We start from the raw sequence: 57671 nt of genomic DNA, 5'->3' as shown, positions 1-57671 counted from the left end.
TAGAGGCCAAAGCCCCCGGCCATCATGCTGCTGCCCATCATCAGGACCTTGGGGCCTGCCGCGCGGGCCCGGCGGGGCAGCAGGGCCACGGCGGGCGCAGCGGCCAGGGTCGAGAGGAATTGACGGCGGGTCGGCATGATCGGGGCAAAAAGTTAGGGCAGGCCGTGGCCCCGCGCAAGTTGTTGGGGCGCTCACTCGGGCCAGGCGTAGATCCCCGCGAGCTCCCGGTCCTCGGCGCGGGCCTCGGCGGGGGTCGAGATCGACACGAGATCACCGGGCAAGAACGCGATGTAGACCTCGCCACGCTCGCCGCCGAGGTCCGGGTGCTTGTTGGGATCGTTGTCGACGTCGGGGTCGATCAGCGTGCGCTGCGACGACCAGTCCGTGGTCACGCGCATGCACACGGGCGGCGAGCCAGCCGAGCACACGATCGCCCGCTTGGTGTCGTCGATCGAGACCTCGTTGACGCCGAGGTCCGAGTCGGTCGTCTCGACCGAGATCTCGGCCACGACCTCGCGGCCGACGGCGGACAGCAGGTCCTTGGGCCGCAGGGTCAACGACTGGGTCGTGACCGACACGCCGCCGACCCCCGCCATGCTCAAGTCGGCGAGCGGCGCGGTCCAAAACCACCCGGCCTCGGTCTCGAGCGCGAGGATCAGGTGGCCGGTGTAGCCGACGTCGAAGTAGCCGACCTCGACCAGCTGCGCCGTGCTGAACGAGCCGTCGAGGCGCCCCTTGCCGAGCTTGCGGAGGGTCGGCTTGTCCTTGATCTTGGGCTTGCGATCGCAGCGCCCGATCCCAGCTCCCTCGAGCCCGTTGGCGGCCAGCAGCTTCGCGGTGGTCTCGCCGCACAGCTCGTCGAGCGACTTGACCGGGCCGTTGACCGCGACGACGAGCTCGTCCGGCAGCGGCTCGCCCGGCCCACAACCAACGATCGGCTCGTCGCCCCCGCACGCGGTCATGCAGGCCGCGAGCGCCGGCTCGTCGAGGGTCGCGTCGGCCCCGCGCCTCGTCGCGTCGCACTGGGTCAGGCACCGGACCTCGCAGGGCTGGGCGGAGAAGTCCTCGACCTCGGCGAGATCCTGCCCGGCCGCGACTCCGCGGAGGTGGCCCCACATCCCCGCCCGCGTCCACTCGCTCGCGGCGTAGTGGTAGTAGCCGAACAGCTGCCCGTCGCGGACCACGAAGGTCATCGTGTGGGTGGGCTTGCCCTTGAGCGAGACCGTCGCCTCGGCGGCGTGGGGGATCAGCTGCGACTCGCTCAGGGCCGCGTCCGACTGCTGGATCTTCTTGTTGGAGAAGACCACGTCGTCGTAGCCCGACTTGGTCAGGGCGATCTTGCCCTCGCAGTTGTCGACGGTCACGGTCATCTGGAAGTGACCGTTGATCCCCCGCGGCGCGAGGTCCTCGGCGCCGATCACCGTCGTGTCGAAGGTCCAGCTCCCGGCGAGCGCGGCCAGAGTCGCGCAGTAGCCGGTCGGCTCCGGCGCCGCCTCGTCTTCGAGCTTCGTGCACTTGCCGTCGAGGCAGTTGAGGCCCGCGACGCAGTCGTCCTTCGCCTTGCACGAGGCCCCCGCCTCGCCTGGCTCCGACTTGCACGCAGTCCCAAACGCGGTCGCGAGGGCCAGGAGGACCATGGTTGCTGCTCGGCGCATGTGCCGGACGCTACCGCGGCTTGGCACCAGACAACGCGAGAGCATTCTCACTCCAATTACTTTTGATAGCTCATGGAAGCTACCGAATCTGTCTTAGATAATAAGTCTCAGTAGCGACCTTGACGGCCGGGCCAGGACCGCGGCCCTCGTGAACCGAGCCCAACCAAGAGAGGATGCGAGCCATGAAAACTCTTCGACTGCTTTCCCTGTGTCTCATCGGCGGAGCGCTGACGCTTCAAGCGTGCGCCAAGGACGACCAACCCGGCACGAGTGGGGCGGCGACCGCCTCGAACGGCAGCGGCAACGGTGACGGTGACGGCGACGAGACTGGTGACACCAGCGGAGGCGAGGACTTCGGCGAGGACGACGCGGATTCAGGGACGACGACGATGGGCTTCGTCCCCGACGACGGCGACGTCGTCGGCGTGTCCGAGTGTGACCCCTGGACGCAAGACTGCCCCGACGGTGAGAAGTGCGTCGCCTACGGCAGCACCGGCGGCAACTGGGACGCCAACAAGTGCGTCCAGGTCCTCGGCGACGGCCAGCCGGGCGATCCCTGCACCTACAACGGCACGGTCGAGTCGACCGACGACTGCGGCGAGGACACCTGGTGCTGGAACGTCAACGAGGACAACCTCGGCACCTGCACCTCCCTGTGCACCGGTTCGCCCGACGACCCGATCTGTGAGCCGGGCTACGGCTGCTCGATCGCCAACGAGGGCTCGATCACCTTGTGCCTCCTGGCCTGCGACCCGCTCCTGCAGGACTGCCCCGGCACCGACTCGTGCTTCTACGACTTCAGCGGCAACTTCGTGTGTGCCTTCGCCACCCAAGACCTGGCCGAGGGCGAGACCTGCGGGTTCATCAACGACTGCGTGGGTGGGACCGTGTGTCTGGCCGCCGAGGTCCACCCCGAGTGCGCTGGGGCGTCGTGCTGCGCCGCGTTTTGTGACGTGAGCGACCCGACCTGCCTGATCGCCGGGACCGAGTGCCAGGCCTTCTTCGAGGAGGGCACCGCACCTCCCGGATACGAGGACGTCGGCGTCTGCATCATCCCGGGCGCCTGAGCGACCAGGGTCAGATGAACCAGGGGGCCGGCAGCGACGCCGGCCTCTTGTTTTGGTTCTCGGGGTTTTGGTTTTGGGGGTTCAAAGGTGCACGACCTTGGTGTGCTCCTCGCCTGCGATCAGCCGCAGCTCTCGCCACGAGCTGCGATCGTTGAGGGTCGTCCAGCGCCGCTCGGTCTCGCGGTAGTGCCAGTCCTTGTCGGACTGGTGGTAGAGCTGGAGGCCGCGGGTCTCGATGATCTTGCGGATCTCGTTGCTGTGGTAGTTGCGCGGGTCGAAGTCGGTGTCGGCCCGCTGGCCCATCTCGGCGTAGGTCTGGCCGAGCTGGATCAGCAGCTCGTCGACCTCGGGCGCGAGCGCCTTGGCCGGGAGCCCGATCCGCTGGGCCTCGCGCAGGGTGATCGGGTAGCCGTGGGCCGGGTAGTTGGAGTTGAGCGCCCGCGCGATCGCGGCGGCGCGCTCGTGATCTTCGAAGTGATAGGACAGGATCTCGGTGCACAGCTTGATCGACAGCGAGCTCGCGCGGTCGACCGCGCCGATCACCAGGGGGTGGACGTAGTCGTAGAGCTCGCCCCAGGGGTTGCCGGCCGCGCCCGGGCCCGCGTGCTCGGCCCACAGCCGGACCACGCGCACGAGCTCGTCGTGGCTGACGCTGACCCGACCGTTGACGTGATCGAGGGGCGAGAGCGCGTGGCGGATCGAGGTGTCGACGGCCGAGAGATAGCCGAGCGGGCCGATCTGGATCTCGTCGGCTCCGAGCGCGAGCATCGTCGCGGCCGACGCCGCCTCGAGCGGGACCAGGGCCGTGACCGCGTCGGCGAAGTGGCGCAGGATGTTCGTCATCCGCAGCGCCGCCGTGCCCTGGCCGCCGTCGGACTTGATGAACAAGAACACGCGGCGGGGCCGATCTTGGAGCTCCCGAGCCCGGCGCAGGACGTGGTCGAGGGCGCCGACGTCCTCCTGGCTCATGCTCGCGTTCGCGGACACCCAGTAGCTGACAAAGGGCCCGCCGAGGGCTTGCTCGAGCCGCTCGATCAGCGGCGCGGTCCGGGCGAAGAGGACCGGGGGCCGGCGGATCTGTGCGGCCGGGCGCGCGGGGATCGACGGCTCGGGCTCGGGGGCGTCGCGCTTGGCGTCGGCGTCGGGATCGCTGCTCATGCGCGCTCAGGATAGACTCGGCCCGTGCCTCAGCGCGAGCACTCCACGTGGCCGAGCCGCCTCCTGGCGCGGGTGACGAGGGCCGTGCTCCGGCGCCGGACCGCCACGCTGATCGGCCTGCTCGCGCTGATCGTCGCGGCGGCGCTCGGCCTGACCCGCCTGCGCATCGACTTCTCCTCGACGGCCTTCTACGGCGACGCGTCCGAGGCGGCCCAGCGCTTCGCCGAGCACCAGGCGACCTGGGGCGCCGACGACGACACCCTGCTCGTGCTCGTTCATCCAGAGGCGCCCGGCGACGAAGCTGGGGTCTTCGGCGCCGAGCGGCTCGCGGCGATCGCTGCGCTGACCGACGCGCTGGCCGACGCGCCCAAGGTCGACGCGGTCAGCTCGATCACGAGCCTGGCCCTGCCCCAGCCCGCGCGCTTCGGCCAGGCCGAGCTGACGCCGACCTCTGTGCCCGAGCTCGCGGCCAGGCTCGCGCTCGCCGAGCAGACGCCGGAGCAGCGCCGCGACCTGCTCGAGCGCCTGCCCTTCGTGCCGACCCTGCTCTCGGCCGACGGGCGCGAGACCGTGATCGTCGTCGAGCTCGCGTTCTCGAGCGACGATGTCCAGCGGACCAAGGCCGCCGTCGACGAGCTCGAGGCGGTGATCGCCGCGCACGACGACGCCCTGAGCGAGGTCGGCCTGACCCGCGAGCTCGCCGGGGTCCCGGCCACCCGCGCGAGCTTCTTTGCCCTGGTCGTCCACGATCAGTTGATCTTCGCGCCGCTGACCGTGACGATCATCGGGCTCGCGCTGCTGCTGGTGTTTCGGCGGATCCACGGCGTGGTGATCCCCGCGGTCGCGGCCGCGGTCCCGCTCCTGGTCCTGGTCGGGATCATGGCCTGGACCGGCGAGGCCGTCGGGCTCCTCAATCAGGCCTACTTCACCCTGCTGCCCGTGATCGCGGTCGCCGACGCGATCCACGTGGTCGCGCGCTACCACGAAGAGCGGCGGGCCGACCCGAGCCCCGCGCACCGTGACGAGGCGATCGTCCGGGCCTGCTCGCGGGTCGGCCTGGCCTGCCTCTTGACCTCGGTCACGACCGCGGCGGGCTTCGCCTCGCTGGCGGTCGCCGACATGCCGATCTTGCGCGGCTTTGGGCTCTATGCGGCGCTCGGGATCGGCCTGGCCTTCGTCACGGTCATCGTGCTGGTGCCGCTGCTGCTCTCCTTCGTGCGCGACGATCAGCTCGCGCCGGAGCTGCCGGGCTTGCGCCCGGTCGACGCGGTGGTCGAGTTTGCGATCCGGCAGCCGGGCCTGGTCCTGGTCGCGAGCTCGGCGGTGTTGCTGCTCGCGATCGTTCCGGCCACGCGGGTGGAGATCGACAACACCCTGTCGGGCTTGCTCGAGGCGGACCACCCGACCCGCGTCGCGAGCACCCGGGTCGACGAGGCGCTCGGCGGGGTCCTCGGCCTGGAGTTCGAGCTGCGTGGGGCCGAGGGCGTGGATCTGCGCGAGCCTGCGCTGCTCGCCGCGATCCACGGGTTCGAGGTCTGGCTCGCACAGCAGCCCGAGGTCCGCGCCGTCGAGGGCCTCGGGACGGTGGTCGCCGGGACCGGGGTGCTGATGCGCGAGGGCAGCACGATCCCGCCGACGCGGGCCGGGGTCGACGCGCGCCTGGAGCTGATCGCGCCCTACGCCCCGCTCGACCGGCTCGTGCGGGACGATGGCCGGCGGCTGCGGATCCACGCCGGGCTCCCCGACGCCGGGGGCGTGGCCTTTGTTGCGTTCGCGGACCGTGCCGAGGCCGAGCTGATCGGTCGGCTCGCCGGGGCTGAGGTCGAGGCCCACGCGACCGGGACCGCGCTGCTCGCCTATCGGGGGGTCAACGGGATCACTCGGGATCTGCGGGACAGCTTCGGGCTGGTGTTTGCGGTGGTCCTGGTCGTGATCGGCCTGTCGTTTCGGAGCTTGTGGCCCGCCCTGGTCGCGGTGCTGCCCAACGGGGGGCCGCTGCTGCTTGGCTACGCGACCCTGGGGGTGCTGGCCCAGGTCCTGGATCCGCTGGCCGCGGTGATCTTGACGCTGGCGCTGGGGATCGCCGTGGATGACTCGCTGCACATCATGGTTCGGACGCGCGAGGAGTTGGCCGCGGGGGCGAGGGTCGAGGACGCGGTCCGGAGGGCGATCCGGCACTCGGGGCGGGCGGTCGCGGTGACGAGCTTGGTGATCGTGGGCGGTCTGGGGCTGAACCTGGGGTCTTCGTTTCCGCCGCTGCAGCTGCTTGGGGTGCTGGGGTCGGTGGTGATCGGGCTGGCGTTGGTGATGGATCTGTTGGTGTTGCCGGCGTTGATTGTGGTGGCTGGGGGGCGGGGGTTGGGGGCTCACTGAGGAACCCTATCTCGCAATGAGCGTTCTCGTCGCACCGCTTCCAAGTCGTAGAGCATAAACTCGTCATCTTCGGTTCCCGCTGGAGTGACGTCGTCGGGCGCAGGACTTCGATAGGGCGGTCTCGACATTGAAGCCCGCGTCCATCTCGATCCCTGATAAAAACAGACCGCTTCGAGTGCAGACAATCATGTCATGGTGGAGTTCAAGAGCTGGTCGTGTTCGGTGCAGTAGGAGACCAGAGTTCGGAGCATGCTCGAACTCCCCTGTCCCGCGGGCTTGAGCGTCACCCCATGGTCGCCGCGCTCGCTCTCGATAAAATTTGTCGCCGCATGCTTGGCCGCCGCCGTGGCAATCACGAAAACGTCTGCCGAGCGGGCTGCGGCGCGCAAGGCTACGCTCCCACCGACGTGGTCATCGAAGGTTGAGACCCGAATCTCCTTGACTGCGGCGCGCAATAGGCTCGAGATGCGATGGAGCACCGTCTGCTTCAGCGAGTACAGCGCGACGTGCTTGCCCCGCAGCGCTGACAGCGGCTCCGGATTGATCGGGTCCGATGCCGGGCGAAACTGCTCGGGTATCGACAATTCAAGCTCACTAAGCAAGGCCGCGAGGAGCAGCCGCTGCTCGACGCTAACTCGCCGCGAGTGGCGGCACATGAGCTCCATGACCATCATTGCGAGCTGTGTGCGTGTTTGCGGAACGAGAGGCTTATTGGATACGAGCACGTCGAGGAGTTCGAGACAGCCATCGAACTCAGCCGGGGCTCCGTGCGCATCGACACTCACCATCGCCTCACGGACGAGCTCGGCGTATTGCTTGGCCGTGACGCCAACGCTGAGCATGAGTTCGACGAGATTTGCGAGTGTGGCAAAGAACAGACGCCCGGGGGCGGGATCCGACAGATGGATCACGACCAACAGTTCGAGTGCGTCCACAAGGGCTCGCGCGGGCCGCCGACAGGCGGACAGCCCAACGAGTAGGTAAGGGAGCCCCTCACGAATGCGTGTCTCTCCGGGTGGCGTGAGGCTGCCGAGTGAGGTGGACAGGGCAAGCGCGCTCGCCTCGGACTCGAACGCCTCGCTGCTCCACTCGAACGACCCGCGCTTTGCGACCACCGCGGCATCCATCCACTCTTGGTTGTCCTTGACGGCCTCTACCCACTGAAGCCAGCTAGATGGGATCGCCGGAGTCGTTGCTCCGGGCGCGTCTGCGGAGGTCAGACTGCCTTCGCTCGGCTCGGGCGCCGCGTGCCAGTATTGTGGCGCGTAGTGTTCGAGCAGTTCCTCGACATCCTCGACCACCCGCTCGACATCTCGCGGGCTGGGCAGGTCGTCGGGGTCGCTATGGCCTCCAAGTTCAAGCACGCCTCGCATCAGGCGCACGACTCGGCCGCTTGAGTGCTGACGGAAGTGCGCGCTAATGAGCAACTCGTCCGGCTGGCGTCGCGGCGGCAGCGGACCTACATGGCGCCGGTAGGCGTCAAGGACCAGTTGCTCGACAATCTGATTACAGTCCGCGAGCGTGATTTCGGGCTGGTCTCGCACGCACCTTTTTGCGCCGTCAAAGCGCTCACGCAAGCGCTGGTAGCTTGAGTCGTCCGGCAGCAACTCGCGCAATTGCCGAAGATAACCGGCGATTGTGCGCCGACTGGCGAGCGAAACCCGGTCCTCGGGCGTGAGGTCGTCGAAACGGTCGAGCGCGACGCGAGCACACGCAAGCGTACTGATGTCGCAAGCGCAGCGCAGCAACTCGAGTACGACCTCAGGCGAGTCAGGCAGCGATAGAAGCAGCGTCCAGGCCGCGTCGAGCGTGCCACTGCTTTGCAGGCCCCGCGCGCGCCCCAGCGGATCGGAGGGCGCGCCGGCGGAAGGACCGGGCCCGGGTTCAGCGAGAGCGAGCAGTTGCTCGATCCAGGCACGCCACTGCGAGTCTTCCTCGATGACCGCGAGCGAGCCACGTAAGCAATCGGCGCCGTGCCCCTCGACGATTCCAAGCAGCGTGAACATGACGTCGGCCTCGGGGCAGTCGTAGATCGCTCGCGTGGTCAGCAGCGGTCCGATCTCAGAAACGACGCTCGAACGAAACTGCGCCAGGGCGCCCTCGGGATCTTCGCCCGCCTGGTAACCCGCGAGGCGGCTGACATAGACTGCGCGCAGCAACGCCTGGCTAACGAGTCGGGGTCGCCGCGCCGCGCTGATCATGCAATAACGTGCCTCCGCATCGAGGATATCTTGCCAATTAAGGCTCGCTTCGTTAAGGCAGATGCGTAGGTATAGGATATTCTGCGCGTCGAGGTGTCCGCCCGACTCGAGTTCTTCGATACAGACACGAGCGATGTCGAGCGCACCTAGACGCAGAGCCTCATCGAAGTCAGAGAGGATCCGACCAGTCGGGCGAGCCACGTTCTCGCTGCGGCTGGGGGTCAGGCCCCGCAGTTCAACGAACTGTATGAGGCGCGCGTGCACGAACTTGCGATACTCGTCTTTGACCTCGAAACGTATCACGCGAGGACCAAATGCCTGAATCAGTGCGCGCTGCGAAGGAGCGCTCGCGTCGAGGCGGGTCGGCTGCCCCACGTAGTTCGAGTAACTCGGGCCGACGAACGCCGTCAGCGCCTCCTGCAGGTGCCTGAAGCCGCGATTGGTGTACGAAGCGGCGTACCACACGGTGACATTCGCAGCCTTGTAGGGCAAGAACACCGGGTCATCGCCATCGATGAGCCGATTGAGCCAGGGCTCCAGCGCGCGCGCGACTCCTGGTTCGAACGTCCCCCGCTCGATCATTGACCACGTGATCTGATTGTCGCCTGCGAAGAACCCAGCGGCCAGGGCGACGCGAGCATCACGATCGAGCATCCAAGCCTCCATAATCGTGCTCGAACTGCAGACGCGTCCGCGCGATGGCGCCATTATCACGATCGAAGCGGACCGCTTCATCGTTAATATCGACACCAGAGAAAGTAAAATTCATCGACCCCATGACGCGATAGCCGTGACCGACTAGGCCTTTGGTGTGAAGCTCCGACGCCTCCCTCCACGCAAAATTGTCGAGCCCCATCGCCCCGCGACGCGCGAGTGAGTTATAAATCTCCGTACTGGCTCGTGGACGAGTGACGACGCGAACCAGTGTGCCCCTCATGGCGAGCCGAGTCAGAGCCGCGGACATGGTTAGGGTCGTGGTCGAATCGCCTTCGGTCAGCGCCCCAAACGCGCCCGCGGTATCACGAATGACCTCGATGTCACTCAGCCACGGTGACACCAGCCACAACTCCGGGCTCGGCTTCAGGAGTTCCGCTACGAACACGCTCTGCAGCAGCTCACGGACTTCGTTGCGAGCGTAGCGAGAGTGACGAAAGATGTCGCGTGCAACGGTCACTGGAAGGCCTCCGGCATATCGAAAATCAGGGTCATGCCTTCCGTCGTGCGTCGGCAGGCCCGGACGCGAGCATAAACGAGCAAGGAGTCAAGTTCGAGGGGCGTAGAGCTGAGTTCGAGGACTGCGCGGCGCAACTCCGCGAGTTGGTCCATGCTCGCGCGCAAGCCCGCGCGCCCGTGCTGGCGCAAGGCGTCGTCGAGCGCGCTGCGCCAGTGCTCGTCAGTAATGCAGAAGGTCACGATCGCGTGAGGAACGATGGCATGCAGGAGCAAGCGATCGCACGTCGGCGTCGACGCGAAGGGGCTCCAAAACGCGAGCGCACGATCACGGACAGACGCACCGTGAGGCCAACACTGCGCGACGACGAAGTTGAACAAAACTGCGGGCTCGTGGCCGCGGGTCCACTCAGGTAGGGCATCGGCGAAATGACGAACAAACTCGGGGTCCTCGGCCAGCAACGCGGACAAGCTCGCGTCGCCAACCTCGAATTCGAGGCGCGCTTCAACCCGATCGCGATGGCAGACGAGACTAGCGAGCAACGCGTCGGTGCGGGCGCTCGAGCCCGCGCGCAGCACCCTCAGCGCTAGCGCACTCGTCGAAGCGTGCGTGGTAGCGAGGCCTCGCGCGCGCAACTGCTCGCGCACGTTCTCGAAGCGACGGTGTTGGTCCGCGAAGCTGCTCGCCTCACGAAAGTCCGCGACGCTGCTAGCGAACTCGCTGTTGTATGCTGGATCGTCCGGATCCAGGGCTGCGATGACCCGACGTAGATCGTGGTCGACCTCTTCGTGATCGGATGGCTCGAGTTCGACCTCCAGTAGCTGGACGAAGCGACGCGGATCCTTGGAAAAGCGACGCTGCACCTCCTCGACGAACCCCGCCCCGCCAACGGTCGCCTCCGTCAGCCACAACTGCTCGGGAGGCAACTCGGTGGCGGTTGGAGGCCCAGGCGAAAGCTCGACAAAGAGGTCACCCGCGTCGACCTGGGGGCACAAGCGGCTGCAAGCGCCGACCAGAGCCCCACCGATGGTGGCCTTGGTCATCTCGCGTAGGCGTGGCTCATCCTCGGCCGCGAGGGGTCGGACCAGGACCTCGGCCGCGCGGGTCAGGCCTGCGCGGACCTGCGGATCTTCGAGGGGCGTGGTCAGCGAGTTCTCATCTTCGCCGTTTTGTGCGTCGTGCTCGGCGCGCAAAATCGGGTACAGGCGATTAGCGAGGTGCGCCGCGCGGCCCGCGGCGATACGATCGATCGCCTCGCGCGTCGACGACTCCTGCTGCTCGGCCGAGACGACCACACAGGCGAGATAGAGTTCGAGCAACACCTGCAACTCGAAGGCATCGAGGTGCGCGAGATCCGAATCAACGCTGGCGCGGTGGCGAAACAAGCTGACGCGCAGACTGCGGACCAATGCGGGATCGCGGGACACGATCGAGACGATGTCATCTGGCAGCGCGAGGTCGACGACGATCGCGTCGACGCTCGCGCGATAACCCAGCCCCACGGGCGTCTCCCCCGCGAGATAGTGGATCTGGCCTTTCGCACGAGTCCCGTCGCGCTGGCGTCGATCGGCCTGGGTCGCCGTCGAGAACCGGCGAAGCTCGACTGGGTTGCCGTGCATGTGTGTGTGAAAGCAGACACTCATCACCCGACCCCACGCGCTACCGCGGGGCATCTCAAGCATCGTCCCCGACGCGTCCGCGATAATCTGCGTGTGCCAGATCGGCCGCGAGTTGGAGCGGTCGTTGATCGTCCTTGGGGGTTGCTCTGTATGGATCCGATAGGGCCGAATCACTGGCACCGAGCGAATGGCCCCCTCGACGACGTACTGGAACTCGCCAAGCGCCTGCGCATCGGGGGCCGGGCAGAAGCTCTCGATGTCCAGTGAGCCGGGAATGATCTCGGGTGGAGGAACCCAGTGGGCGTCGAGAGCGTGCGCGACACCGAAGCGTCGCGACACCCGGCCGGGAGCAAATTCGGACAGGGCCTGGCGGATCGGCATCCACTCTTCGGAGACGTCGCTCGAGCGGCGAGACGCCTCAGACTGGCACAAGCGAATCGCTACCTCGGGGAGGTTGAGATCCTCGAACAGCGCGCGCGGGATGAATTCGGGCAGTGGATGGCGGGCGAGGTTGTCGTGTCCACCATCGACGCGCCGCCACTGCCGCTCGATGCGTCGGATCAGCGTCGGCCAGACCGAGAACACCAGCGAGCGTGGTGGCTCCCACAGTAATGCCAAGGCCTCGTCGACGCTCTTGAGGCCAAGCGCGTCGCGGAGGTAGCGGGCGAAGCTGTCGCGCAGTCGGGCGTCTTGCAGCAGGCGCTCGACATGCTCAGCGATCGCCCGCTGGCGTGCGCGATCTCGATCGTCCCGCGCGGGCCGGCCAAGATCCTGCCAAAGATCCCCGGATTCAATCTGCCCGGCGAGCCAATCCATGCACGCCAAGGTCGCTTGCATGCGCAGCACATGGCGATTTTTGATCGGCAGGTGTCGCGGCGGCACATGGGGCGAGAACAGGTGTTCGTAAGCGCGATAGGCTTGCTTGTCCTTGCCCCAATCCGAGAGCACAACAACCGTCCACGGCCGCATGACGCGACCGCGCCCGGCGCGCCCCCTGCGTTGCAGGTACGCGGCGGGATCGAGGGGAGCGCCATGTTGGACGATCCCGCCGACCTTCGGATCGTCGAAGCCAACCTCGAGCGAGGCCGTAGCGACGACGATCTCCGCGTCACCGGTCACGCCGGTGTCCTGCGAACTGGTGCGGCTCACGATCGCCCGGTGCTTCGGGTCGAGCGCGTGCCCGATGTCCTCACAGACGGACCAGGCCTGGCCGGCGGCGAGGCGCGCCGCGTACTCGTGGTCACCGCGGCGACGCAGCGAGGCCAGCGGTGGGTGGGGCGCCGGGCGCCGTGGTCGATGGGGGCGGTACCAGCCCTCGGCGTCCCCGAGCTGAAAGTACAGACGGTTGGTGACATCGAGGTTGTCCGTGAACACGAAGATGCGCTCACCGGCGGCCCCCTTACTCTTGCATGACTCGGCGTCGAGCAAGCGACGCAGCAGCATCGAGGCCTGGATCGTCGTCGACAGCGTCGCCACCTTGGGCCGGCTGCGCAACGCGAGGATCTGCTCGCAGCCCTCGGTCACAAACACTCGTGGCTCGATCGTCGCCACTCGGCTGGCATACGTGCCGACGAGCTGGCTCATGAATCGCGTAGCCTCAGCGAGGGTCGCGGACAAACCAACGAAGTGGGGCTGGGCACCGCTGCGATGTCGCCAGCGTCGCAGCGTCAGCCCGACCTGCGCCCCGGAGCTGCCACCGTAGGTGTGGACCTCATCGAGCAAGACCAAGGAGGGAGGACGCCGATTGCCGAGGCCGAATAACGGCCAGTGCTGGCAGTTGGCGAGGCTGCGATTGAGCATCTCCGTGGTCGTGAACAGCAGATCGGGGGGCCGATCGCACATGCTCTTGCGGGTCAGGCGAAGGCGTTCGCCGTCGAGCGTGAACTCGCAGCGCGTACATACGAGCCGCTCGACCTCGCGGGCGCGATCGGTTTCGGGCCAAGCGAGAGCGCCGCCGCAGTCGGGGCAGTCGAGGTAGGGGCAGCGACGCGCGCGCGCGCCCCTAGCGTCAAGCAGCGGCCACGCCCGTTCGTTGTAGTGGGCCTCAACTCCCGCGGCCCGGCGAGGCACGCCACCGTAGAGCACGCCGATCGACATCGGTCGGCCATGATGGCGGCGCAAGACCGACTCGACCCGAGTCGCGTTGGCGACCGCCGTGGACAGCTGGTCACGCAGCAGCTCGATCCTCGGGTACAGCGCGAGACACTGGGTCGAGGGCTCGCTCGACATCTGTCGGGCTATGTGCATGAACGCCGGGAGATAGAAAGCAAGAGTCTTGCCACTGCCTGTGCCCGCGCACACGATCGTCGCCGAAGTGCGATTCGAGGTCGCCTCGCTCAAGACACGTTGGGTCGCCTCGACCTGGAAGTCGGCCAGCTGCCAGGTCGAGTCCGCGCCACCGAGTAGGGCCAAGGCGACGCTGCGCTGGAGGTCGTCACAGCGCACATGCTGCTCGATCCTGGCGAGCGCGTCGGTGACGGGGATATTGCGCGCGGGATAGCGACGTGGGCGCAATACGAAACGAAAGTCGGCGACGAGCGGCGTCGCTGCCGTCCAGCGTTGCGTGGGGAACCACTGGCGTAAGCTGGCGAACAAGCGCACGCCCTCTCCCATGCGCGTACGGTAGCGGCCCGTGTGGTTGGGCTCGAGCAGCACGAGCAGCACGGCGTCGGTCAACCACTGCAGCGCGTCCTCGGGGTCCTCCGTCGCGCCCTCGCGCTCGACCACCTCGGTCGCTATTTCGATGAGTTCGTCCTCGGTAAAGGCGCCGTCGACCATGCCCCACGCGAGCAGTCGCGCCTCGCGACGCTGGAGTTCGTCGAGGATGAGGAGAGCAATGGGGGCGATTGAGTCCATCGAAGCCCGCCTATACGAAGCGAATCCGCAGGCTGTCGAGCAGTTCGTGCTGCTCGAGCCACTCGCGGACTTCATCGGTCAACATGTCGACGGACGCGCCGCCAGCCTGCGCGGCCTTACAAAACGCCAGGGCTGACGCCGGAAAGGCTTCGGCGCCAAGATTTGCCAGGAGCACCTCAAGATCGTCGCGCACATGAAGGTACCTCGTCCATGTCTCCTCGTGCGTCGGAACGGTGCTTCGAAAGCTTTGCAGCTGAGTGTTGGCTGCGCGAATTCGGGCCACGAGTTCGGCCTGCCCAGGGACCTTTTCGATCTGCCCAAGCAATTGCATCTGCGGGCTGGGGGCCGAGGCGAACTCGTTCGCCCAGGCTTCGGTGAGGGCCTCCTCGAGCGTGCCGATTACCTTCTTCGCGCGCTTCTCGAGCGTCGTGATCCTACGGCTCTTGCGCAGAGACTGGGATGTACCGTCGAACGCCGAGATGTTGTCGCGCACCGACTTTTGCAGCTTGTCGAGGGCCGGCATAGCTGCGGCGTCGAACACCTCCTTGGTCACCAATAGGCTCGCCGTGGTCAGCTGCTCGAGCAGCTGTGTGCGCAGCTGCTCGAGCACGGCGCGCATCTGCTCGAGCGCTTTGGCATCGTCGTGGTGTTTGGCGTCGTCCTTGCTCAACTCGAGCTGCTCGCGCAGCCGCTTCGCCCGCTCAAGCGCCGTCATGACGTTGCCTCCCCCCAGGAGTCGAGCGCGTTTTGCAGCAGCTCGAGCTCACGCTCGACTTCGCGGGCCATCTGCTCGCGTGCCTTGGCTCCCGTACCCGCCGTCGCCTCGAGCCGTCCCTCGACACGCCCGAGCATGCGCTCGAGGAGGCCACCGAGTTCGTTGGTGATGCGCATGGCTTCGGCGTCGTCGTAGGCCAAAGCGGCGAGCGTAACCGGGCCCCATTCGCCAGTGCTACCGCGCTGAGCTTTGGTGAGGGCTTCGGCAACGCGCGCGTCACGAAACCGTTTTAGCTGGTTGCGCAGCGTCTTGATCTCGTCGTCGGGCACGAGCTGCTCGTGCTTGCTGGCCTTGGCCTCGGTCAGGAGTGAGCTGATCTCCGCCATGAACTCGTCCTTGTCGAAGCTGTCGCCGAGCCAGCCGGTGACCGAGTTGCACCACCGGGCGAGCTCGCTGCTCCGTGAGGCCAGGCCCTTGTCGAGCGGGCGACGCAGGTCGTTCGACTTGTCTGTCAGCGTCCAGGTCTTCATGAACTCGCGCGCGGCGGCGTCGACCTCGACGATGTCAATGGCGAGGATGCGCGTTCCGAGGCGCTTACCATAGCCCTGGCGCACGGCGACGAGGTCGACGAGGTGCGCCCAGGCCTCGCGGGCCCGCCGCCCAGCGAACTCGAGCAGCCTGCGCCAATCCCCCGACAGCTCCGAGCGCACCGGCTGCTGGGGCAGTTCGCGCATGAGTACGTCGAGGGCGGCGTCGAGGTGGTTGCCTCCGCTGACGGCATGACCGAGCACCGCGGCGCTGAGCAGACGGACTTCCACGAGGGTCCGTGTACTCGCCTTGGCTCGCTTGGCTCGCTCGGCTGCCGCCGCCGCGAGGTAGCGCGGACGTCGACGGGTGACGAAGCGAGCGTAGTGGGCTGCCTGGACCTCCCCGCCCACGTAGTCCCACCGTCCCTTGGTCTCGGGGACGTCGTGAAACCGGAGCACGGCCTCAAGCTCTTTGCGGTACGGTACAGCCCGACGCGCGTCGGCCCAGACGTCGTCCTCACACAGCACGATCGCGGCGTCCGCGAAGCTGAGGCCACCCCCGCCACGAGCGTTCGGTACATATGTGTGTTTCGAACCGAGCGCTTCTTTTGCCTCGAGTGCTGACGTCTCCCAGGGTGGTCGACTGCCCGCCCAGTCGTGAGGGAAGCTCGCATACATCGCGGCGGCCATGGCCTTACGAATTTCACCGGCCCGTCGCTGGACCAATTGGATTCCACGCTGCCATTTGTCGAGAAGGTCCTTCCACTTCCGGTCGAAGGGATCCGTAGCGACGACGGGTTTGTCGGGCAGGGACGAGGCGCCTCGCTGCTTTGGCGTGGACTGCCGCGACTGTTTCTTTGGCGTGGCCGCGCCAAAGTCAATCACAGGGATATCGAAGGCACAATATAGCAGCGGCGAAATCCGGGCCGCGATGCCAAGCGAGTCCGGGTTACCGCCCCAGTAGCTCACGAAGGTCATCACGCGTTTGTAGTGCCCCTGCGACTGCGCATCGATCGCGCCGATAACATCCGTAGCGATCACAAGGCTCTCGGTATTCGTGGACAGACTCGGTGGAGGAAACAGACCGCGCTCGTAGTGCCTGCGTAACTCGATGACCTCGAGCACTATCCGGTTAATGATCAAACGCGGATTGAACACGAGCCTGCCGGCAATCGCGCACTTTTCGCGAACGAGTGAGCCGATGGCCTCCCGGTTGAAAGGAAACAAGGGAAAGCCCCCATGACTACTCCCGAACGCTTCGATAGTTTCTTGCTCGTTAGGGCTCACGTCCTCGGGTTGGTGCTTCGGGACTCGAGGGCCCGCCTCGCCGTGTATGCTTGGAATCCGAAGCGTGCTCAGCTTGGCTTCGCCCCAGCGGGCTGCATTGAGGTAGGCCCCCACGAGTTCGATCGCGCGCTCAATGATCTCGTGTTCGTCCGCGAGTTTGTCCTCAATCACCCAACGCACGTTCGCCCGGGTCTGGAGCGTGTCGAGACTCCCAATCACCCGAGTTCCGCGGGTATAGGCGAGCGCGCTGCGAATCGTGCAGTACCGTCGCTGACCGTCGACGCGCCCTTCCTGGACCAGGGCGCGCAACAGCGCCTCTTGCATCCCCGAGAGCACGGCGAAGTCCTCGACGAGAATGACCAACTCTTGTTCGCGGGCGAGCAACGCCTCGCGCAGGCGCAGGAACACCTCACTCAGCGGCGTGCCGCCCAGGTCCAGCAGGCTCTGGGTCGCACGATCGAGCACACGATTGTACAGACCCGCAACCTGCTCCCGCCGCGTCGCGCTTTGCAACATGGGGACGAGCTTACGCACGCTCTTGCTCAGATCCTTGACCGGAACCAACTCACCGAGGTCCTGGAAATCTCCGGCTTCGAAGCGACGCACTTCGATGGCGCCCTCGTACGAAAGGTTACGAACGATCTGCATCACGACACCGGGGTCGCGGTCCGGATCGCCCAAGAAGCGCTGCGCCCAAAACGCGGGCTCGTCGAGTAGCGCGGCGACCGTCGCGCCCCACTCGATCTCGGCGTCCTCCTGCGAGCGGGTACCCGCCCGACGCCGTTGGTTTGCGTCCTTGGCCTCCTCGCGCAGTGCGACTACGATTTGGGTTCGCAACTGCCGGGCCGCGACCTCGGGGATGCTCTCGCTGGCACGCTCGAGCGCTGCGCGTATCTCATCGAACTCGGGACCGTCGAGACGATCGAGGATCAAACGAATGATCGACTTGAGGCTGGAATTTTTGGGGACGAGGATGACGTGGCGCTGCGCAGCGTCATCACGGGCATGCAACTGAGCCTCAAGCCACTTGACGACGTGCGACTTGCCGACGCCAGACTCGCCCTCGATGGGGACGATCGTCCAGCCGTCGCTCTCAGGCGCCAGCAGTGCGTTGAGAATCTCGTACTCGTCGCGCAGGGGGGACTCGCTGGCCTCTTTGCCCCACTCGACGCGGCGAAATTTCATGGGCTGATGGACGGCGAGCAGCACGTGCGGCGCGAGGCTCTGAGCGTCGGTGCCCAGGGTCGCGCGCGTCTGCTCGAGCCCCGGCCAGAGTTGGTCGAGGGCGCTCATGACCCGACCTCCTTGGCCCTCACGTGGGTAACGTTGCACAGCGGTCGAAAACCCGAGCCGAGCATGACCTGGCGGTCGGCGTCAGCCCGGTCGTCGAGTTCGAGAGAGCCAATGGCCTCCAATCCGAGCAGCGCTCGCGTAACCGCGGGCGGGATCTCGTTGGCATCGAAGCGGCGCCACTGATCGTCGGCCTCGGCTCGCGCGCGGGCGCGCGAGACGTAATCACCCTCGGCGAGCACCGGAATGGTCTGCCCGAGATTGACCATGAAGCGATTGATCGTGACCCACTCGTTCGCGGTCAACATCTCGGACAACTCGTCCTCGATCGCCTCGCTCGGATCGAGTTGGAACGGCTCGTTCCAGGCGAAGCCAAAGAACGGCATCCATGCCTTGAATGCGTTCCAACGCACATCGTTTTGGAGCACGTACTTATCGGCCTGCTTGGAACCGCCCGGAATGATGTTCTTGAGGTGGTCTTTCTCGAGGTTCTGAACGACCGAGTGCCGGTGGAGGTCGGGCTTGTACACGTCGACGGACAGCATCCACGCGCAAGCCAGGGTAAAGTCCGCGGCCCCCGATGGCTCGCGGCGAAGAAAGTCCTCATTGTTCTCGGGCAGCAGCACACGCCGCCGCACCTCGCGGCGAAACGCCCGATACTGAGCGTCGCCGTCAAGAGAGAGCCTGTCGAAGGGCGACGCGAGAGCGAGCTTTTCGCCCCTGGTGACGAATACGCCGAGTTGCTTGTAGCGCAGGATCGTATTGCCGACGTGCTTAGCGTCACCGATCGACTCGGGTGCGCACAGCTTCTTTATGCGGTCTTCACTGGTCGGGCCAAGATGCCGCAGCGCCCGCCAGACCACGAGCAGAATCGGGGGACGGCCGTCGTTTGCGTAGTTGAGTATGCTCATAGTGACCACTGGTTGATGAGCCTATCGAGACGATAGTGTGGTCGGGTGTCGGTGAACAGTCGATCGGGACGTTCATGATCGCGCACAGACTCAGGGAACACTATCACGTGACATGGTCGGTCGAGGATGGTGAGCGCGACGAGGTCCTTGCCCGAGCGGGTATCTGGTGAGACCAGACTCAAGCGCGGGAGCGGGAGCTCCGTTGCCCCTTCGATGGAGAAACCATCGCGGTCGCCTAGTCCGCGCAGGACCAAAAAATCGGCTGGAGACATCGCGGGAAGTTCGGACGCCTCGACCAGATCACGAAAGCCGTCGGCGACCGCGAACTCGAGGAACCCACGGACAAGCAGATACCTCAGCAAGCTGCGAAAGGGTCCGAGCCAACTATTGCGCTTGAACTTGTTGGTTGGGGGTGGGCCGTAGGTGATCCAGACGTGGCGCGGCGTGGGCCGCATACCGAGGTCGAGCTGCGAGCTGCGTTCGGCGAGCAGCCCCTCGCTGAAGGCGATCGGCGGCCGGCTTCGCGGAATCGGCCTGGCCGTCCGTGTGCGCGGACACTGGCCGCCAAACGCCAGGGGCTCCACGGTCCGTGGACCGAGCTTCAGGGTGTACGTCTCGGCAAAAATCTCGTTGAAGGGACGGCGCACGTGGAGCAGATCCTGCAGGCGCTCCTGGTCTCGCCTGTCGTAGTTGCGCGCCTGGGCCCGGGTCGCCGCGACACGGTCGTCAAAGACCGCCTTGCTGATGCTCACGGGAGTGTGGATGACCGCGTGGCCAAACGCGAGGTTCATCGCCTGGTGACAGCGATTGTCGTAGGCAATGTCGGACTCGTCGGGCTCCCGCTCCGGCAATTCGAGCTGTTCCGTAGCGAGGCGGACCAGCCCCGCGCGGGCCATGAGCGTCAGCAGTCGGACGTTCCATGCGCGATTGACCTCATTTTCTTGGCGCAGATCCGGGGGCATGTCGTCGAGACGCACGCGCAAACAGTCGTCCTGCCCGAGCACGAACTCGCCGTTGTTCTTCAGCACCGACCAGCGATCCCAAGCGCGGTCGAGACCGAGCAGTTGGGTCTCGGCGAGCCTCTTGGCGATGGCGAGGTCGTGACCCGTGTGCAGCCACAGTGACAGCGAAGCACGACCGTCGCGGCCGCCCCGGCCGACTTCCTGGTAAAAACGATCGACGGTCTCCGGGATACACGCGTGGATCACCGCGCGGACGTGGCTGTTGTCCATGCCGAGACCAAACGCAGAGGTCGCTACGACAACGTCGAGGCGGCCCTCGGCCCACTGGCGCAGCTTCACGGCACCCTCGAGCGTGCCTGCGTCGCCCCCACGAAACAGCGCCGCACGCCGAAGATCGAGGCCCGTGCGCAGCTGATCGTGCAACCGAGCGGCATCGTCGCGCTTGGCTGTGTAGATGAGCAGTGGACGCGGCAGGTGGCGGACCGCCTCCAGCACACGCTGCTCGCGCTCGCTGACTGAAGATGCTTCGCTTATCCAGTAGTGCGGTTCGGTGCGAAGCTCGGGCGCGACGAGCACGTGAAAGGCCCGTGCGTCGTCATGCGCGAACAGGGTCCGCATCGTGGCCACGCTTTCGTCGGTCAAGGTCGCGCTGAGCAACAGGGCTCGCGGTGACTGCTCGGGAGGCGAGACCTCGCGCCAACTCGATACACAGGCTGCGAGAAACTGGAACTCCGGGCGAAAATCGTCGCCCCACTGGCTGATCATGTGTGCCTCGTCGACCACAACCCACGCGAGCGCACCTTGTCGAGCGGCGCGATCGAGGATCGGCCGCAGTCCGCTGACAACGGCTTCCGGCGAGGCTATTACGATGCACTGACGACGGGTGTTGAGCCGCTGGCGAAGTGCCTGCTTGTCCTCGGGATCGAGCCCGCCGTGGTAAGCAATAGTGTAGGTGGCTTGGTCGGGAAGCGAGCGCTCGAGACGTCGTTGCATACGCGCGCCCTGGTCCTCAGCCAGCGCCGTGGTTGGCACAACGATGACCGAGAGCATGCCGCGCTTGGCCGCGCGAATGGCCGCCATTTGCATGGCGAGGGTCTTGCCCGATCCAGTCGGCAGGCCAACCACGAGGGTCTGGCCGGGCTCGAGCAGCGCAACGGTGCGGATCGCCGCCGCTTGCCCGGGCGAGCGGTAGCCAGAGATACCCAGCGTCGCTGCCGTGACCGGATCGACGGGCAGTTCGCTCGTCTCCACCGGGACTTCAGGCTCACCGAGCGCAGTAGACTCGAGATCACCGTCTGCGATCCACCTCGGTCGCCAAGGCCGCGCGCGCACTCGATAGTGGGTCGCTGGTGAGAGCACGACCTCGACCCCGCTCGCCTCCCACTGCGCGCGAGACGGCCAGGGGCGAGTTCGCGGGACATCGAGTTCGGCGTCGCTGCGACCCATGCCGCGCAACACCTGACGGACGAGGCCTGCGAGGTCTCCGCTGCCGATCTCTTCGGGGCGCTCGCGCGAGGTCTCGAGCGCGGTGAACAACCGACGATAGTTGTCGGTCTCGAACGCGTGGGCCTCCACGTCGAGTTCGGGCCACCCGCGAAGAAGTCGGGCGAGTTGGCTGAAGTCGTTCATCTCAACTCGGGAACGGGCGATCAGCGAGGACCACGGCACCGACCGAGTCGAGCCGGACCGTGGGCGGCTGGAGAGCGCCGTGGAGGCAGCGGTGAATCTCGGTCTCGAGCGCAAGGATCCGGCGATCACCCTGACGCCCCGCGACGGCCTGGATGCGTGCCTCAAGGCCGCGCTTGGCCTCGCGATAAACCTCGTCGACGTAGTCGGTTGCGCACTCGAGTCGCTTGCTAAGTTCGGTGCGCTGCTCCAGTCGCTGCCGCGCCCGTTCCCGCGCAAGGCTGCATACGTCGCTCCAGTCGGCGTAGAGTCCGAGGGCGTCGACGGGATCCCAGCGCTCGTCGCGGAGGTTCTTGTCGCCCGAGTTCTGGCTGTAGGCGCGGCCGAGTTGCTCGAGTTGCACCTGCGTGACCTCGTCGCCCTCAATGTCGATCCAGACAGTCTCGTATAGCGGCGGGAAGGCTTCTTCTGCCCGCCGCGCAATCGCCGCCAGTGACACGTTCCTGTCTCGCGCGAGTTGTACGACCGCGTCGAGGTTGGCCTCGATGAGAAAATCGAAGCGAAAGAACAGGGCCTCGGAGCCCGCGCTGGGGAACACTTCGTTAAAGTTCTCAACCTCGCGCCACATCGCGTAGGCGCGCCCGCGCTCATCGTGCTCCATCAGCTTGCGCACGCCCTCGACGAAAGGGTGGCCGACGCGGGCGATCGGCATGCTGTCGGTCTTGGCCGCGCGCCCACGGTCGAACTCGAGCCAGCCAGTGTGTGGCCTGTGCCGCTTGCGATCCTTAACAAAGGCATCCGCGAATGTCGTGCGCAGGCGGCTGGGGGTCAGCAGCGTGGTAGGCCCGTGCTCGAAGTCGAGGGTGTCGCTATGCTTGCCGTTGCGATGCAGCTTGAAATCGAGGGCCCTCGTCGCCCAGCGCGCGACGGCGTCCGTGAATCGGTTCGCACCTTCGTCGTACTCGTAGTTGTCGAGCCCGGGGTAGACGTCTTCGATACCCTCGAGTATTTCGATCTGGTCGAGCATCGCCTCTTGCTCGACGCGCCGCGATTCGGTCCTGAGGCTGAATTCACCCGCCTCGGCCTGCCACTGCTCGGCGAGATCCGCGATGGCATCGACGCCTTCGTCGAGCAGTTGCCCCCGCAGCCAGGTCGTCCCCGCGTCGAGCACGTGCTGCAGCGAAGCAACCGAATCATCGAACACGCGCACGACCTTGGCGAGACACTCAGCCCAAGCGTCCTCGTAGGTCCGACGCGAGACCTCGACATCGAGTCCGGGCACGAAGGAGGTGATGTAGCGGTTGCCGTTGATGCGATCGAGTCGCCCGATCCGCTGTTCAATCCGGTTGGGTGAGAGCGGCAGGTCGAAGTGGACGAGGCGCGCGTCCACACCCTGGAGGTTGAGGCCCTGCTCACCGCCCTGATCACAGACGAGCACGATAAGGTCCTGCTGTGTATGAAAGTCCGCGACAACCTTCGCTATGGATGTGTCCTCCGCGCCGACATGCGCGACCTTGTCGAACAGCTTTTTGCGCAGCGCGCTGCAGAGTTGGGCGGCGACGGTCGGGCTTGAGCAGAACACCACCCACTTCTTGCGCGGGATGTCGGCGTTGATCAGTTGTAGCAGCGCAAGCAGGCGCGGGTCCTCGGCGACGGGCGCCGCCGTGAACCTGGCCAGTCTGTCAACTTCGCCCTCGAACAGTTCACGTTGGGTCTTGGCCCGGATAGCATTGCGCCGCTTCACCGCAGCCTCCCCCAGCGTGGTAGGGTGAATGAGCGCAGCCTCGAGCAGTTCGAGAAACACGCGGCGGACTTCGTCGGTGTCCTCGCCGCCGGACGTGGAAAAGCGCCAGCCTTCGAGCCACTCGAACGCCGCCCGACGCACGGGATCATCGTAGTTCAGGGGGTGGAGCTGGCGAGTGGGCAGGTCGGGGCGGACATCGTCTTGCTTGCGCCGCGTCCGGAGCAGCCGGCGGTCGAGACGGAAGCGCTCTTGTAGGTAGGAACGCAACGAGGCCACGAGCTCGGCGAGATGGAGATCATCGAGGACATCGAGCGCCCCCCTGAGCTCTTTGATCTTCTGATCGAGGATCGGGGCAGACGCTGCGAGTTCCTCGAGTCGGTCGAGCACGCCTTCGACGAGGAAAGACGGTGCTTCATCGTCGAGTTCAGCGATGGCCTGCGAGATGAGTTCACGATGCTCAACTCTGGCGCGAAAATCTGCACGATCCTCAAGGTCGTACGAGGAGGGATCGAGCAGATGCAGCATGGCCAGGAACGCGTCCTCGTTGTGCAGGACAGGCGTCGCGGACAGCAACAATACGCCCTGCGCATCCTTGGCGACATTGCTGACGATATCGAAGGCGTGGCGCTGCTTGCCCTCTTCGAAGGCGTAGCGGGCGACTTCGTGGGCCTCGTCGATCACGACCAGCGTGGGCGGCTGCTCCAGGTCCAGAAGCCGCGGGACGTTGCGGTGGCCGAGCACCTGCACACCAGGGTCGTTGCTGATGCTTTCACCAGGGAATTCGATCAGCCGTGGAATGTGAAACCGGTGTTTGAGTTCTGCCCGCCATTGGTCGACGAGATGATCGGGGACAAGCACGACTACGCGTGCCTCGTCGCCCTCGTCGATCGAGTGTTGACGAATGATTGTCCCCGCTTCAATGGTCTTCCCGAGACCGACCTCATCGGCGAGCAAATAGCGAAGAACGGGGTCCTTGAGCACGCGCTGGACGACGAGCAGTTGATGGGCGAAGATCTCCACATTGGCAGACGCCAGGCCGAGGAGACCACGGTAGCACGCGCGCTGTTCGGCGATGGCTCGTACGAGGTCGGCTCTGTAGTTGTGCCAAAATGGGGTGTGGGTGGTGCGTTGCTGCAAAAGCCCGAGCGGGTCGCCCAGCGGGAGATCCGAACGAACGTGAGCATCGGCGATGTCTAGTTCGTGCCACTCGTCGTTGGGCAACCTGAGCGAGATTCTCGTAGGTGTCACATATTCGTCGAGTCGCCCGACTTTCCAGCGCAAGCCATCTTGGAAGTAGACGCGCTCTTGGGCTTCGAGCCTTCGCTCGAGGATGGTCGCTAGCGGGACAGTTACGGAGCAGACCTCGTCGGCCGCCGAGATGAAGTACTCGACGCGCCCCTCGCCCAGGCTCTGCTTGCCGAATCCAAATCCGCGAACGGAAGAAGCAGTGGAGATGACGAACCTCATATCGGACCTGGGTTGATAATAGAAGATTTGTAGGGTGCGTGTCCAGCAAAGAGTGTGACGGGTCACGTTTATGCTGCAACGTCGCTGAATCGGAGTTGGGCCCCGACAAACAAGTCTTGAGAGAGCACAGGGCACGGGCGAATCCGCGCAACGAGGCTGGGCGTCGTTGATGCCGGCGACTCGCGTAATTCGCGCTCCCTGCCGACACCTGACGCCGTCCCGAGTGTCGGCGACCTCGACGGGACGCATGCGCCTACCACGCGGACACCAGGGTGGCCATCTAGTCTCGTCTAGTGATGAAGAACAGAAGGACGAGTCTGGCCATCCAAGGTGGCCCAAGTCGGTTCGATCACGCGTTGGTCACGTACGCCACCCCATAGCATCGGGCCAAGGCCGAACCTGAGGAAACCAAGCTATTCGATCTTGCGGGTGACGTCGAACCTAATCACTACGCCGCGGCTTCGTACGCACGCTGCAAAAAATCCGTCAGCATCTCGACATCCTGCCTCGTGTTCTGCACCTGATTCCAAGCACGAACGTCATCAGGCCCGAACCGCCAATCCCCTTTCGTCCACGCACACTCGGGCGCGACCAACGACAAGTGCTTGCGAAAGAACTTCTGCGACGGGATCACCGACCGCCGAGTCCGCTGCGACGCGATGTGGTCCATCAGGTTGCCCACGCTCACGATCCCCGCCCCATGCATCAGCCGCGACTCACGTGGCTTCAACCCCCACGCCTCCGGAAACGTCTCCTTGACCGCCCCCCAGAAGCGCCGAAGCAACGCCGACATGTTGGCAACCGACTCCACGGTCAACTCGTTGCGCTCGCGGAACTCGTAGAGCACCCCATCGCTGAGACTGTTGCCCAGCATCTTGAGCATCGAGTTGTCCTTGATCACCCCGTCCGGAGCGGTCGGGGTCCGGATCATCTTGTAGAGGGGCGACTGCTCCTCATGATTGAGTCGCTCGAGCAGGTACGCCGCGAGCCGCCGCTTGTGCAGCGCCGTCGGCAGCCTCGCATCCGTGTGGGGGATCAACTCGTAGATGAGCCCCTTCGGCAGCGGCTTCGTCGAGTTGACGAGGATAAACTGCTCCGTCTGCTGGCGAAGGTCATCAGTGATGAACGCCGAGACAAGCATCGGAAACTTCTGGACCTTGGCGCCCCGGATCGCCGCGAGCCGCTGCTGCCCATCAACGACAAAGCCAACTTTCCCGCGCTTGCCATGCTCACCAACCGGGATCTCGAGCACCCCCATCACCGCGTCGCTGCTCATGTCGAGCGCCGCGGACTTGACCCGCTTGAACTTCACCCGCGAGTCGAAGGCCACCACAATCCCGTTGGGGATCATCGGAGCGTCGCTCTCGATGTACTCCTTGATCTCCTGGATGTGAGCCACGACCTCCGGGCGCTGATAGCCCTCGAGCTCCGCCCCTGCATTGCGCCGAATGCGTGAGATGTCAACAAAGTCGTACACGCGCTTGCCGTCGACCGCGAAGGTGTAGAGCTTGCGTCCCGGCGACTGGCGAATTTCCATCGCCGGAACCTTGATGACTGCACTGGACTTGCGCATAAAACTAGACGCTCAGAACACGTTGCTCGGGTTCACGGGCGGGCGTTCGGCGCTTCGGGCGCGCGAGCTCCTGCTTCAACTGCTGGTAGAACACACCAATGTTGTGGAAACCTCGACGACGGTTGCGCTCAGCCCCTCGAAACAGGATCACGTGGTGGCCGAGGCCCACACAGACTTCACACTTACACGCCTTCCACGGGCGGTCAGCCAGGACCTCGCGGTAGACCTCGGACCGGTCCCCGCCAGGGTCGTGGATGCGCTCGTATTCGGTGAGGGCCTTCAAAACTGATCGCTCGCTACGTTTCCCAGCGTCGAACTCGGCGAGGTACTTCAGACACTTGGTCTCCGCCGCGAGCGCGTGCTCCTGCTTGACTTCTCCAGCCCGAATACGCTTTTGCAGCCGAACATTGCCGTCGACCTGAGGGACCCGAATGGCCGTGTACGAACGATCCGGCGTGTAGTAGTTGACCTTGTTGTCTAGCCAGGCGCGACGCAGCGGAGACGTGCTGTCGAAGCTGGCCACGCCAAAAGAGCGAAAATCGGCGATCTTCTCGAGTCGGGTCACGCCGAGCAGATGGAGCTTGACCCGCGCCTGGCGGACGGCGTTGACCTGGTCGAGCACGTGGATCAACTTGTGGGTTTTGAGCGGCACGACCCCGCCGATAGCGATGTAGCGGTAGCCCATCTTCTGCAGCGCCTTGACGGCGTGCGCATACGAAGCAGGGCTCCAGCCCTGCGCCACCCCCATTGGCGTGAAACTGCCCGCTTTCTTGGCCTTCTTGATGAAATCCCGCGCAAGCTCGAGGGTGAGCTCTTGGCGCTGAAGAATTTCGGGTGGGACGGACGACTTGCCGAAGGCGTCCCAGTCGGGGTCGTAGGTGAGGATGATGTGGTCAACCGAAACGCCGAGGTCGAACTTGCCGCGGACGTAGAATTCCACGACCTCGTCAACGGAGTACGGCGGCTTCTCCTCCTTCACATAGGTGAACGCCCCGCAGTCGCCCATGAAACGGAGCTTGCCCCACGGGTGGCGGACAGCACGGAAGAAGCGCTTGGCACCGTCTCGGTCGAAGCGCCGCCGCTGCGGGCCCGTGTAGCGACCGGTTCCGCCGCTCGAGTCAACGATCCCCTTGGATACCAGGATGCCGTCGAACACACGGGAACCAAAGATTTCGTGGGCATAGCGGTCGTCGCGGTGTCGGACCCGGTCTGGACTCCGCGTCTCTTTTTCGAAATCGAAGCTCGGGTCGACGAGGTCTTGGCTATCGGGAAGAAAGTATTGCACCGGTCAGGACCTCTTCGCCTTGACTTCGCCATGGAGGCGCTTGAAACGCTTCTGTTCGCAGGCTTGGCCGCTACTTCGCCACGCTCGGAGCAAGCTGGTCCAGCCCGCGCGAGGGTTCTCCTCCAGCGACTTCCCTATAAAGGCCCGCACGCCATCGTCCTCATGGCGCACGCGGTCGAGAATTGGCGGAGGCATAACGTCAGCCACCAGCCGATGGTACGCCTTGGCCAAGCTCGTGGCGGTAGGCGGCCATGTTCGGGTCCGACACAGCAGTTCCTTCGCTGTGCGCGCTGCGAGACCTTGCTTGCTTCCGCGAAGGCGGTCGTCAGGCCTCGTGTTCAGCGCGACCTGGACTCGCGCGTCCACGCGGATCAGCGATGGGCCCAGCTCAGCGAGATCTGAGCCCGCGAACACGACGAGGTGGTCGGGATCCGGGAGAGCGTCGCGCGCGCGGAGCAGGTCCGGCAGCATGGCTCGAAGGTACTTCGCCGAGGCGATCACGACGAGACCTTCGGCCCCAGCAACGAGGGTTTCCAAACAATTTGGCGCCCCTCGGCCCGCGCAAATGACGCGCCACCAGGCGTCGCTCTGATCCTGAGGCCGAACCACCGAGTCCGGCTGGCGGGCCGCGAAGGTCGCCGAGTACGGCCTGAGCGGCTCATCGGCCGACACGAGCCCGTAGCCCGCAGACGCGACCGAGAGCTCGATCCTGTCCCGCTCATCCCGCAGCGCGCTCTCGAGCTCGAGGACCAACTTCCAGTGTTCGCCGCCGTAGAGATCCCTCGCCTGCTTCGGGGTCGCCTCCGAGCTGGCCAACTTCACCAGCCAGCGGGCGGCGCGCTGCTCCACCGGGCCGTCCGCGAGAGCCCGCACGCGCAGGTCCTTGGGCACGGACGCACGCTTGCGCTCCGTGCAGCTGGCCACGATGTGGACGGTCATTGAGGCTCGCTGCGCGACCACGTGACCTGGGCGAAGGCCGAGTGGTTGTGGATGCTCTCGTGATTCTCGGCGTGGACTTCGAACCAGTGAACTCGAGGTTCGTCCTGCAACCGCCGAGCAACATTGCGAACCATGTCCTCAACGAAAACCGGATTGTCGTAGGCCTGAACGGTCACATGAGCTTCGTCGGGCCGCTTGAGCAACGGGTAGACAGGCGCGGACGCGGACTGCTCGGCAACCTCGATGAGCTCCTCGATCCAGACGAGCTGCGGATCCCCGTCGAGATCAGTCTGAGTGCGGACGGAGATCGTGATGTAGCCCCGCTGGTTGTGGGCGCCTCGCTCAGAGATCGCCTTGCTGCAGGGGCACAGGCTGGTCACCGGAACTCGTACCCGAAGCACGAAGTCATCCTCGTCCTCGCTGAGCTCGCCGATGAACGCGCACGAGTAGTCCATCAGCGCCGTCGCCCCGCTGACCGGCGCAGTTCGCTCGAGAAAGTAGGGAAACTCGACTTCAACTCGCGCACTCGACGCATCCAAACGAGTCTGGAGATCTCGCAGGATCTTTGGAACCGTGCGCATCGTCACTTCGCCGTGGTGCTCGTTGAGCACCTCGACGAAGCGGCTCATGTGGGTCCCCTTTTGCTCACGCGGGAGGGAAACGGACATCTCGAAGGTGCCCACGGTACGCTGCTTCTCTGAGCGTCGATCGAGGACGACGATCGGATGGCAGAGACCGGCGACGCCGACGCGGTCGAGGGCGATCTCTCGGTCGTCGGGGAGGCCCTGGACGTCCTGCATAGCGCGGTGTCGTACCATAGATGTTGGCGCCGATAAACCCGCGCGATCGGATCCGCCTCGAATTACGGGAACCGCCACCTACGACCGCCTATGACGCCGTTGGCGGCCTCCTCGTTCGTCGCGGTTGCCCCACATGACTCGGTTCGCGTAGTTGCCTAGATTATTGTCCGAAGCTCGTATGTATTGGACAACGTTGCGATTTAGACTCCTCGGATTCATCACACCCAACTACCCAATGAATGGGATCACGTCCCAATCATTAGAACTTGTTCAATCAAGCAAAGTATCGCGACCAGGCCGCGGCACTGTCGCGGTTGGACATTCACCACCTCCGCGCGCGTCATGACCCCTGGGCCGAGACTCCTCCAAGTGCTACAACCCCCTCCGCCATGGACGTCTTCAAGGAGTTCCGCTTCGAGGCCGCGCACCTGCTCCCGAACGTCCCCCCGGGCCACAAGTGCGGCCGCCTCCACGGCCACTCCTTCCGCGTCGAGGTCCACATCCGCGGCCCCGTCGACCCCGCGAGCGGCTGGGTCCTCGACTTCGCCGACATCAAGCAGGCCTTCAAGCCGCTCTACGAGCGCCTCGACCACCACTACCTCAACGAGATCCCCGGCCTCGACAACCCCACCAGCGAGAACCTCGCCCGCTGGATCTGGCGCGAGCTCGGCGACTCGCTCCCGGGCCTGAGCAAGATCGTCGTCCGCGAGACCTGCACCTCGGGCTGCATCTACGAGGGCGAGTCCGACTGAGGCTCCGCGCGGCTCCGGACCGCTGGCTGCGCGCAGCGTCTCCTTCGTGTCCGTCGCAACGTCGCGCCCAAGCGCTCCAGTATCCGTCGCGGGCCGGGCGTCCCTGGCGCGAGCTCGGCGACGGACTCAATCCGGGACGTAGGCGAGCTGCTCGCAGTCTGCGTCTACGGTCATGCGCTCGCTGCTGCGGCAGTGGGACAGATCATCGAGGATCGCCGCCAAGGTCTCGTCGAGCTCAACCACGCCTGTAGGTGGGTAGCCCGTCGAGTAGCTGATCGAGAGCCCGGGCAGCCACAGCTCAATGACGGGGAGATCCGTCGGCACACCGCTCGGGAGCTCGCCGAGGCCCTGCGCGCCGCTGGTCAGCGCGGAGATTCGTTCCGTCACTTCGTCGTTGGTCGGGTCCGAGAGGGTCGCGGTCGCCCGTCCGTCGAAGCTGCCGTCGGGTTGATGAGCGCGCAGCTCGACCGCGCTCTGGTTGCGATAAAGTGTGAGCACGCGGCAATCTTCACATAAGGCCGGCGTGGTCCGGTAAAGGGGTGCGGACTCGAGCGGGGGGCCGGTCGTGGGGTCTTCTTCAATGCAGCCAAGGGCGGCGACGGCGATTAGTAGTGTTGGGAGGTTGCGCATTCTAGTCTCGCTGTTCGCAGCAACATTTGACTGCGGCGTTGACCTGCCAGTCGACAGGTTCGTTGCAGTCGTGTGCGATCTCGACGCCAATTCGGTCAGGGTCCTCGCACCACTCCAGGATGGTGTAAATTCGGTAGGTGTGGCCTCCGCATCCGTTGGTCACACAGACGCTCCCCTCTGCCTCACAAACTTCAGCGCATGTCGAGACCTCGCTCTTGTCTGCGCATTCACCGTAGGTTGGTGTGCAGACCCCCTCCACGCACTCGCCGACGCCCGGGAACGCGGGCCCCGCGGGCTCACACATGCCGTCACAGTCCTGGGTTACTGAACGCGAGCTACACGCGACCGTGAGCGTCAGGGTTGCCAGCCACAGCTCGTATTTTGTTGGCATTAGTAGGCGCCTCCGAATCCGACGGGGTACGCGCTGGTGGGTGTCGTCACGGGTGGCTCGCAGACGAAGTCACGCTGGTTCGGCACGCATCGCCACAACGGGCTCTCGTGCTTCGGATTGTCTGGTTTATACCAGAGGATATCGGAACAGCCATCACCGTCAAAATCCGCGACGTAGGGGCTGTAGTCGAGGTTTGTCGACAACGTGACTGATGCGAACGTCTCGTCTTCGGAGAAGTACCATATCTTCGATGTCTCTTTGACCGCCTCTGCGTAGGATGCGAACCAGAGAATATCGGAGACCCCATTGCCATCGAAGTCACCCACGAACGGACGATACTCGCCGTCGATCTGCACATCGGCCGCCTCAAAAATCACCGCATCTTGGTTGCTGACTGACCACCACATGACATCGGCGGAAACACCAGCTGAGTACCAGAAAATATCGGTCATCTCGTCACCGTTAAAGTCTCCGAGGATCGGCACGTACTCGGCGTCATCTGCGAGCCCGAGGCTCCCCGCGTCCGCAGGACCACTCTCGATGTAATCGAAGGGATTCCCGGCGATCCACTGCCAGACCGAAAACTCGACATACTGCGGATCGTACCACAGGATATCATTCCCTCCGCCGCCAAAACCTCGGTATCGACCCGCGAGTGGATATGCGTATCCCGCATGGTTCATGGGAATCGCCAACAAGCCTGAGTCATCCAGGACGAGAAGAGGGTCATCCTCGACGCCTGGACGATACAGGAGGATCTGATCACCGATCCCCGACGTGAAGCTACCAACTACGGGCACCGCGTAGCCGTCAAGATCAATATTCCAGGGGTCGAGGGCGACGCCATCGTTGAGCACAAGCCAGTCAGCGAGGACCGGGCCGGGGCCGTTGAACAAAACGTCCAGATCACTGACGGTGCCAGCGAGGTGAGCATTGACTGGACGAGTACGCCCTTCGACGTCGAATGAACTCGAACACGGAGGCGTGGAACCGTCGACACACTTGTATTCGACGGCGAACTCGATCGCCTCGCCGGCTTCCCCCATCGACGTCCAAACCTCGAGTTCTGGATCCTTCGTTTTCTGCCAAAGAACACCGGTTCGCCCAGACCCATCGTAGGCGTAGTCACTGACTCCACTGACGGCACTCATCATCAGGGAGCGACGATGGCCCCAACTGTAGGTGTAGAAAGACCCGAGCCTGTCCCAGGGCGATAAGCGGGGCAAATTCTTGTTGACCCCGACACACGTATCATATGCCATGACGGAATCTGGATCGGGCGGCGTCACTCCTCGCCATGGAATCTGGCTCAAGAGCGTGCACGCCCCCCCCTCCTGTTCGCCCACCCACTGCAAGTGCTCATGAGTAAACCCCATGACGTGTCCGAGTTCATGCAGCGCGTTGATGCGCGCCTCAGTCTCGGTGCTGAAGAACCGCTGGAGGCCCAAAACAATTTCGGCGGTTCCCTCGACGTCCTCGGGGCTAACAAATTCATTGTACGGGATGGCCTCAGGATAAGTGGCAGCCCCACAACCTTGGATACAGTCAGGCCCTGTCCGTACGCGAAGAACAACACCGTTCTCTCCGGGTTGGCAGTTCCCCGAATTCTGGGACTCAGGGCTGTCATATTCAGTCAGGTGAATGAAGTTGACGTCTCCTGTACGCTCCCATGCACGGGCAGCCCACTCCATGGTTTCTACAGCGCGCGCAAGGTGTTCTTGGTGCGTGTCAGAATCCACCAAAGGCGAAGGCATGATGCGGCCAATACACCAGGTGAGCGACAGCTTCCTGCCGGCACTCCAGGCGGCGTCAAAACCTTCCACTTCGTAGTTAGATGCCACTGGCGTCGACTCGCCTGGCGGGGAGTTGGAAGCCTGTGTCTGCAGAGAATCATAAAGTGCATGAAGGCCTGCATCGGTCATCGGCTGGTCACCATCGACGAACCAGTCGCTTCCGAATGGAGTCGCATGGAGATCTGCGAACTCGTCAAAGGTCAAGTCGGCAAAGTGAGGATCGATGGTCCCCTGTTTTTCCGGACGAATGGTCCTTGGTGGCGCAGTGAATTCAATGACGCCTTGATGATCCGCCAGGGAGCCAGACTGGGCCTCCGAATTATTGGACTCCAGCGCCACCACGGCACCATCGTAGTCGTACCAGTGGTTCTCACAGCCAGCGCCTCCTGGCAGCGGCTGTTCTTGTTCACCGACCGTCGTCCCACCGGTCTCTCCCAACGGAGGGAGATCACTGTCAGATGAACACGAACAGAGCACGAACATCAGGCCAGTCGTGATGCGTCGTCTCGTCGCCGATGTCACTTCGGGGGGTCGCCTCATACCCAAGCATCCCAAGGCCGGTGGCACGGCGTCAAGCAGAGCGAGGCACTAGGCGCACGCTTTGCACGCGCCACGCAGCTCGAGGCAGCGCGCCGCCCCAATTGCTTGGCCAACCCGCGTCGCCGTCGACTTCAGACCCAACTCGCGCGGGCACCCTCGCCGGGCCCCTCGCTTCACGCCCGCGTCGGCCGTGCCCTCCCGCCGCGCCCCACGACTCACGCAGCGACCCGGCTGCCACCGCGATCACCCCCGCCGAGTCACCGCCTCGCCGTGTTGTCACACCCGCCAAGTCAGCGGACGCGCAGCTTGTCCACCTCGCTCCAAGGCCCAGGCGCGGGACGGTGCGCCCCCGCCGCACGGGCGGGGTTGTCGCCCGGATGAAGCGGCAATTTCGCCGCGCCTCCAGCGCCCCTGAACCGCCGAAGACGGTGTTCTGAGCGGATTTTGTGGCTTCCAAGGCCAGCCATGCACCCCCTGCTCAGTTTGTCCCCGGCAGAAAGGTTGCTAGCGTCGCGCCTCATGGCACTGCCAAAAGGTAATGAAAAGTACGAAACCTATACCGACCAACTCGTCTACTTCAGCGCGCGACTCGCGGCAGATCCCAAGACGGCGGGTATCGCGGAGTCTGTCGAGACGGTCCTGAAGGGCGTCGACGAGGCCCAGGCGCTCCTGACCGATGCGCGGCGCGACGAGGTTCGAGCCCGGGCGCTGCGCGACCACAAGGACGAGATCGGCGACCGCAAGGTCCGGCGCTACCGCAGGCAAGTCGATGTCGTGGAGGACGTGACCTTCGTGGTCGATCGGCTGTTCTCCCGCGGCCTCAACTATCTGACCGCGCCCCGTGGTCGCGCGCAGCTCGACCGCCTGTCCACCCTCCACTCGGCGACCGACGACCTCTTGGCCTCGGAGCAGGTCAGCGCCCACCCCGAGGCCGACGAGCTACGCGCGACCCTCGAGCAGGGGAAGGCGACGCTCGCGGGGGCGATCGACGAGCTCGAGAAGGCCGTGACGGGTTGGGAGGCGCAGACCGTCGAGCTCGCCCGGGCTCGAGACCTGTTTCGATTCCGCCGATCCAACGGCGTGTCCCAGCTCGGCGCCGTGCTCGGCGAGCTCCGGGCGCTGCTCGACGGGGACGTGCGGGCGGCCTACTCGTACACCGCGCCGGCCCGAAGCCGCGGCGGCGCAGAGGTGATCGAGGTGACCGAGGCAGACGAAGTGCCCGAGGGTGAGGCCGGCGACGGCGAGTCAGGCTGAGCCTTCTCCTCGACCGTGAGGTCGGCGCCGCCGCCCGCTGTGCGCCCCCGATCGGCGGGCCCGCGCTCAGCCCTCGCGGGTGTCGACCTCGCGGACCGAGACCCCGGCCTCGTCGAACATCGCCTTGCTGATCCGAAAGTCCTCCTCCCAGCGCTCGGGGATCTCGATCGGCCCCGGGTACACGACCTCGTCGACCCCGGCTTGGATCAGCGAGCGCGCGCAGCGGGTGCACGGCGGCCAGGTCACGTAGGCCATGCAGCCCTTGAGCGCGACGCCGATCCGGGCCGCGTGCATGATCGCGTTCTCCTCGGCGTGGCAGATCAGCGGGTACTTGAGCTCGCGCGTGCCGAGCCGCTCGACCGTGTCCTCGATGCCGCGCGGCAGCCCGTTGAAGCCGGTGCTGCGGATCTCTCGGTCCGGGCCGACGACCACGCAGCCGACCTGCGTCGAGGGATCCTTGCTCCACTGCGAGATGTGGTGGGCGAGCGCCAAGAACCGTCGGTCCCACTTGAGGTCCATCGCCCGCAGTGTCGCCGTTTATTATTTTGCTGGCCAGCTCGAGGGGTCGGGGCGCTCGCGGCACGGTCGTAAGGAGCTCCGGGCGCCGCGAGCGAGGCCCCGAGCCCGGCGCCTTGCTCCGCCCGCGGCGATCGGCCAGGGTATCGGCCGACGATGTATCAGACCTTCGAGACCCCCCGGATGTGGCTCCGACCCGTCGAGGAGGCGGACCTCGACGAGCTCGTGGCCCTCGACGCCGACCCCGAGGTCATGCGCTACATCAGCGGCGGCCAGCCCAACCCGCGCAGCGTCTACGAGCGCGAGCTCCTGCCCCGCATGCGCGCGTGGGTGGGGCGGCCCTTCGGCTACTTCAGCGCGTTCGCGGGCTCCGAGGCCGGCGCGTTCTTGGGCTGGTTTCACCTCCGGCCGAGCGTGTTCGACGACCAGATCCTCGAGCTCGGCTACCGCCTGCGCCGCGAGGTCTGGGGCCGCGGGCTCGCAACCGAGGGCTCGCGGGTGCTGCTCGAGCACGCGTTCACGACCCTCGGACAGACCGCGGTCGACGCCTGCGCGATGCCCGAAAACGCGGCCTCGATCGCGGTCATGCGCAGGTGCGGCATGCAGTACCTCGGCATGTTCACCCACCCCCGAGTCAACATGGAGCTCGCCCGCTACATCGTGCGGCGAGACTCCTGAGGCTGCTCGGGGGCGCGGCTGGGGGCTTAGCGCGAGCGCTTCTTGGCTGCGGAGGTCTTCTTCTTGGGCCGGGCCTCGACGACCTTGGGCCGGGCCTCGGCCTTGGCCTCGGCCTTGCCGCCTTCGATGACCTCGGTCGGGCCGCCGCGGGCGAGCCCGTGCTTGCCGAGGACCTCGGCCTCGATCCGGCCGAACATGTCGGAGTTCTCGTAGAGGAATTGCTTGGCGTTCTCGCGGCCCTGGCCGATGCGGTCGCCCTTGTAGCTGAGCCAGGCGCCGGCCTTGTCGATCACGCGATCTTCGACGCCGAGGTCGATGAGCATGCCCTCGCGGCTGATGCCGACCTGGTTGCCCTGCTTGGGGTTGCTCGGGTCGGGGTAGTTGATATCGAACTCGACCTCGCGGAAGGGCGCGGCCATCTTGTTCTTCACCACTTTGACGCGAGTCCGGCTGCCGGTGACCTTGTCGCCCTGCTTGATCTTGCCGATCCGGCGGATGTCCATGCGGACCGAGGAGTAGAACTTGAGCGCGTTGCCGCCGGTCGTGGTCTCGGGGCTGCCGAACATCACGCCGATCTTGGACCGCAGCTGGTTGATGAAGATGACCAGGGTCCGCCCGCGCGAGACCGAGCCGGTCAGCTTGCGCAGGGCCTGGCTCATGAGCCGGGCCTGGAGGCCGACGTGGGTGTCGCCCATGTCGCCCTCGAGCTCGGCCTTGGGCGTGAGCGCGGCGACCGAGTCGATGACGATGACGTCGATCGCCCCGGACCTCACGAGCATGTCGCAGATCTCGAGGGCCTGCTCGCCGTAGTCGGGCTGGGAGATCAGGAGATCCTCGGTCTTGACCCCGATCCGCCGGGCGTAGGTGACGTCGAGGGCGTGCTCGGCGTCGATGAAGGCGCACACGCCCGACTGGCGCTGGGCCTCGGCGAGCACGTGGAGGCACAGCGTGGTCTTACCCGAGGACTCCGGCCCGTAGATCTCCACGATGCGCCCGCGCGGGAGCCCGCCGATGCCAAGGGCGATGTCGAGGCCGAGGCACCCGGTCGGCACGACCGGCACGTCTTGGCTGGGCAGCTTGCCCTCGGCGTCGAGCCGCATGATCGACCCCTTGCCGAATTGCTTCTCGATGGTCGCGAGGGCGAGGTCGATGGCGGCGTTGCGCTTGTCTTGCGAGGATGCGGGGACGGCTTTGGACATGGTGCGGTTCTCGGGGAAAGGCTGGGTTGGGGCAGGGCCCGGTGTGGGGGGACCCTAGCGCGGGGTCGGGGGTCGGACGTTGTCCGAACGAGACAAGATGCTCAGTCGGCGGTCTGCGCAGGGGCAGACCCGGCCGGAGCGGGGGTTTGCTTGGAGCTCTGACCGGGGAGCTGGTCCCAGATCAGCTTGAGCGCCCACATGATCGTGGCGTAGCGGACGGTCTCGCGCCGACCGAACAGGCGCAGGCGCTTGTAGGTGGTGCCCTCGGCGGTCGCCACGGCGACGTCGACGGTGCCGACGGGCTTGGCTTCGGTGCCGCCGCCGGGACCGGCGACGCCGGTGGTCGACACGCCGATGTCGGCGCCGAGGCGGGCGCGGACGCCCTCGGCCATCGCGCGGGCGACCGGCTCGGACACGGCGCCGTGAGCCTCGAGGACGCGCTCGGGCACGCCGAGCTGGGCGATCTTCACGGCGTTCGAGTAGGAGATCACGCCGCCGACGAAGCAGGCCGAGCTCCCGGACACGCTGGTGACCGTCTGGCCGACGCCGCCCCCGGTGCACGACTCGGCCGTGGCGAGGGTCAGGCCCTCTTCGATCAGCTTGCGCACGAGCAGCCCGGCGAGCTCGCCGGAGCCCTCGCCCGCGTCGACGGCGTCGCCCTCGATCGCGTACAGGGCCGGACCGATCGCCTGCGCGAGGGGCTCGTCGAGGGTGGCGAGCTCGGCCGCGCTCGCGCCCGCGCCCGCGCCCGCTCCCGCTTGGCCGGGCGTGGCCTCGAGGATCAGCTGGACCTCCGGGTAGCGGGCCCGGAAGTGGACGAACATGTTGGCCAGGCCCGGCGAGCGCTCACGGGCGGCCGCGAGCACGGCCTCGACGTTGTGCTGGACCGTGGACTCGCCGCTGCCGAGCGCCCGGTAGATCCGGCGCGGGATCGGCTCGAGCTCGAAGCGCTCGCGGAGCCGGGGCTCGACCTGCTCGCGCATCATGAGGTGGAGCTCACGCGGGACCCCGGGCATCGAGAACAGCCAGCACCCGGGCCCGGCCCCGGCCCCGGCCCCGAGTGCTCCCTCGGCGTCGGGGCTGCGCACGTCGAGGGCGAAGCCGGCCGCGGTGCCGATCGGGTTGTCGAGCACGCTGGCCCCGGCCGGGAGGTCGGCCTGCTTGAGGTTGGTCTCGACGAGCTCGCGGCCCCGGGACGCGAAGAAGTCCGTGAGCCGATCTGCGAGGCCCTGATCCCGGACCAGGCCGACCCCGGCCGCGACCGCGGCGGATGCGGCCGTGAGATCGTCGGTCGTGGGCCCGAGGCCGCCCGAGACCAGGCAGACCTGGGCGTCACCCGCCGCCACGTGGATCGCGTCGACGATCTCTTGTTGACGATCGCGCACCGTGGTCGCGCGGACGACCTCGAGGCCCAGCGCACGGCAGCGACGGCCCAGCCAGGCCTTGTTCTTGTCGACGATGTCGCCCGAGAGCAACTCGTCGCCGATCGTCAGCAGGTGAGCGCGCACCCTGGGCACGGTCGTCACGCTTGCTGACCACTGAGCAGATGTCAAGATGTTCAGCCGGGGCTGGAGCCGACCCCCAGATTGGGCCTCATGGGGCTCAAAAGCAAGGCCTGGGCGGGTTGGCGCGAGATGTCGGCGCGCGGGGACAGGCTCGGAGTACAGCGTTCTCGGAGATCGCCCCGGGCCAAAATCGCGTGAATGACGCGAGGTCGGGGCCGCGCTCACGAGCCCGACTTGCCGAGTGACCCGCGCGGTCCTTTTCCCCGGTGGCCCCAGTCGACTAAGATGCCCGAACCGTGCGGATCCGCTACGCGGCCAAGACCGACGTCGGCATGAAGAGGACTCATAACGAGGACTACTTCGCTCTGATCGAGGATGAACAGCTCTTCATCGTGGCCGACGGCATGGGCGGACACGCCTGTGGAGAAGTCGCCAGTAAACTCGCAGCCGACGTCGTCGGGGAGTTCTACCAGCACTCCCGCGACGCCGACGCGACGTGGCCGTATCGCTACGACCACAACCTCAGCTACGTGGAGAATCGGATGGTCGCGGGCTTCCGCCTGTCGAACCTGCGCATCTACCAGAAGTCGCAGTCCGAGCCGAACCTGCGCGGCATGGGCACGACCGTCGTCGGCTGCCTGATCAACGGCGACCACGCCTACGTCGCCCACGTCGGCGACTCGCGCGTCTATCGGATCCGCAAGGGCCAGATCAAGCAGCTGACCCGCGACCACTCGCTGTTCGAAGACTACAAGGACGCGCGGCCCGACATGACGGAGGAGGAGGCCCGAAACTTCCCCCACAAGAACGTCATCACCCGGGCCCTCGGCATGCGCGAGAACGTGGTCGTCGACATCGGCAAGTGGGAGATCGAAGACGGCGACCGCTACGTCCTGTGCTCGGACGGGCTGTCGGGCATGCTCAGCGATCCCGAGATCAACCGGATCGTCGACAACGCCGCGGACCTCGAGGCCAGCGTTGGCGAGCTGATCGATCAGGCCAACGCAGCCGGCGGCACCGACAACATCACAGCCATGGTCGTCGAGTGCCGGTACTAGGGCTGGTTTAGACCCCCCCCGGCCGTCAGCGACTCTGCCACGCACGGCCGCTCCGCGGCCGGTCGCTCGGTCGCTGCGCTCCCTCGCTCGGTGGGCTGGTATGAGCTTCGCCGTCTGATCCGTGGCCCCCCAAGGGGGGCTTGGTCTTGCTCCCGGCCGTCAGCGACGGCGCCACGCACGGCCGCTCCGCGGCCGGTCGCTCGGTCGCTGCGCTCCCTCGCTCGGTGGGCTGGTATGAGCTTCGCCGTCTGATCCGTGGGGCCCCAAGGGGGGCTTGGTCTTGCTCCCGGCCGTCAGCGACGGCGCCACGCACCGCCTCGGTGGGCTGGTATGAGCTTCGCCGTCTGATCCGTGGGGCCCCGGCCGCTTTCGCACCCTGCCAGGAAGCAAATGTTCAAGCGCGCGTCTCGAGCCCCCTTTAGGGGGCCACGCATGCCGTTGCAAGGCACATCAGAGCCCACCGAGCGAGGAACGAGCGACCGGCCGCTTGCGGCCGTGCGTGGCAGAGTCGCTGACGACCAGGGGGGTCATAGACCCTCTAGCCAGACGAGGCGGGGGCCGGGGGCGTGGGCGGCGTCGCGGAGCATGGCGGCCCACCAGTCGGCGGGGTTGGTCGTGGCGGTGGCGACCTCGCAGGGGATTCCGGCGGCCTCGAGGCTGGCGCGGGTGCGCTCGGGGGTGAGGCGGGAGGTGACGATCTGTTGGGTCATCTCGCTCGCGCCGTTGTCGGCGACGACGATGAGCAGGTCGTCGTTGTGGGCGGCGGCGTCGAGCAGGCCGAGCCACTCGGAGTGCGGCAAGTTGGTGTCGCCGACGACGGCGACGGCGAGGCAGCCCTGGGCTCGGGCCCGGGCCCGCGACCAACCAGCAGCGATCGCAACCGCGCCGCCCATGTGCATCTTGACGTCGCACTGGTGTCCGGCGAGAGCGAGCACGCCGGTGACGCCCGGATCGGTCGCTATGAAAGTCTCGGGCGCGAGCTCGCGCAAGACGGCGAAGATGGCCTGGCGCGGGTCGGTGGGGACGAAGCCAGAGGCCGGGCGGGCGCCGTCGAGGGCGAGGCGCTCGCGCTCGAGCTGATCGGGGAGGTCTTCGAGGACCGCGACGGGATCGACCGCATCGGCGGAGTCGGAGCGCTTGGGCTCGCGCTCGGCCAGCTCGCGCGCGCGTCGGCCCGGCGGGCAGCGGCGCTCGAGCGCGGTGAGCAGCTCGGCGAGGGCGTCCGGATCGAGGCGGCCGATCGGGCGCCGATCACCGAGGGCGCTGCGGCCGACGACCTTGGTCCGCAGCCCGGCCCGGTGAGCGAGGAAACCGAGCGCGCGCTCGAGCGTGGGCGTGCACTCCTCGAGCACGACCAGCTCTTGGACGCGGCCCGCGAGCTCGAGCAGCGCGGCCTCGGGCAGCGGGTGCTCGACGGTCAGGCGCATGTAGGGCAGCCGCCGGGCCCGGATCGCGGCCGCGATCTCCGGCCCGAGGTGGGCGGCCACGACGACGGCGAGGTGAAGCTGGCCGTCGAGGCCATACTCGGCCCGCCGCTGCTCGATCCACGGACGCAGGCGCTCGAACACCGCGCGCCGCTGCTCGAGGTGGTGGCCGTAGGTCCTCGCGCTCGTGGCCAGCGCCCAGCCGCGCGCGGGCCAGCGCTCGAAGGGCCGCGCGACGATCTTTTTTGACGGGCGCGCGGACCCGGGCGAGCAGGCCCCGGCCGCGAAGCAGCGAGCGTCGCCGCGGATGACCACGAGCATGCCCGCGGCCGCGGAGATCGCACAGCCCTCCGCGACCAGCGTGAGGATCTCGCCCACGCCGCTCGGACCGAGGACCAGCAGCTGGGGGCTCGACGCGTAGAGCGAGCGATTGTCCTGGGCGCTCTGGCTCGAGCCGGGCTTGGCGTCCGCGCCCTCGATCAACAGCAGCGGCGCGGCCAGACCATGGACCACGCCCATGACCTGGAGCGCGTCGCTGGCCACGTTGACGCCGACGTGTTTCATCAGCGCGACCGCGCCGCGACCTCCCATCGCGGCCCCGAAGGCCTGGGACAGGGCCACGTTCTCGTTGATCGCCCAGCGAAATTCGATGCCGAGCTCTGCGGCGTTGCGCTCGAGGTGAAGGGCGAGCTTGGTCGTCGGCGAGCCGGGGAACGCGGTCACGAACTCGACGCCCCCGCCGACCAGCGCAGCCGCGAACGCAGACAGGGCGTCGAGCTCGGTCCCCATGTCCTGATTCTGCCACGGAGTCGGCGGGCTCTGGCCAGACCGCGAGAGCTGACTCACCGTCGACAGGGGGGGCGCCCGGGGGTAGGGTGCCGCCGAGGCACACACGTGGACGTTAAAAAGATCTTCGAGGGGATGCCGAGCCGCTACATCAAGGGCTCGGTCGACAAGGCGACGACCTACTACTTCTCGATCGGTGACTCGAAATTCACCGTCAAGATCGACGCCGACGCGGCCACGGTCGAGCAGGGCAAGACCGTCGAGAAGGCCGACGTGATCCTCAAGACCACCCCCGCGCTGTTCGAGAAGATGGTCCTCAAGGGCAAGGCGCCCGGCCCCATCGATATCGCCAGGGGTAAGATCAAGACCAACGATCCCATGGGCCTCCAGAAGTTGCGCACGATGTTCGACTTCAAGGGGCTGTGAGCGCTCGGGCCTGTGGACATCGGCCAACGCTGGCGTAGGCTGGCCCAGGCCCATGCGCACTCCCCGAGTTGTCAGCACCGTCGTCCTCCTCACTCTGCTCCCCGGCTGCGGTCTGATCGACAAGATCCGCGGCGAGGGGGATGACGAGACCGGCGACGAGGCGAGCGAGGCCGGCGAGGCCGAAGAAGGCGCGCCCGACGACGACGGTGAAGAGACGGACGAGGCCGCCGCCAAGCCGAGCCCCCTCGTCGGACTCACGGGCGTCGATCGCTTCAAGCACTGGGCGCCTCGCCACGCCTTCATCGGCGCCCCGACCGTCGTCGCCGACGCGATCTCCGAGCAAGAGCTGATCGTCGCAACCAGCGACGCGCATGTTGGCGTGAGCAAGGACGGCGGTCAGACCTGGCAGTGGACCAAGGCCGACGACGGCGTCCGCGACGTGACCGGCTATCCGGGCGGGCCCTACGTCGCGCTTCACGAGGGCGCGATCTCGCTGTCGGAGCAGGGCCTGCTGTGGCGCCGACTCCCGCGCCTGAGCTCGGACTCGCTGATCGACGTGGTCGCCGCCGAGATCGGCCTGGTCGCGATCGGCAAGAACGGCGCCTTCATCCACGTCGGCAAGGACGGCTCGGGCGGTCACGGCGGGTGGATGCCCGACAAGTTCAAGCCCAAGGCCGTCACCGAGCTCAACGGGGCGGTCCTGGCCTGGTCGGGCAAGAAGGGCTACGGCACGACCGACGGCACCAACTGGACCGAGCTCGAGCAGCTCCCGCCGATGCCCGACGGGCGCTTCTTCTTGACCAGCGCAGGCAGCTGCTCGATCTCAAAGGTCGGCAAGCGGCGCGGCGTCGCGTGCTCGGTCAGCGGCACGGCCCACGGGATCGGCGAGGAGTTCGCGGTCGAGAGCAAGGGCGTGGTCGCGCTGACCCGCGACGGCGGCGAGACCTGGGTCAGCTCGACGCTGCCCTTCAAGGGCGCCAACTCGATCTTCGGCAGCCCCGGCGGGCCCTACTACGCGATCGGCAACAAGGGCGCGGTCGCGATCTCCTCGGACGGCGGTCAGACCTGGGTCGACCAGAAGTGGGAGGAGAGCGCCAACCTGCTCGACGGCGTCGTCAGCGGGAACAAGATCGTGATCGTCGGGGCCAAGGGCACGATCATCTACTCGACCAACGGCGGGGCCAAGTGGGACTACAGCCAGCCGCCGATCTCCAAGAGCTTCTCGTGGGTCGGGATGGACGGGAGCACCTTCGTCGCCAGCGACGGGCGGGTTTTCATCGCCAGCGCCAACCTCGTCGACTGGGTCGAGTCCGAGGGCATCGAGCTCCCGGCCAAGGCCGGCGCCTGTGACGAGGGCCCCGAGGACGGCGAGGCCTGCCGCTACGACGCCGAGGTCACCACGCCCGAGGGCATGCCCGAGGTCCGCGGGCTGACCTTCACCGGTGACGTTGGCCTCGCGCTCGGCGACGACGCGCTCGTGGCCGTGACCAACGACGGCGGCGCGAGCTGGTCGAGCGCCCACGGCCTCGACCTCGGGCGCAACGGCGCCACGGGCTACTCGGTCGCCGGCGATCAGGTCCTGGTCACCGACGGCGCCAAGCTGCTGGCCTCGGCCGACGCAGGCGGGTCCTGGGTCGAGGGCGCGCTCGTGCGCAACTACAAGATCAACGCGGTCCACGTGGTCTCCGAGGGGACCGCGGCCGGGATGTGGCTGGCCGCGGCCAAGGACGAGATCCTCGCGGCCAAGATCAACCCCGAGACCTGGCTGCCGGCGGGCGACGAGCAGCTCAAGGGGGACTGGCGGGCGATCTTCGAGGTCGGGGGCGTCGTCTACGTGTCGGGGTCCAAGGGCCAGCTGCGCCGCAGCGAAGACGGTAACACCTGGACCGAGGTCATCACGGGCATCTCCAGCCCCGTGATCGACATGGCCGGCGAGGGCCAGACCGTGTGGGCCGCGACCGCCCCGACGCGCAAGTCCAACAACGCGCTGCTGCGCAGCGAAGACGGCGGGGCGCACTTCATCTTGGTCCAGGAGATGCCCGGCGCGACCGACCAGCCCGACCTCCGCTTCGAGGGCGACGCCCTGACCTGGGCCGACCTCATCTCGCGCGACAGGGGCGAGAGCTGGCGGCGCGAGACCGAGCGCTACTTCCCGGGCCTCGTCGACGTCAACGACGGCTCGGGCATGCAGATCGCCAACCTGGTCTACCGCTACAGCGGCGATCGCCTCTACGTGGTCACCGGCGCCGGCGAGTACGACTGGGTCCGGATCGACTCGGCCTTCAACGAGGGCGGCGCGATCCAGTGCGACCCCGACAGCGGCTGCTGGATGCTGGCGAGCGGCGTGCTCTACCGCCCGCTCGGCGAGTAGCGCGAGGCCGCCCCCCTCACCCGACCAGGTCGATGAACAGCGTGTAGGCGCCGGCGCCAAAGCCGTCGACGAACACGATGACCTCTTGGTTCTCCCTGAGGATGAGGAAGAGCTCGGAGGCCGGGGCGAGGGAGTCGTCGTCGCAGGCGATCTCGAGCCCACCACACTGGCCGCCGGCTTGGACGTACAAGACCGTGTCGAAGCTCGAACCCTCGGTCGACATCACGTAGGTGCCGGAGGTCGGCGCGACGAACGAGAGCTTGGCCTCGGGGGTCCCACCGTCGCCACAGCTGCCGTCGGCGTCGTCGCTCTCGAGGCTGGTGTCGCCTCCCCAGACGACGGGGAGCGCGTTGGGCAGCGGCGTGATCGCGCAGCCGTCGCCCGTGTCGCCGTCGCCGTCGCCGTCGCCGTCGCCGTCGCCGTCGCCGTCGCCGTCGCCGTCGCCGTCGCCGTCGCCGGGGACGCCGCCGCCGAGCAGGCCGCAGGCGAGGGGCTCACGCGGCTCGCACAGGTCGTCGGCGCCGCAGTAGGAGTTCGCGTCGCACTGCCCCTCGGTGCACGGCTGACCGGCGCTCGGCAGCGCGGCGCAGACGTTGGCGGCCTCGACACACACGGCGGTCTTGGGATCGCACTGGCCCATGTCGCACGCCGCTCCCGGACCCGGCAGCGTCGCCATCGCGACGCAGGTCATGGTCTCCTCGTCGCACATCGCCCCGGCCGCGCACACGAGCTCGGGGCAGGGCTCACCGATGCCCGGCAGCGCGGGGCCGGACTGGCAGGGGTTCACGCACACGCCCGCGGAGCAGGTCAGGCCCTGGGCGCAGGCCGTGAAGGCGAGGCCGACCTCGGCCGAGGACGCGATGACCTCGCAGGGAAAGCCCGCGGCGAGGTTGCCGTGCCAGGTGTTGCAAGGCGGCACGCAGACACCGGCCGGCAGCTCGGGGACCGACGCCTTGCAAGCCAGCGACTCGATCGAGCTCAGCTCTGCGGCGGGACAGGTGCCGTCGTAGATCAGGCCGGACAGGAAGGCCTCCTCGTTGACCGCGTCGTAGGCGGTGAGCAGATCGGCGAAGCAGTCGTTGGCGGTCGAGTACGGGTACGAGTCGCACGGGCAGGAGAACACGGCCTCGCAGTAGCCCTGCGCCATCTGCCCCGGGTAGTCCTTGGCGCTGACCTCCGGGGGCGCTTCCTTGCACCCGATCGACCCGGCCAGGGCGAAGGTCGAGAGGAGCACCGCGACACGAGGGAAGCTTGATTGGCGACTCACGGCGGCGAGGATAGCCAGGTGACACTGGCCCCGCCATGGCCTGGGTGCTCCGGGTCAAGCGAGTCGCCACACACGCACGAGCCGACGCGAAGCGGAGCAAGACCTGGGCGCCGGCCGGGTCGAGCTCAGCGTTCGCTCGCCGGGACGCGGGCCCACTCGGGCAGCACGGACTCGAAGTGCTGGGCCTCGCCCGTGCGTGGGTGAGCGAAATCGAGAGTCCACGCATGGAGACAAAGGTGGCTCGGGGCCGCGCTCGGGGCCGCGCTCGGGACCGCCCCCCGGCCGTAGCGACGATCTCCGACGACGGGGAAGCCCAGGTGGGCCGCGTGGGCGCGGATCTGGTGGGTGCGCCCGGTCTCGAGCTCGACGTCGAGGAGGTGCTCGGGACCGCCAGCCTCCGGCCCCGCGAGCGGCGGGAGCTCGGCGAGGTGGCGAAAGTGGGTCACCGCGGACTTGGCCCGGCTGTCCGAGGCCCCGCCGATCTCGACCCCGCCCTCGCGCAGCTTGATCAGCGGCGCGTCACAGCTAAACGCGGCCGCGGACGCCTGCCCCGACTCGGACCGCGCTCGGATCCGGTAGCCGCGGCGGATCTCGTGGTCACGAAACTGCTTGTGCAGCGACTTGTTGGCGACGCCGCGGACCGTGAACAAGATCAGACCCGAGGCGCCGCGATCGAGGCGGTGGACCACCCCGACGTAGGGTCGAGACACCCCCTCGGACTCGAGCTTGTGGATCAGCGCCTCGCTCAGACACCCGACGGCGGTCTCGCGGGTCGGCGTGACCGGGACGCCGGCCGGCTTGTCGAGGATCACGAAGTCGTCGTCGCGGTGGACGAACACGACCCGCTCGGGCGCGAGGGGCTCGGCGTCGAGGGCCTCGAGGTACACGGTCACGCGCTCGCCGGCCGCGACCAGGACCTGGGGCAGGCGCACGCGGAGGCGGTTGACGTAGACCCCTCCGGCCCGGATCAGCGCGGCCGCGCGATCACGGTCGAGGCCGCCGACCCGGCGGACCAACAAATTGCGCAAGGTCGAGCCCTGCTCTTGAGGGACGACGCGAAACCGTTTGGGGCTGCCCTTCACCGGACTCATGATTGCGTCAGGCGCAGCTGCGCCGCCAGCTCGCGGACCTGCGCGGCGGCGACCCAGATCGCGTCGCCGCAGAAGCTACAGCGAACCTCGGTCTGGTCCTGCTCGTTGGCGAGGGCCTCGAGGTCCGTGGCCCCGAGCGTCGACAGCACGCTCAGGGCCCGCTCGGGTCCGCAGGGACAGTCAAAGCGGACCGGATGCTCGAGCATCGCGCGCGAGCCGGCGCCGCCGAGCGCGAGGCCGACGAGCTCCTCGAGCGCGCGCTCGTGGGCCTCGACCAGCGCGCGCAGGCCCGTGAGGCGCTCGCGGACGGCGCGGATCGAGTCGGGGTCGCTGCCCGGGAAGCCCTGGGCGAGGACCCCGGCCGCGCGCACGACCTGCCCCTCACCGTCGAGGATCACGGCCGCGCGCAACGCCGAGGGCAGCTGCTCGCTGTGGTCGAGGTAGTGCTCGAGGTCCTCGTCGATCTCGCCGGAGCTCAGCGCGACGTTGCCCTGGTAGGGCGCGCCGAGCCCGAGGTCGCGGGTCACGACCAGGTGGCCGCGGACGCCGAGCGCCGTCGCCGTGCTCGGGCGCGAGTCGTGGCTGACCGGGAGCTCCAGCGGGCGCAGCCCCTTGGCTGCCGACAGACACGCGCGCACGCGGCCGTCACCGTGGGCGTCGATCATGATCGGCGCGACGGGTCCGCCGCCCGCGAGCTGGATGCGCACGCGCTCCCGCTCGCCCTTGCCCAAGGTCGCGAGCAGCGCCCCGACGGTCAGCGCGCGGCCGAGAGCCACGGCCGCGAGCCCCGAAGCTCGCTGGCGACGGCAGGCCTCGCGGACCGAGTCAGTCGTGATCGCCGCGACCACGCGGATGGTCTCGGGCTCGTTGATCGCACGCAAGAGCGCGTCCATCCCGACAAGCTAGCGCCACGACGGGCCCAGGCCAACTACCCCTCGAGGATCTCGACGCCCGGCGGCGTAGAGCGCTGCGAGCGGTCCCAGATCACGAACACGAAGGTCGCCGTTGCGACCAGCCCCGCGGCGAGGGCGAAGGTCGCCGGGTAGCCCGCGTACTTGGCACAGATCCCGAAGAGCGGCCCGCCGAACAGCACGCCGAGATCGAAGAGCGCGGTGAACAGCGCGATCGCGCTGCCGCGCTCGTCCGGGCCCGCGCGCATGACCACGAGCGCCGAGATGATCGGGAACGCGAACCCATGTCCGACGCCGCACAGGATCGCGGCGCTGATCAGGTGGATCTCGCCGGTCGCACAGGCGATCAGGCCGAGCCCGAGCGCGCCCATCAGCAGCGAGGGGATCAGCACGCGGTTCAGGCCGAAGCGCTCGGGCACCCAGCCAAAGAACACGCGCAAGAGCACGGCCGCGATCGCGTAGGTCGTGAAAAACATGCCCATGGTCCCGAGCTTGGGGGCCTCGAGCAGGTAGGTCTTGAGGAACACGAAGTAGGCCGCGAGGCCCATCGCAAAGCAGCAACCGACGAACCACAGCGGGCGCAGCTCGGGCGCGGCCGCGGCGGCGAAGAAGCTGCGCGAGGGGCCTCCACGCCGGGTCTCGGGCAAGGGCAGCGAGACCAACAGCCCGGCCAGGGCGCACGCGCCCGAGACCACGAACAACGGCCGGTAGTCACCGTCGACGATCACGAAGTCGCCGAGCAGCCCGCCGACGGCCATCGGGATCATGCCCGAGACCCCGAACAGCGCGATCCCGTGGGCCCGACGGCTCGCGGGCACGAGGTCGGCGGCGACGGTGAACAAGACCGAGAACATCGCGGCCTGGGCGAAGCCATGGACCACCCGGACCCCCGCGATCGCGCCCCAGCCCGCGCCCGGGACCGCGTCGACGACGAGGTACAGCGCCGACGAGGCCACGTGGATCAGGCCGCCGACGATCATCACTAGCTTGCGCCCGCGCGTGTCCATCATCCGACCGACGAAGGGCCGGGCGAGGATCGCCGCGACCGCCATGACCGCGACGAGCACGCCGATCAGGACCTCGCCAGCCCCGCGCCCCTCGAGCCACCCGGGCCAGTGCACGTAGGAGTGAAACCCCACGCTGTGCATGAAGTTGGCGATCCAGGCGAACACGAACGCCCGAGTCCACAAGGGCTCGCGATCGGAGGCCTGCACGGCGACCTACTGTAGCCCGTCTCGCTTCAACCGTGAACGCAACAGCAGCGCGACCTTGGCGTTGACCAGCGCGATCAGCCCACCCACGATCATCGGCGCGCCAGCGTCGACGTGCTGAAACAGCGGGCCCGCCATCGTCGGCCCCGAGACCCGCGCGAGCGAGGACGCCGACTCCTTGATGCCCATGTTCCAGCCCTGCTCGTCGGCGCTCGACACCCGCGAGACCAGCGCGCTGGTCGTCGCGCTCGTCAGCCCGTTGCCGCCCGAGAGCAGCAGCCCGCCGACGGCGTAAAACGCGAGCGAGCTCCAGCTGGCCTGGCCGTCGGCGTCGACGATCGCGAGGCCCAGCAGGCGCGAGAAGTGGCCGACGCCGCCGAGCAAGATCAGCGCGATCGCAACCATGATCAGCCCGACCGCGAGCGTCGCCCCCTCGCCGAAGCGCGCGACCGCGCGGCCCACGACCAGGCCCTGAAACACGACCATGTTCACGCCGATGTAGGTCATGAACAGCCCGGTCTCGACGTAGCCCCACGCGAACACCCGCTCGCCGAACAGGGCCATCGTCGACTCCATCCCGGCGAAGGAGAGCATGAAGCAAAACACGATCACGATCAGCCAGGCCATGTGCGTGCCGCGGATCTTGGCGATCGCGCCCGCGATCCCCTTGGCGCTGAGCAGCTTCGCGCGGACCTCGAGCTTGGTCTGGCTCATCGCCGGGGCCTCGCCCGTCGAGCCCTGCCTGAAGTGGGTCTCGGGCAGCCACAGCGCGGCCATGCCGAGGTTGATCAGCGACAGCCCAGCCGAGACGAAGAAGGGCAGCTCGGTGAACACGTGACCGAGGAGCCCGCCGATCCCCGGCCCAAACACAAAACCCATGCCCATCGCCGCGCCCATCCGGCCCATGTACTTGGCCCGCTGCTCGGGCGGGACGAGGTCGGCGACGTAGGCGTGGGCCGTCGAGACGTTGGCCTTCGACGAGCCCGCGACCACGCGGGCGACGAACACCAGCCACAGCGCGTTCGCGAAGCCGAGGACCAGCGCGCTAGCGATCGAGCCCGCGATCGACACGAGCATCACCGGCCGCCGCCCGTAGCGATCGCTGATCCGGCCGAGGACCGGGGCCATCACGAACTGCGCGGCCGAGAACGCGGTCGAGAGCAGCGCGACCATGGTCTCGGTCGCGTGCATCGACTCGGCGTAGAAGGGCAGGATCGGCAAGATGATCCCGAAGCCCATGAGATCGAGAAACAGCGTGAACGCGACCGTAGCGAGCGCGCGCCGCTTGGCCCCTTCATTCTTGAGAGGGTGGTCCTCGGGGAGCTCGTCGAGCGTCGGCACGGTCGTGGTCGGCAGGCCCTAGGTAGGCGCGAGGCTGTGACAGTGTAGAGGCACGCTCCGGGCCCGTCGAAACACGAGACAGCGCAGCTCGGTCGACGCGCGCGACCCGGCCCTCGCTCGCGACCTCGGCGATCCCCTTCGGGCCCGCTCAGCCCGCGCCAATGCGCGCGCGGGCCTGTCGCGCAGCGATCGCCGCCTCGATCGCCCCGTCGAACGCCTCGCGCTCGGCGAAGCTCTTGATCTTCGGCCCGATCGTCGCGTTGACCAGCGCCGCCCCCATCATCACGAGCCGCGAGCTGAACAGCAGGTGGACATCGTCGAGGCGGAGCTTGTTCTCGCCCATCCAGTCGGTCAGCCGGCGGCGAAATTCGGCCTCGAAGAACGCGAGATCAGTCGCATCAATGGACAGACTGATCCGGTGACCGTCGTCGATGCGCTCGTTAAACCGCTCCAGCATCGGATCGACCACGATCACAGGCGCCGTACCGTAAATACGCGCGACAAAGACAGCCGACGCGAGCTCGCGGATCTCCACGTGCCCATGTTCGTGCTCGATGAGCAGGCGATCGTCGTCGAGTTCGCGGACGTCCATGGGCGAGCGGTCGCGTCACCAAAAAAGTGACAGTTGGAGAGTGTACCGAAGGCCGTGGAAAGTGCGAGGGTGGCCTTGGTCGCGAAGCCGCCCCGATTCAGGGCGACAGATTACTGGCAGTTTGGGTGGTCGCAGGCTGGGTCTCCGTGACGCGCGAGAATGAGCAGCGTCAGACGTAGGGTTTACATTCTACCCCCAACCAGGCGAACAGCGTTAGCTCCGGGCCCGGTGCGACGACGCGCCAATGGCTCATAATGGTCACCCGCCGGTCAGCCCCCTCGACAACCCGCGAGTTTTTTGCGCCACAATCGCGATCGGACCGGTCGGTCACAACTGACGACGCCCGAGGCCTCGCCTCGGTGTTCAGCTCGTCTGCGCAAGTGACCAGACCCCAGCGACGAGATCCGCGCGGTCTTGGACATCATCGCGCGCCCCTCCTAAGCTGCTGCGAACGATGACGCAGCCGCCCGGCAGCCCGCGCCCTCGCGCGCCTCAACTGGGCGCGCGCGGCCCGATCGCGCCCCGAGACGGCGGCTCGGAGGGCGAGGGTGCGACGGACGCACTCGACGCGCTGCTCAAGCTGCTGACGATCCTCGGTCGGCGCTGGCTGGTCATCGCGGTCACGACCGTGCTCGCGGTCGCGGTCGGGGTCCTGGCGATCTCCCTCGTCCAGCCGCAGTGGCGCGCGACGGCGACCCTGGTCGTCAACCCCAGCGGCCCCCAGGTGCTCGACAAGGTCCGCGGCGTCAACGAGGAAGAGGGCAACGATCGCCTCGCCTACAAGCAGTACTTCGAGACCCAGCGCGAGATCATCTCGAGCCGCAAGGTCAACGAAGCCGCGCTCGCGCAGCTGGGCCTGTCGGATGACCCCACCTTCTTGGGCACCGAGGGCATCCGCGACGCCGCCCAGCGCGAGGAGGCCGAGGCCAGCCTCGACCCGGTCGCGCGCCTCCAGTCGATGATCACCATCGAGGAGGTCCGGGGCTCGCGGGTCATGGCGATCTCGGCCGAGTACCCCGACCCCGAGATCGCCCGCGACATCGCCAACGAGGTCGCCCAGGCCTACCTCGCCCACATCACGCGGCGGCGATCCGACACGGGCGACAAGGCCAAGACCGACCTCGAGGCCGAGCTCGTGACCGCCGACGCCGAGCTGCAAAAGGCCGAGCGGGACCTCGAGGAGTTCAAGCGCGAGCACCGGATCACCTCGATCTCGCTCGAGGATCGCCAGAACCTGATCGCCCAGAGCATCTCGACGCTGACGACGGCGGCCAAGAACGCCCAGGCCGAGCGGATCGAGATCGAGTCGACCTACCGCCAGGCCAAGAAGCTCCACGCCCAGGGCAGCCTCGCCGGGGCCTCGCTGCTCAGCAGCGGCGAGCGGATCATCTTTGATCGGATGCTCGCCGAGCGGCTCGAGGCCGAGCGCGACTTCAGCGACATCGACGTCCGCTACGGCCAGCGGCACCCGCAGTGGCGCAAGGCCAAGGGCCGGGTCGAGCTGATCGACAAACGGATCGAGAGCGAGAGCAAGGGCATGATCCGCACGCTCGAGGCCCGCTACAAGGCCGCCGCCGAGACCGAGGCCAAGCTCGAGGCCGCGCTCGCCGCCGAGCGCGACGGCGCGATCGAGCTCGGCCGGCTCGAGCCCGCGTTTCGCCAGCTCGAGCGCGAGTCTCAAAACGCCGCCGCCAGCTACGCCCGCCTCCGCAGCCGGACCGACGAGATCGGGGTCAGCAACCGGGTCGAGATCCCGCCGGTCGAGGTCCTCGATCTCGCAACCTCGCCCGAGCAGCCGGTCCGCCCGCGCAAGCCGCTGTTGCTCGGGATCGCGGCCTTCATCGGGCTGAGCCTCGGGGCCGTGTTCGCGGTCGTCGTCGACCTCCGCGATCACCGGATCCGCTCGGTCGTCGACCTCGAGCGCGCGCTCTCGGGCTTCGGGCTCACGACCCTCGGCCAGCTCCCGCTGCTGCCCGCCGACCCGGCCCTCGGCGTCGGCAACGTCCGCGCCCAGCGCCGCCGTCGCGACCTCTACACCCACCTCTTCCCGCAGTCGCTGATGGCCGAGCGCTGCCGCGGGATCCGGACCTCGCTCGCGTTCATGCTCTCGAACGAGGGCTCGCTGGTCCTGCTCGTGACCTCGCCGGCCTCGGCCGAAGGCAAGAGCTCGACGGCCATGAACCTGGCCCTGAGCTACTGCCAGGCTCAAAAGAAGGTCTGCCTCGTCGACGCCGACATGCGCCGGCCTCGCCTCCACCAGGTCTTCCCCCCGCCCGTGGGCAAGGAAGAGTACGGGCTCGCGACGGTGCTCGAGGGCACCCACGAGCTCGTCGACGCGCTCCAGGGCGATCTCGAGGGCGCGCCCGAGACCCTCGAGGTCCTGACCTGCGGGCGGATCCCCGACAACCCCGCCGAGCTGCTCGAGTCTCCGGCCTGCCGCAAGGTCACGGCCGAGCTGCGCGAGCGCTTCGACGTGGTGATCATCGACTCGCCCCCGGCCCTCCCGGTCACCGATCCGCTGATCCTCGCCCCGCAGGTCGACGGTGTGGTCATGGTCGCGCGCTGCCGCTCGACGACCCGGACCGACATTCAGCGCGCGCTCACCCAGCTGCGCCAGGGCGACAACAACCTGCTCGGCGTGGTCCTCAACGAGCTCGACGCCCGCGACGAGGGCCGCCGCTACAGCTCCGAGTACTACACCTACCAACCCCACGAAGAAGCGACCGAAGGCGCCTGAGACCGTGAGCATGATCGAGACCGTCGAAGCGCAGCTGCGCGCGAACCCGCGCCGCTGGCTTGTCACCGGGGTCGCGGGCTTCATCGGCTCGCACCTCGCCGAGCAGCTCCTCGCCCTCGGCCAGGAGGTCGTCGGGCTCGACAATTTCGAGACCGGCACCCACGCCAACCTCGAGGCCCTCGTCCGCGGGGCGGTCGCCCGCGGGGCCGCCGACGCCGACGATCGCCTCCACGTGATCGAGGCCGACGTGCGTGACTTCGACGGGGTCCTCGCGGCCTGCGAAGGCGTCGACCACGTGCTCCACCACGCCGCCGTGGCCTCGGTCCCGCGCACGATCGCCGAGCCCCTCGACGCCTTCGCCGTCAACGTCGACGGGACCTTCAACGTGCTCGAGGCCGCCCGCCAAGCCGGCGCTCGCAGCCTCGTCCACGCGTCCTCGTCGGCGGTCTACGGCGACTGCCCGGGCGAGCCCGAGACCGGCGCCCAGCTCGAGCAGCGGATCGGTCGGCCGCTGTCGCCCTACGCCGCCCACAAGCACGTCGCCGAGGTCCTCGGGCTCGCAACCACGCGCAGCTTCGGGCTGCCCGTCGCCGCCTTGCGCTACTTCAACATCGTCGGCGCCCGCCAGGATCCCAACGGCGCCTACGCTGCAGTGATCCCCAAGTGGGTCGCGCTCCTGGCCAAGGGCGAGCAGCCGGCGATCTTCGGCGACGGCCTCAACACCCGCGATTTTTGCCCGGTCGAGGACGTCGTCCAGGCCAACCTCCTGGCCGCGACCTGGCCCGAGCGCGCGTCAGCCGATCAGCGCGAGCGGCCCGGCGATCCGAGCGAGGCCGTGTTCAACGTCGGCCTCGGCGGGCGCACGACCTTGCTCGAGCTCTACGAGATGATCCACGCGGGCATGGTCGAGCTCGGGGCCCCCTGCGAGGGTCTCGCCCCACGCCACGAAGATCCGCGAGCCGGCGACATCGTCCACAGCCGCGCCGACATCAGCCGCGCCCGCGAGCAGCTCGGCTACGCGCCGCGAAGGTCGATGCAGGCGGCCCTGCGCGCGACGATGAAGTGGCTGCTGAACCCGAGCTGAGCGACTCGAGCACACGCGGACCGCGAGGGTGCTGTGAACGCTAGCGCGCCAGCCACGCAAGCACGTGAGTGGCGTCACTGAAAAAAGCATGACGGGTTCACCGACTCAGGACACAACCACTGGTGAACGCTGCTCGTGTGGGCCACCCGGTTCACACGACAACACACAGCGCGGGGGTGCCCGATAGGGGCAAGCATTCTGGCACCCGGTCAGTTCGACACCGCGTCACCACCGACCCACGCACCGTGAGCTCGCTTCCTGGGGGAGTTCACGGTGCGTGACTTTTTGTTTTGGAGCCCACGAAACATGTAGCGCTACGGATCACGCAGCGGCCTCCCAAGTGAAGGCTACAGGGGAGGCGGACATACACTTCGCTCGAACGGCCAGGCCGCCGAAGCCGCCCTATTCCTGATCTAGCAGGCCTTTGACGGCCTTTGACGGCTCCCGGAGCCCCGTGCAAGATCGTTCCATGAACCTGCGTGTCGGCCTCGCCTCGATTGGCTTCGCGACCTGCCTGCTCGGCTGTGGCCTGCGCACCGATCCCGACTACAGCCCCGTGTGTGTCGACAACACGGTCGCGGGCGAGACCGGCGAGACCGGCGGCGAGCCGCTCGCGCCCCGTATCGGCTCGTGCCAAGACCCGATCGACCTGCCCACGGGCCAGAATATCGTCGTCCGCGGCAGCCTCGGCGGGTGCTCGGGGACCGAGGGCTGGTGCGGCGGAAGCGGGGCCGAAGACGTCTACCGCATCGGCTCGGTCGTCGGCGACGTGTTCGTCGACTTCCGGCCGGAAGAGACCAATTTCAACCCCGTGCTGCGGGTCGTGCGAGGCGAAGATCCGTGCCTCGAGGGCGTCATCGAAGAGTCCGAAGTCTGCGCTGACATCGTCAATTCCGTGCCTGGTCGCGGTTTCTACGACCAGGGCGGCGACGACACCTACTACATCATCGTCGACACCGAGCTCGGGGAGTCCGGCGACTATGCCTTCGACCTTCGCTTCGGCGACAACGCGTTCGAGGGTGACTGCCTCGACGCCGTCGAGGACCAGGCGATCGAGCTGATGGCCGGCGGCAACTTCGTGTGGGAGGCCACCCTCGACGCCAAGCAGGGCCGCCTCGACAGCAGCTGCTCGGCACCCGGCGACGAGGACATCTTCACCCTCGTGCTCACCGGCGGCGGCACGGTCACCGCCAGCGTCGAGGTCCTCGAGGGCGACATCCAGCCGATCGTCTCGCTCCGTGACGACTGCGCGACCGCGAGCGAGCTGTCCTGCGGCGGCTTGGCCTCGGCGAACTTCGGCGGATCGGCCACCACCTACCTGGTCGTCGATCAGATCGGCGCCAACAAGGGCCGCTACCGCCTGACCGTCGATTTCTTTTAGACCCCCCCGGCCACCTTGGACTTTGCCACGCACGGCCGCTGCGCGGCCGGTCGCTCGTTCCTCGCTCGGTGGGCCCTCATGTGCCTCGCAGTGGGTTGCGTGGCCCCCTGAGAGGGGGCTCGTCTGAGCGCCTCGACGACCTCCTTGGTCCGCCTGACGCCGCCGGTCTCTCGGGGGGGGCGGGAGCGCCTGCGGTCTTGTGATCGAGGCCGACCAGTAACTTGACCTGACCCGGGATCGGCTGCGAACCTCGTGGTCGACCGCCGATGGACGAAATCCTGCGAAAGATCGTTGAGGGCACGCCTGGCGCCAAGGGCGCGATCCTCATGGGCTTCGACGGGATCGCCGTCGAGCAGTGGCTGCAACCAGACTCCGACACCGACATCGAGTCGATGGCGATGGAGTTCTCGTTTCGCTTCCTCGAGCTGCGCGACGCAGCCAACAGCCTCGAGATGGGTACGATCTCGGACATCACGCTCAAGGCCGAGTACGGCACCGTGCTGGTCCGGGTGCTGTCCCAGGAGTACTTCGTGACCGTGTTGCTCGAGAACGCCGCCCACATGGGCAAGGGCCGCTGGATGCTCCGCTCGCAGGCCAAGGCACTCAGCGCCGATCTCTACCCCGGCTGATGCCCTGATGCCGATGTCGACGCCGACATCGACGCCCGCCGGGTGCGTCCTGGTCGTCCACGGGCCCAACTTGAACTTGCTCGGGGTGCGCGAGCCCGAGATCTACGGGGCGACGACGCTCGCCGAGATCGACCGCGAGCTCGTCGCCCTCGGCGAGCAGCTTGGCCTGGCGGTCGAGACCTTCCAGGCCAACGGCGAGGGTCAGCTCATCGATCGGATCCACAGCTTCAGCTCCGCGTCGCGCCCAGCGTCGGGCCCGGCGCCCAGCCCCGCCCCTGCGATCCCCGCTGCACACCCTCGAGCAGACGGCCAAAGTGTGGATCCTCCGCCAACTCGGCGCGGACTGATCATCAACCCCGGAGGCTACTCCCACACCTCCATCGCCCTGCGCGACGCGATCACCGGAGTCGCGTTGCCGACGATCGAAGTCCACCTCTCGAACCTCTACGCCCGCGAGGCCCTGCGCCACAACTCGGTCACAGGGGCCGCCTGCGCGGGTGTGATCATGGGCCTCGGCCCCGACTCCTACCGCCTCGCGCTTCACGCTCTCGCCGCACGGCTCACGAACCCGCCGCAAGCCCCCCGCGCGGCCTAAACGACCGAGACGGGCTGAGTCCGAGCGGGGAGATCCCTCGCGACGCCTCGCCCCATCTTCGGCCCCTGACGACGGCCAGATTGCCGCCTAGACTGGCCCGGCCGACCTCTCCGACTCCGACTCGACTCCGACATGTCCGACCAAGACTCGAAGCTGCCCGACATCGCCTACGTCAGCGAGCTCGCCAAGCTGTTCAAGCGCTTCCGACTCGATGAACTCGAGATCGAGACCGGCGAGCAACGCATCTTGATGCGTCGCGGTGAACTGACGACGACCCCCGCTC

At 67.1% G+C, this 57671-nt stretch carries 40 protein-coding genes (1 of these 40 running past the window's edge); 13 read left to right on the top strand and 27 right to left on the bottom strand.

Annotated features, from left to right (window positions below):
• On the bottom strand, positions 1-137 hold the start of the coding sequence (locus ENSA5_RS18210) for an SGNH/GDSL hydrolase family protein (protein WP_106392952.1). The gene continues 574 nt to the left of window position 1, outside the view; only the first 137 of its 711 coding nucleotides appear in the window; the start codon lies at positions 135-137; its stop codon lies beyond the left edge, outside the window.
• A gap of 54 nt (positions 138-191) precedes the next feature.
• Positions 192-1655 carry a hypothetical protein gene (locus ENSA5_RS18205; protein WP_146155838.1) on the bottom strand — a complete coding sequence of 488 codons (1464 nt, stop codon included), beginning with the start codon at positions 1653-1655 and terminating at the stop codon, positions 192-194.
• Positions 1656-1837: 182 nt separating this feature from the next.
• On the opposite strand from ENSA5_RS18205, the gene ENSA5_RS18200 reads away from it, so the two are divergent.
• Positions 1838-2722 (top strand): hypothetical protein, encoded by an 885-nt coding sequence (locus ENSA5_RS18200; RefSeq protein WP_106392950.1) that lies wholly within the window; start codon positions 1838-1840, stop codon positions 2720-2722.
• A gap of 81 nt (positions 2723-2803) precedes the next feature.
• Here ENSA5_RS18200 and ENSA5_RS18195 read toward each other — a convergent pair whose 3' ends face one another.
• Complete coding sequence (locus ENSA5_RS18195; RefSeq protein WP_146155837.1) at positions 2804-3880, bottom strand: SDH family Clp fold serine proteinase; 1077 nt, start codon at positions 3878-3880, stop codon at positions 2804-2806.
• Positions 3881-3904: 24 nt separating this feature from the next.
• Here ENSA5_RS18195 and ENSA5_RS18190 point away from each other — a divergent pair, with 24 nt between their 5' ends.
• Complete coding sequence (locus tag ENSA5_RS18190; protein ID WP_106392949.1) at positions 3905-6253, top strand: efflux RND transporter permease subunit; 2349 nt, start codon at positions 3905-3907, stop codon at positions 6251-6253.
• Between the two features lie 185 nt (positions 6254-6438).
• Here ENSA5_RS18190 and ENSA5_RS18185 read toward each other — a convergent pair whose 3' ends face one another.
• The 12 genes from ENSA5_RS18185 to folE2 form a co-directional block, all read right to left on the bottom strand.
• Entirely contained in the window at positions 6439-9108 is a 2670-nt protein-coding gene (locus ENSA5_RS18185; RefSeq protein WP_106392948.1) for a hypothetical protein, read from the bottom strand.
• Positions 9095-9628 carry a phospholipase D-like domain-containing protein DpdK gene (gene dpdK, locus ENSA5_RS18180; RefSeq protein WP_106392947.1) on the bottom strand — a complete coding sequence of 178 codons (534 nt, stop codon included), beginning with the start codon at positions 9626-9628 and terminating at the stop codon, positions 9095-9097. Before dpdK ends, ENSA5_RS18185 begins: the two co-directional genes overlap by 14 nt.
• On the bottom strand, positions 9625-14175 hold the full coding sequence (dpdJ, locus tag ENSA5_RS18175; protein ID WP_106392946.1) for a protein DpdJ: 4551 nt from the start codon (positions 14173-14175) through the stop codon (positions 9625-9627). Before dpdJ ends, dpdK begins: the two co-directional genes overlap by 4 nt.
• Positions 14111-14815, bottom strand: coding sequence for a hypothetical protein (locus tag ENSA5_RS18170; protein ID WP_106392945.1), 705 nt, complete (start codon positions 14813-14815; stop codon positions 14111-14113). Before ENSA5_RS18170 ends, dpdJ begins: the two co-directional genes overlap by 65 nt.
• Positions 14812-17922, bottom strand: a complete 3111-nt coding sequence (gene dpdH, locus ENSA5_RS18165) for a protein DpdH (protein ID WP_106392944.1) — start codon at positions 17920-17922, stop codon at positions 14812-14814. The genes ENSA5_RS18170 and dpdH overlap by 4 nt, the downstream gene beginning before the upstream one ends.
• Positions 17919-18830 (bottom strand): protein DpdG, encoded by a 912-nt coding sequence (dpdG, locus tag ENSA5_RS18160; protein WP_106392943.1) that lies wholly within the window; start codon positions 18828-18830, stop codon positions 17919-17921. Before dpdG ends, dpdH begins: the two co-directional genes overlap by 4 nt.
• Entirely contained in the window at positions 18827-21421 is a 2595-nt protein-coding gene (gene dpdF, locus ENSA5_RS36075) for a protein DpdF (protein ID WP_258182909.1), read from the bottom strand. The genes dpdG and dpdF overlap by 4 nt, the downstream gene beginning before the upstream one ends.
• Before the next feature lies 1 nt (position 21422).
• On the bottom strand, positions 21423-24629 hold the full coding sequence (dpdE, locus tag ENSA5_RS18145) for a protein DpdE (protein ID WP_181197884.1): 3207 nt from the start codon (positions 24627-24629) through the stop codon (positions 21423-21425).
• Positions 24630-25077: 448 nt separating this feature from the next.
• Complete coding sequence (gene dbpB, locus ENSA5_RS18140; protein ID WP_106392941.1) at positions 25078-26202, bottom strand: DGQHR domain-containing protein DpdB; 1125 nt, start codon at positions 26200-26202, stop codon at positions 25078-25080.
• Positions 26203-26206: 4 nt separating this feature from the next.
• On the bottom strand, positions 26207-27487 hold the full coding sequence (dpdA, locus tag ENSA5_RS18135; RefSeq protein ID WP_106392940.1) for a tRNA-guanine transglycosylase DpdA: 1281 nt from the start codon (positions 27485-27487) through the stop codon (positions 26207-26209).
• 3 nt (positions 27488-27490) lie between these two features.
• Positions 27491-28426 (bottom strand): hypothetical protein, encoded by a 936-nt coding sequence (locus ENSA5_RS18130; protein ID WP_106392939.1) that lies wholly within the window; start codon positions 28424-28426, stop codon positions 27491-27493.
• A complete protein-coding gene (gene folE2 / locus ENSA5_RS18125; RefSeq protein ID WP_106392938.1) occupies positions 28423-29226 on the bottom strand; it encodes a GTP cyclohydrolase FolE2 in 804 nt (267 codons plus the stop codon). The genes ENSA5_RS18130 and folE2 overlap by 4 nt, the downstream gene beginning before the upstream one ends.
• Positions 29227-29615: 389 nt before the next feature.
• Here folE2 and queD point away from each other — a divergent pair, with 389 nt between their 5' ends.
• On the top strand, positions 29616-29978 hold the full coding sequence (gene queD, locus ENSA5_RS18120; protein WP_106392937.1) for a 6-carboxytetrahydropterin synthase QueD: 363 nt from the start codon (positions 29616-29618) through the stop codon (positions 29976-29978).
• A 126-nt stretch (positions 29979-30104) separates the two neighbouring features.
• Here queD and ENSA5_RS18115 read toward each other — a convergent pair whose 3' ends face one another.
• Both ENSA5_RS18115 and ENSA5_RS36070 read right to left on the bottom strand, forming a co-directional pair.
• Entirely contained in the window at positions 30105-30476 is a 372-nt protein-coding gene (locus tag ENSA5_RS18115) for a hypothetical protein (RefSeq protein ID WP_106392936.1), read from the bottom strand.
• A gap of 522 nt (positions 30477-30998) precedes the next feature.
• Entirely contained in the window at positions 30999-33134 is a 2136-nt protein-coding gene (locus ENSA5_RS36070; RefSeq protein ID WP_181197883.1) for an FG-GAP-like repeat-containing protein, read from the bottom strand.
• A gap of 717 nt (positions 33135-33851) precedes the next feature.
• On the opposite strand from ENSA5_RS36070, the gene ENSA5_RS18105 reads away from it, so the two are divergent.
• The gene (locus ENSA5_RS18105) at positions 33852-34586 is read left to right on the top strand and encodes a hypothetical protein (protein WP_106392934.1); all 735 of its coding nucleotides are present in this window, start codon (positions 33852-33854) and stop codon (positions 34584-34586) included.
• Between the two features lie 66 nt (positions 34587-34652).
• Here the strand turns inward: ENSA5_RS18105 and ENSA5_RS18100 are convergent, their stop codons facing one another.
• Positions 34653-35105: a deoxycytidylate deaminase gene (locus ENSA5_RS18100; RefSeq protein ID WP_106392933.1), complete on the bottom strand. Its 453-nt coding sequence runs from the start codon at positions 35103-35105 to the stop codon at positions 34653-34655.
• A 153-nt stretch (positions 35106-35258) separates the two neighbouring features.
• Between ENSA5_RS18100 and ENSA5_RS18095 the strand changes: the two genes are divergently transcribed.
• Positions 35259-35780, top strand: coding sequence for a GNAT family N-acetyltransferase (locus ENSA5_RS18095; RefSeq protein ID WP_106392932.1), 522 nt, complete (start codon positions 35259-35261; stop codon positions 35778-35780).
• Between the two features lie 26 nt (positions 35781-35806).
• On the opposite strand, the gene recA is transcribed toward ENSA5_RS18095, so the two are convergent.
• Together recA and ENSA5_RS18085 are read right to left on the bottom strand one after the other, a co-directional pair.
• On the bottom strand, positions 35807-36979 hold the full coding sequence (recA, locus tag ENSA5_RS18090) for a recombinase RecA (RefSeq protein WP_106392931.1): 1173 nt from the start codon (positions 36977-36979) through the stop codon (positions 35807-35809).
• A 101-nt stretch (positions 36980-37080) separates the two neighbouring features.
• Positions 37081-38496: a CinA family nicotinamide mononucleotide deamidase-related protein gene (locus ENSA5_RS18085; RefSeq protein ID WP_181197882.1), complete on the bottom strand. Its 1416-nt coding sequence runs from the start codon at positions 38494-38496 to the stop codon at positions 37081-37083.
• Positions 38497-38780: 284 nt separating this feature from the next.
• On the opposite strand from ENSA5_RS18085, the gene ENSA5_RS18080 reads away from it, so the two are divergent.
• Positions 38781-39542 (top strand): Stp1/IreP family PP2C-type Ser/Thr phosphatase, encoded by a 762-nt coding sequence (locus tag ENSA5_RS18080; protein ID WP_106392929.1) that lies wholly within the window; start codon positions 38781-38783, stop codon positions 39540-39542.
• A 527-nt stretch (positions 39543-40069) separates the two neighbouring features.
• Here the strand turns inward: ENSA5_RS18080 and ENSA5_RS18075 are convergent.
• Complete coding sequence (locus ENSA5_RS18075; protein WP_106392928.1) at positions 40070-41755, bottom strand: thiamine pyrophosphate-dependent enzyme; 1686 nt, start codon at positions 41753-41755, stop codon at positions 40070-40072.
• 105 nt (positions 41756-41860) lie between these two features.
• Between ENSA5_RS18075 and ENSA5_RS37800 the strand changes: the two genes are divergently transcribed.
• Together ENSA5_RS37800 and ENSA5_RS18065 are read left to right on the top strand one after the other, a co-directional pair.
• A complete protein-coding gene (locus tag ENSA5_RS37800; RefSeq protein ID WP_181197881.1) occupies positions 41861-42178 on the top strand; it encodes a hypothetical protein in 318 nt (105 codons plus the stop codon).
• A gap of 52 nt (positions 42179-42230) precedes the next feature.
• Positions 42231-44549 carry a beta propeller repeat protein gene (locus ENSA5_RS18065; protein WP_106392926.1) on the top strand — a complete coding sequence of 773 codons (2319 nt, stop codon included), beginning with the start codon at positions 42231-42233 and terminating at the stop codon, positions 44547-44549.
• A 16-nt stretch (positions 44550-44565) separates the two neighbouring features.
• Here the strand turns inward: ENSA5_RS18065 and ENSA5_RS18060 are convergent, their stop codons facing one another.
• From ENSA5_RS18060 to ENSA5_RS18035, 6 genes are all read right to left on the bottom strand, one after another.
• On the bottom strand, positions 44566-45816 hold the full coding sequence (locus ENSA5_RS18060) for a hypothetical protein (RefSeq protein WP_146155833.1): 1251 nt from the start codon (positions 45814-45816) through the stop codon (positions 44566-44568).
• A 125-nt stretch (positions 45817-45941) separates the two neighbouring features.
• On the bottom strand, positions 45942-46898 hold the full coding sequence (locus tag ENSA5_RS18055; RefSeq protein ID WP_181197880.1) for an RluA family pseudouridine synthase: 957 nt from the start codon (positions 46896-46898) through the stop codon (positions 45942-45944).
• Positions 46899-46903: 5 nt separating this feature from the next.
• A complete protein-coding gene (locus ENSA5_RS18050; RefSeq protein WP_106392923.1) occupies positions 46904-47800 on the bottom strand; it encodes an Hsp33 family molecular chaperone HslO in 897 nt (298 codons plus the stop codon).
• A 35-nt stretch (positions 47801-47835) separates the two neighbouring features.
• A complete protein-coding gene (locus ENSA5_RS18045) occupies positions 47836-49032 on the bottom strand; it encodes an MFS transporter (protein ID WP_106392922.1) in 1197 nt (398 codons plus the stop codon).
• Positions 49033-49038: 6 nt separating this feature from the next.
• The gene (locus ENSA5_RS18040; protein ID WP_106392921.1) at positions 49039-50370 is read right to left on the bottom strand and encodes an MFS transporter; all 1332 of its coding nucleotides are present in this window, start codon (positions 50368-50370) and stop codon (positions 49039-49041) included.
• A 148-nt stretch (positions 50371-50518) separates the two neighbouring features.
• Positions 50519-50962 carry a hypothetical protein gene (locus ENSA5_RS18035; RefSeq protein WP_106392920.1) on the bottom strand — a complete coding sequence of 148 codons (444 nt, stop codon included), beginning with the start codon at positions 50960-50962 and terminating at the stop codon, positions 50519-50521.
• Positions 50963-51416: 454 nt separating this feature from the next.
• Here ENSA5_RS18035 and ENSA5_RS18030 point away from each other — a divergent pair, with 454 nt between their 5' ends.
• The 5 genes from ENSA5_RS18030 (at position 51417) to ENSA5_RS18010 (ending at position 57388) form a co-directional block, all read left to right on the top strand.
• Positions 51417-53699, top strand: a complete 2283-nt coding sequence (locus tag ENSA5_RS18030) for a GumC family protein (protein ID WP_106392919.1) — start codon at positions 51417-51419, stop codon at positions 53697-53699.
• Between the two features lie 10 nt (positions 53700-53709).
• Positions 53710-54783: an NAD-dependent epimerase/dehydratase family protein gene (locus ENSA5_RS18025; protein WP_106392918.1), complete on the top strand. Its 1074-nt coding sequence runs from the start codon at positions 53710-53712 to the stop codon at positions 54781-54783.
• Positions 54784-55252: 469 nt separating this feature from the next.
• Positions 55253-56164, top strand: coding sequence for a hypothetical protein (locus ENSA5_RS18020; RefSeq protein WP_106392917.1), 912 nt, complete (start codon positions 55253-55255; stop codon positions 56162-56164).
• A gap of 266 nt (positions 56165-56430) precedes the next feature.
• Positions 56431-56793, top strand: a complete 363-nt coding sequence (locus ENSA5_RS18015; protein WP_106392916.1) for a roadblock/LC7 domain-containing protein — start codon at positions 56431-56433, stop codon at positions 56791-56793.
• A gap of 13 nt (positions 56794-56806) precedes the next feature.
• A complete protein-coding gene (locus ENSA5_RS18010) occupies positions 56807-57388 on the top strand; it encodes a type II 3-dehydroquinate dehydratase (RefSeq protein ID WP_106393012.1) in 582 nt (193 codons plus the stop codon).
• The last annotated feature ends 283 nt before the right edge of the window (positions 57389-57671 follow it).

Origin of the sequence: Enhygromyxa salina, from assembly GCF_002994615.1 — a bacterium.
Classification (GTDB): domain Bacteria; phylum Myxococcota_A; class Polyangia; order Nannocystales; family Nannocystaceae; genus Plesiocystis; species Plesiocystis salina_A.
Note: the sequence above shows the minus strand (reverse complement) of the source record. Positions and strands in the feature narration are given on the sequence as shown.

Coding starts and splice junctions, on each gene's coding strand:
- ENSA5_RS18205 (WP_146155838.1), bottom strand. CDS start 1,655: ATGCGCCGAGCAGCAACCATGGTCCTCCTGGCCCTCGCGACCGCGTTT.
- ENSA5_RS18200 (WP_106392950.1), top strand. CDS start 1,838: ATGAAAACTCTTCGACTGCTTTCCCTGTGTCTCATCGGCGGAGCGCTG.
- ENSA5_RS18195 (WP_146155837.1), bottom strand. CDS start 3,880: ATGAGCAGCGATCCCGACGCCGACGCCAAGCGCGACGCCCCCGAGCCC.
- ENSA5_RS18185 (WP_106392948.1), bottom strand. CDS start 9,108: ATGCTCGATCGTGATGCTCGCGTCGCCCTGGCCGCTGGGTTCTTCGCA.
- dpdJ (WP_106392946.1), bottom strand. CDS start 14,175: ATGAAGTCCGCGAGTGGCTCGAGCAGCACGAACTGCTCGACAGCCTGC.
- ENSA5_RS18170 (WP_106392945.1), bottom strand. CDS start 14,815: ATGACGGCGCTTGAGCGGGCGAAGCGGCTGCGCGAGCAGCTCGAGTTG.
- dpdH (WP_106392944.1), bottom strand. CDS start 17,922: ATGAGCGCCCTCGACCAACTCTGGCCGGGGCTCGAGCAGACGCGCGCG.
- dpdG (WP_106392943.1), bottom strand. CDS start 18,830: ATGAGCATACTCAACTACGCAAACGACGGCCGTCCCCCGATTCTGCTC.
- dpdF (WP_258182909.1), bottom strand. CDS start 21,421: ATGAACGACTTCAGCCAACTCGCCCGACTTCTTCGCGGGTGGCCCGAA.
- dpdE (WP_181197884.1), bottom strand. CDS start 24,629: ATGAGGTTCGTCATCTCCACTGCTTCTTCCGTTCGCGGATTTGGATTC.
- dbpB (WP_106392941.1), bottom strand. CDS start 26,202: ATGCGCAAGTCCAGTGCAGTCATCAAGGTTCCGGCGATGGAAATTCGC.
- ENSA5_RS18130 (WP_106392939.1), bottom strand. CDS start 28,426: ATGACCGTCCACATCGTGGCCAGCTGCACGGAGCGCAAGCGTGCGTCC.
- folE2 (WP_106392938.1), bottom strand. CDS start 29,226: ATGCAGGACGTCCAGGGCCTCCCCGACGACCGAGAGATCGCCCTCGAC.
- queD (WP_106392937.1), top strand. CDS start 29,616: ATGGACGTCTTCAAGGAGTTCCGCTTCGAGGCCGCGCACCTGCTCCCG.
- ENSA5_RS18105 (WP_106392934.1), top strand. CDS start 33,852: ATGGCACTGCCAAAAGGTAATGAAAAGTACGAAACCTATACCGACCAA.
- ENSA5_RS18100 (WP_106392933.1), bottom strand. CDS start 35,105: ATGGACCTCAAGTGGGACCGACGGTTCTTGGCGCTCGCCCACCACATC.
- ENSA5_RS18095 (WP_106392932.1), top strand. CDS start 35,259: ATGTATCAGACCTTCGAGACCCCCCGGATGTGGCTCCGACCCGTCGAG.
- recA (WP_106392931.1), bottom strand. CDS start 36,979: ATGTCCAAAGCCGTCCCCGCATCCTCGCAAGACAAGCGCAACGCCGCC.
- ENSA5_RS18075 (WP_106392928.1), bottom strand. CDS start 41,755: ATGGGGACCGAGCTCGACGCCCTGTCTGCGTTCGCGGCTGCGCTGGTC.
- ENSA5_RS18065 (WP_106392926.1), top strand. CDS start 42,231: ATGCGCACTCCCCGAGTTGTCAGCACCGTCGTCCTCCTCACTCTGCTC.
- ENSA5_RS18050 (WP_106392923.1), bottom strand. CDS start 47,800: ATGGACGCGCTCTTGCGTGCGATCAACGAGCCCGAGACCATCCGCGTG.
- ENSA5_RS18035 (WP_106392920.1), bottom strand. CDS start 50,962: ATGGACGTCCGCGAACTCGACGACGATCGCCTGCTCATCGAGCACGAA.
- ENSA5_RS18030 (WP_106392919.1), top strand. CDS start 51,417: ATGACGCAGCCGCCCGGCAGCCCGCGCCCTCGCGCGCCTCAACTGGGC.
- ENSA5_RS18025 (WP_106392918.1), top strand. CDS start 53,710: ATGATCGAGACCGTCGAAGCGCAGCTGCGCGCGAACCCGCGCCGCTGG.
- ENSA5_RS18020 (WP_106392917.1), top strand. CDS start 55,253: ATGAACCTGCGTGTCGGCCTCGCCTCGATTGGCTTCGCGACCTGCCTG.
- ENSA5_RS18015 (WP_106392916.1), top strand. CDS start 56,431: ATGGACGAAATCCTGCGAAAGATCGTTGAGGGCACGCCTGGCGCCAAG.
- ENSA5_RS18010 (WP_106393012.1), top strand. CDS start 56,807: ATGTCGACGCCGACATCGACGCCCGCCGGGTGCGTCCTGGTCGTCCAC.